Source organism: Brevibacillus sp. NL20B1, from assembly GCF_018195675.1.
Taxonomy (GTDB): Bacteria; Bacillota; Bacilli; order Brevibacillales; family Brevibacillaceae; genus Brevibacillus; species Brevibacillus aydinogluensis.
In genome coordinates, this window is sequence record NZ_JAGTPT010000029.1 from 1 (window position 1) to 53,464 (window position 53,464).

The following is a 53,464-nucleotide window of genomic DNA, read 5'->3' on the forward strand; positions in this document are numbered from 1 at the left end:
GTTCGTCCTGAGCCAGGATCAAACTCTCCAATAAAGTTGAGTTGAATCGTTAGCTTTCAAAAAAAAGAATTGCTAGGCTCGTTCAACGCGTTCGCTGTTCAGTTTTCAAGGAACATGATTGCTGTTTTCGCCTCGAACCCTCATCATCATTGAGTTGTTCTCTCGAGGACAAGAACTAATCTATCATGTGTACCCCTATCGAGTCAATAGGTTTTTTCAAAAAAATTATCAGGTAAAATATTCCTGTTGTGAACTTCTGCGTCTGACGTACTTGGAGAGCTCGTTGGGCGGGGCGATGCGGGCGTACATGCGAAAGATAATCGAATACCTTTCCTCCATGGCCCGCTTGACCAGATAATCAATCCGCTTGTCACCAAAGTCCAACAACATCTCTTCCAGTTCACGCCTCAGCAGATACTCCAGTTCTTGCACTTCTTTTGCACTAAACAAAAAACCGAGCAACCATATCGACCTCCGCCTCATCGAGTCACCCTTTATCATTTCCAACCGCTTTCAGGCATATTCACGATCAACAAGATGGAACGCACCCCGTCTCATCACGTACATGTCATGTCGGTAAACGTCAGTTTGCCATGTTGGGTACCCGGTTCATCAGATGCCGTGATTGCCCCGGTCCCACAACAAATGCCCTCTGATCCGCTGATCAGAGGGCATTTGCCATCGCTATTGCGTCCATTTTAACTGTCGAAGCTGCTCTCCAAGGGTCGCGTCGAGAATCAACGGGGTCACCACACTCTCCACCACTGCCGCCACAAACAGCAGGGCAATCACGGTCAGCACGACAACGGGAAATTGTTTCAACACGTCGTACCAGTCTTTTTTTACCCGCTCCCAACTGTTTGGCCAAAACAGTCCGCCAATGGAACGCAAACTGAGCACGCCCAACCGCATGCCCACACCGGCGGCGAACAGGACCGTCGGCAGCTCAATGATGCCATGCGGCAAAATGCCGGCCGCGAGGACTAGCCACGGGTTTATTCCCAGAGCACCGGTCTTCGCCAGGATATAGCCGAACATCACGCCGTTGGCCACCATCCCGATCACGGGAATAATGGCAAAAAACAGCCCCAACGCCATCATGATCAACGAACTGGTGACGTTGTTGACAAAGATCGTCCAGAACAAACCCATTACCCCCAGGCCGCTTTCCTTGCTGCGCTGGACCAACTCCCTCATTTCGTCCACCATGCGGTTGACCATCTCCTGCACGGCTGGGGATTGCAGATAGCCGACCATGGCTCCGCCCAAAAACAGCAGGCAGGCAGTCACAAAGTACCATTTGTTGTCCGTCCACAGGCGTCGCAATCGAGTGTTCATGTGAGTACGCTCCTTTACAGCCTGGTTAGTACACTATATGCAGTGTACCGCAACTATACCCGTGCGTACATAGAATATCCTCTTCAATCCGGCATAAACTGTAAGGGGACAAAGGAGGTGCCGTCATGAAATACATGTTCGTCTTGAGCACGAAACGCTTGAAACAGGTGCTGATCATCTTCACTGCTCTTCTGATGGCCGCTGGCATCGCCTATGCCGAACGGGATTCCATCACCGTCATCTCGGACAGCAGCAAAGTCCCCCAAGCCATTTACAAGGTAGATACCAAAGAGAAAAAAATCGCCCTGACCTTCGACATCAGCTGGGGAGAAACGAGAGCCGTCCCCATTTTGGACATCCTGAAGGAAAAAAAGGTAAACAAAGCGACCTTTTTCCTGTCTTCCGCATGGAGCCAACGTCATCCGGAGATCGTCAAGCGGATCGTTGACGACGGATTTGAAATCGGGTCGCACGGACATAAACACGACTTTTACAGCAAATACACAGACGAGGAAATTCGCTCCCAGATCGGCAGAGCCCACACAATCTTGACCGAACTGACAGGGAAAAAGCCCAGGCTGATTCGCTTGCCGAACGGGGACTTTGACAAGCGCGTGCTGCGTATTGCCCATGAGATGGGCTACACGGTCATCCAGTGGGACACCGACTCCAAGGACTGGACCAATCCCGGCGTCGACACGATTGTAAACAACGTTCTGTCCAAAGCCCACCCGGGTGACATCGTCCTGCTCCATGCCAGCGATTCCTGCAAGCAGACACACCTTGCCCTGCCACAGATTATTGACAAGCTGCGGGCTGACGGTTACGAGTTCGTCACCGTCTCAGAGTTGATTGCCGGTTCCAAGGTGCAAAGCAAGGAAGTCAAGTAAGGAAAAAAGCTGACCGCAGACAGCGGTCAGCTTTCCCGTTTTACCAGACGATGCAAATGCATGACTTGCCAGATGTTGCAGAACAAGAGCGGCACCAGCATTGACAACGTGGCATGCACGTTGAATTGCTTCAACGCAGGAATCCATTCGATGGCTGAAAAGACGAACATAAAAAACAGCGTAGGTACCCATGCAGTCTGGTTGGTCAGGCGCGCTTTTCCGTATGCGGTGACAACAGCGACCAGCAACAGCAGGAACGGCTCCACGAAAAACGGCCAGACAGAGCCGTCTTCGCCCAACAGCGTGTAACGCAGGTATACCATATCAAAAAATGCAAACAATACCAAAAATACCTGGATGCTCTTCCACAACGAGGCAGTCTTGAACAACCCCCGGGCGAGGTAATTAATCATCATGTAGGCAAAAAAGCCCATTTGCGCCACAATACTGATGGTCATGCCGTACAGCATTTGCATGAACGAACCCATGAAAAAATTGGCCATGCCGCCTTCCAGCAATTTATCCGATGCGAAAATCAAGCCAACCAGAATTCCGCCCAACCCGCCAAGCAGCAGGGTGGTTACAAACAGCCAGCCATACTTGCGCAGACTCACCGTACGTCCCTCCTATCCACATCGATAATGATTGTACCAACCCATGCAAGAAAATACTAGCGTAAGAACAAAACAATCGGTGCACGTTAAAGGTAACCGGGTAAAGGAGGTCACCGCCCATGAGGAAACGAACCGTACCGTTTTGGTTGTTGCTGGCGGTCAGCCTGGTCATGACAAGCTGCGGCGTCGGCGGACAGGCTCAGAACACGGCACAGCCTGATTATAGAAGCATGAAGGACATGGTCCTGGACATTTTGAAGACGGACGAAGCGAAACAATCCGTAATCAACATGTTGAAGGACGAATCGGTTAAGCAAAACATCATCATGGACGAATCCACGGTGCGTACCGCCCTGATTCAGAGCATTTCCAAGCCGGACAATCCGCAGATCAAAGAAGCGTTCAAGGACCCGAAATTTACCAGCACACTGGCCAAATCGATGAAGAACGAGCACAAGGCGCTGTTAAAAGACCTGATGAAGGATCCCGAGTATCAGAAACTGATGCTCAGCATCATGCGGGACCCAGAGTTTGAAAAGAACTTGATGGACCTGATGAAAAGCTCCGCCTACCGGAAACAAACCATGCAGATCATGAAGGAAGCGCTGCAAAGCCCGCTGTTCCAGGCCGAAATGATGACGTTGATGACCAAGGCCGCGGAAGACATGATGAAACCCAAAACCATGAAAAAAGGCAAGAGCAAAAGTGGCGGCGAAGACAGCGGAGAAGGCCAATCCTAAGGAAAAAGGTGAGCTCGGATCAAGAGCCCACCTTTATGTTTTCCCTTATTGTCCGCCGGCTTCGCACTTTTCGGCGACGCGCTTGGCCATATCCAGATACAGCTTGCCGATTGGCGAATCAGCCCGGTAGACGGACGGCGTATAGTCCGGCTCGGCCGGATGGTTGTCCGGTTGACCGAGCGGAATCTGGGCCAGCAGTTCGGTGCTGAGCACCTCCGCCAGTTTCGCCCCGCCCCCTTTGCCAAACACGTACTCCTTGGAGCCATCCTTGGCTTCGTACCAGGCCATGTTTTCCACGACCCCGAGAATCTCGTGTCCGGTCCGCTTGGCCATCGCCCCCGCCCGAGCGGCGACAAACGAGGCTGTCGGGTGCGGCGTCGTCACGATGATTTCCTTGCTTTGCGGAATCATCGTGTGCACATCAAGGGCCATATCCCCCGTTCCCGGCGGCAGGTCGAGCAGCATGTAGTCGAGGTCATCGCCCCAGTGCACTTCCGTGAAGAAGTTGCGCAGCATCTTGCCCAGCATCGGACCGCGCCAGATCACCGGCGAGTTGTCCTCCACGAAAAAGCCCATGGACATCACTTTCACGCCAAGTTTCTCCACCGGCAAAATCGTCTCCCCGATCACCGTCGGGCGCTGTTCGATGTTCATCATGTCCGGTACGCTAAACCCGTAGATGTCCGCATCGATAATGCCGACGCGTTTACCCAAGCGGGCCAGCGAGACGGCCAGATTGACGGTGACGGTGGACTTGCCGACGCCGCCTTTTCCGGAGGTGATGGCGATAAAAGTGGTGTGGGAGTCTTTGGCCAGAATCGGGTTTAACAGCGGCGCTTGTCCAGCAGGAGCAGACGGCGGTGTCTGTCCCCCGCGCAATTGGGCGCTCAGAGCGGCCCGCTCCTCGTCTGTCATTGCTCCGAACTGGAGGCGCACCTCCTTGGCCCCCAATTGCTTGAGCGCATCAATGACGTCCTGCTCGATCTTCGCTTTCAGCGGACAGCCGGTAATCGTCAGCACGACAGTCAGGCTGACCGTATCTCCGTCGATGCGGATGTCGCGAATCATGTTTAATTCCACCAGGCTGCGGTTAAGTTCCGGGTCTTTCACATCACGCAGCGCTTCCAGCACTTGTTCTTTGGTCAACATATCGTCCACCTCAGGCATCAATATTTGTCAAACGCGTCTTTAGCCAATTGTCTACAGTCGTACGCGCGTCCATTATAGCATATCCAACAGGGCTGGACACGTTTGCGGGCGCGCTTACGGCAGGTTTGGCACCTTCTCGCCCGAGTAATGGCGCAGTATGCCCTGGTAAATGGCGTTGGCCAGCGCTTTCTGATACGCGACGGAACGAAGCCGTTTCGCTTCTTCCGGGTTGCTGACAAAGCCCACCTCCACCAGCACTGCCGGGCAGTTCACTTCACGGATCAGGAAGACGTCATCCGTTTTGATCGGATGGCGATCGGTGTTGTTAAGCACCCGTTTAATTTCGTCCTGGATCAGGTAAGACATCTCCGCACTCTTTTTGTAAGCCGGATAGTAAAAGGTCTGCGCGCCGGACCAGCGCGGCGAGGGAATGGCATTGACGTGAATGCTGACGAGAAAATCGGGCGTGCTGTCATTGACCAGTTTGACCCGGTTGCGTATGTCTTCCGACTTGCGCTGCCGCAGCTTCTGCACCTCCGGAGAAGCGAGGTCCTTGTCTTCCTCCCGGGTCATGATTACGTAAGCACCCGCCTGCTGCAGGAAATCGCGCAAATACAAACTGATGGCCAGGGTCACGTCTTTTTCCACGACCGCCCCATCCGCAGAAACGGCCCCGCCGTCCGGTCCGCCGTGTCCCGGATCAATGGCGATCACCGTACCGGCCAGCGGCAGCGACCAAGCCGTCCAGGAAGAGCGATCCGGCGCTTCGTAGGTGAACAACACCAGCAGCAAAAAAAAGGCAAGCACCCAGCCGACTACTTTTCGAGCCACCTTGCACCGTCCCCTTTGTCCCATTCTCTTTTCCATACATATGGACAAAATCGGGCGATTATGACGGCTCGCGGGAGATACAATCTGTCTGCCCAACCACACAGGATGCGGAAAAATAGGAAAGCCCCTGACCAATACTGGCCAAGGGCAATAATCCTTGAAACAGCTGAGCTTAGCGCTTGGAGAATTGCGGAGCGCGGCGAGCTGCTTTGAGACCGTATTTTTTACGCTCTTTCATGCGCGGATCGCGAGTCAGGAAGCCGGCGCGTTTCAGGACGCCGCGCAGTTCCGGATCAGCTTTCAGCAGCGCACGAGCTACACCGTGACGGATGGCACCAGCTTGACCGGTGGTGCCGCCACCTTTTACGTTGACCAATACGTCGTAACGACCCAGTGTTTCGGTCAGTACGAGCGGTTGTTTCACGATCAGTTTCAGGGTTTCCAACCCAAAGTAGTTATCCATGTCACGCTTGTTGATCACAATGCGACCTTCGCCAGGAACCAGGCGAACGCGTGCTACGGAGTGCTTACGACGACCTGTACCGTAGTATTGTACTTGTGCCACGAGTCTTTCCTCCCTTTACCTTATCCGCGGATTTGCCAAACTTCCGGTTTTTGTGCTGCGTGCGGATGTTCCGGACCAGCGTACACTTTCAGCTTGGTGAAGATTTGACGTCCCAGGCTGTTTTTCGGCAGCATGCCTTTTACAGCCAGTTCAAACATTTTCACAGGTTTCTTTTTCAGCATGTCGCCCGCTGTCGTCTTTTTCAGACCACCCGGGTAGAGGGAGTGGGAGTAGTAGATTTTGTTCTGCAGTTTTTTCCCGGTCAGTTTTACTTTGTCCGCGTTGATCACGATTACGAAATCGCCAGTGTCAACGTGCGGAGTGAATTCCGGTTTGTATTTGCCGCGCAGAATGGAAGCGACTTCGCTAGCCAGACGCCCGAGCGTTTGACCTTCTGCGTCAACGATGTACCATTTGCGCTCGACTTCGAGCGGTTTCGCCATATATGTGGTACGCATGTTTGTCCCTCCTAAATTGTTACCGTTCCATCTGGAATCATGGAAATCGTGAAGCGGAGAATGCTGCTTGTAACGGGTGAGCAACATCTCCAGGTGTTTCATTTTAATCACGTTCTTGTTTTTCAATCCCGGGGCTAGAGTGGGGCTAGCGGGGTATGAAAATACCAAGAGATATCGTACTACATAAGAAAGGCAGAGTCAAGTGCGGAGTTCCTCCCCAACGGCTGGAAAATCGCCTGCCCCACCTTGAACCGGCCGCCCAGCGTCAATAGGTAACCTCCCACATCGTCAGCCCTTTTGCGGGCGCCGTTTTTCCGGCCTGTTCCCGGTCCCGCGCCTGCAGAATGTCCTTGATCTCATCCGGGTGGCGCTTGCCCTGGCCCACTTCCACCAGAGTCCCGACGATGATCCTCACCATATTGTACAAAAACCCGTTGCCCCGGCAGACGACCCAAATCTCGCTGCCTGTCTGCTCCACGCGCAGGTCATACACGGTCCGCACCTTGTCCTCGACAAAGGTTTTGGCCGAACAAAACGACGTGAAGTCGTGCTCGCCAACCAGGTGAGCCGCAGCGCGCCGCATCGCCTCCAGATCAAGCGAGTGGCGGATATGGTCGGCATAGCGATGGCGGAAGACGTCGGGGGTCGGTCCGTTGTCGATGCAGTAACGGTATTCCTTGACCTTGACATCAAAACGAGCGTGAAACGTCGGAGCCGCCTCTTCAACCGAGCGGATGACGATGGAATCGGGAAGCTGATTGTTCAGCACAAACGCCCACTTCTCGAGCGGAATGCCGCTGGCGGTATCGAAGTGGAACACCTGGCCGCGGGCGTGGACGCCGGCATCAGTCCGGCCTGAACCGACAATCTGGATCTCCTCTCCAGTGATCCGCCGCAGCGCAGCTTCGATCTCGCCCTGCACCGTAATCTGATCGGGCTGTACCTGAAACCCGCTGTAATCCGTGCCGTCGTAGGCCACGACGCACTTCAAACGCCTCATGTGCGCCACCATCCTATCACAAACGTAAGTGCGCACGCCGCCGCAGCCATGCAGCCGTCCCGCCAGTTCCACTTCAACCTGCGCAGACGCGTGCGCCCCGCGCCTCCGCGATAACCGCGCGCCTCCATCGCCAAAGCCAGTTCTTCCGCCCGGCGGAATGCGCTGATAAACAGCGGAATGACGATCGGCATCAGGCTGCGGGCGCGGCGAACGAGACTGCCCTCGGTCAAATTGGCTCCCCGAGCCGTCTGCGCCTTGATGATCTTGTCCGTCTCCTCCATCAGCGTGGGGATAAAGCGAAGCGCGATCGACATCATCAGGGCGATCTCGTGCACAGGAACGCCGATCCGGCCGGCGGGACCGAGCAGCCGCTCCAACCCTTCCGTCAGGTCTATCGGAGACGTCGTCAGCGTCAACAGGGAGCTGATCAGCACGAGCAGCGTCAAGCGAAGCGAGATGAACACCGCCTGCCTGACGCCCATTTCCTCGACGCTCAGCCATCCCCAGCTAAAGTAGACCTCTCCTCCCTTGGTAATCAAGAGGTGCAGGACCACGGTAAAGAGGATCAGCAGCCAGACAGGGCGCAGGCTTTTTACTATATACGTCAGCGACAGGCGGGACAACAGGATGCCAGCCAGCGCAATCCCCACCAGGACGGCATAGGTGGCCGCATTGTTGGCCCAAAAAACCAGCGCGGCGAACAGGATCACGAACAGCAGTTTGCTGCGGGGGTCGGTACGGTGGAGAAACGATTGTCCCGGCACGTACTGGCCGATCGCAATATGCTGCAGCATGGCCTATCGCTCCTTTGTCACGGACAGCCGGGCCAACAGTTGTTCGATCAGCGCTTCCTCCCGATAGAGGGACGAAGGCAGCCGTTCCGCTTCCGGCAGCCGTTGGTTCAATTGCGTGACCAGCGCCACTGTCTCCGGCACGTCCAGCGCCAGTTCCCGCAACCGATCGGCGTGCGCGAACACCTCATCCGGGCTGCCTTCCAGCACGGCCTGTCCCTCTGCCATGACAATCAGCCGGTCGGCGTAGCGGGCCGCTTCCTCCATGCTGTGCGTGACCAGCACGGTGGTGAGCCGCTGTTCGCGATGAATCCGGTATATGCCTTCCAAAATCGCCTTGCGCCCGGCGGGATCAAGCCCTGCCGTGGGTTCGTCCAATACCAGCACCTTGGGCTGCATCGCCAATACGCCGGCAATCGCCACACGCCGCATCTGCCCGCCGCTCAGCTGAAACGGGGAGCGGTCCTTGACCCAATCATAGTCGAGTCCCACGATTTCGAGCGCCTCCCGGACCCGAATCTCCACCAACTCCGGCGGCATGTCAAAGTTGAGCGGCCCAAACGCCACATCCTTGGCCACTGTTTCTTCAAACAACTGGTACTCCGGGTACTGAAAGACGAGACCGATGTCGCGCCGGCGGGCATGGGGCATTTTTTCCCGCGGGGTCACCTTGACGTCCCCCAGGGTAATCGTCCCCGACGTCGGCTGCAGCAGACCGTTGAGGTGCTGGATCAGTGTGGACTTGCCCGACCCCGTCTGGCCGATAATGCCCACAAACGAGCCCGATGGAATCGTCAGCGAGACGTCGCGCAGCGCCAGCCGTTCAAACGGCGTTCCTCTTGCGTAGATGTGGCTTACCTGGTCAAAAGTAATCTGCATAGGTGCTCCACCAGCTCCTCTTGGTGCAGTACAAACGGAAGCTGTACCCCCTCGTCCGCCAGCGCACGGCGAAGCCGGACGGCAAACGGCACGTCCAAGCCCAACTCCTGCAGACGCTCCGGCTGGGCAAACACCTCGGAAGGGGAACCGTCCAACTCGATCCGCCCGCCGCTCATGACGATGACCCGGTCGGAAAAGACGGCTTCCTCGGGAAAATGGGTGATATTTACCACCGTAATTCCCTCTTCCCGGTTGAGCCTGCGGGCCAAGGCCAGCACATCACGCCGTCCTTGGGGGTCCAGCATCGCTGTCGCCTCGTCCAGAATAATCACGGATGGGCGCATCGCCATGATGCCGGCAATCGCCACCCGCTGCTTCTGACCGCCTGACAGGTGGTGGGGTTGGTCGTGCAGGTGGCGCTCCATCCCGACGGCCGCCAGCGCCTCGTCCACACGGCGGCGCATCTCGTCCGGCTGCACGCCCATGTTTTCCAGGCCAAATGCCACATCATCCTCCACAGTGGCTCCCACAATCTGATTGTCCGGATTTTGAAACACCATGCCGACGTGGCGGCGCACTTCCCAGAGCAACTCGCCGTCCCTGGTGTCCATGCCGCTGACGATCACAGCTCCCTCGTTTGGAAGCAGGAGACCGTTTGACAGCTTGGCCAGCGTCGACTTGCCCGAGCCGTTGGGACCGAGGACGGAGACAAAAGTGCCTTTGGCAATCTCCACGTCGATCCCGTTCAGCACCGGTACGGCAGCTCCTACCTCGCTCTCGTAGGCAAAAGAGACGCCCTGGAAAGCCAGCAGTTGTTCCTCCTTCATGAGGCGCTCACATCCTCCCAGCCTTGGACAGGGAATTGAACAAGAAAAGAAAAAAGGGCATGAATCAGAGTCCAGCCTAAGACCAGAGTCTGTCCCCACCCTTTTTCACAATCAATCTGTGTTATTACACGAATTCGATGTACGCCATCGGTGCTGCGTCGCCGCGGCGAGGACCTGTCTTCAGAATACGGGTGTAACCGCCGTTGCGCTCTTTGTAACGAGGCGCGATCTCATCGAACAGCTTTTGAACCGCATCGCGGCCTTCTTCATTCGCTACTTCCTTGCGAACGAAAGCAGCGACTTGACGGCGAGCATGCAGGTCACCGCGCTTGGCCAGCGTAATCATTTGCTCAGCGATGGAGCGCAGTTCTTTCGCCTTCATCTCAGTAGTTTCAATGCGCTCGTTAATGATCAGGTCGGTTACCAAGTCGCGGAACAGCGCTTTGCGCGCCGCGCTACGACGACCCAATTTACGGTATGCCATGTTCTTACCTCCTTTTTCACACTGACATCGCTCAGCTGTGGCTTTCGCGAGCCAGATCTGAAATCCCCTCTCCAGAGGGAATACCCGTGAGGACGGAGTTCAGGCGCATTCAGCCTGCCCTAGTCGTCGCTGCGCAGGGACAAGCCCAACTCAGCCAACTTTTCCTGCACTTCTTCCAGGGATTTGCGGCCCAGGTTGCGCACTTTCATCATGTCCTCTTCGGTCTTCTGCGTCAGCTCTTGCACGGTATTGATACCGGCACGCTTCAAGCAGTTGTAGGAACGGACAGAGAGGTCGAGCTCTTCGATGGTCATCTCGAGCACTTTCTCCTTCTTGTCCTCTTCCTTTTCCACCATGATTTCCGCATCTTTCGCCTCATCGGTCAAGCCGACAAACAGGTTGAGATGCTCCGTCATGATTTTGGCGCCGAGACTAACGGCTTCTTCCGGACTGATGCTGCCGTTTGTCCATACTTCAAGCGTCAACTTGTCATAGTTGGTCATTTGCCCGACGCGGGTATTTTCCACTTGATAGTTGACACGCTTGATCGGCGTATAAATCGAATCAATCGGAATCACACCGATCGGTTGGTCTTCCGATTTGTTACCATCTGCTTGAACATATCCACGTCCACGTCCAGCTGTCATACGAATATGCAGACGACCGCCATTTGCTAACGTTGCAATGTGAAGATCAGGGTTCAAGATCTCCACATCGCTGTCGGCGCGGATATCTCCCGCTTTGACGACGCCTTCGCCCTCTGCGTCAATCTCGATGACTTTTTCTTCATCGGAATGAATCTTCAGTGCCAGGCCCTTGATGTTCAGGATAATTTCCGTCACATCTTCCACAACGCCTTCAACCGTAGAGAACTCGTGAAGGACCCCGTCAATTTGAACGGTGCGCACTGCCGCGCCTGGCAAAGACGAGAGGAGAATCCGTCTCAGCGAGTTGCCAAGAGTGGTACCGTATCCGCGCTCCAGAGGTTCAACAACGAACTTCCCGTACGAGTTGTCGTCGCTTACTTCCACAACCTCGATTTTCGGTTTTTCTATTTCTATCATTAAACAAACCCTCCTTCAAAACGTCGAAATTCTTGGGTGGGCTGATCCAGCCCACTCAGGAATTTCCCCGGCGGTTTACCGTTTGCGTGCATGACAAGCCATTGAATCAGAATTTACCATTCTAGTATGGACATGTTCTGAACGATATAAACCCGTTACACGCGGCGACGTTTTGGCGGACGGCAACCGTTGTGCGGAATCGGTGTCACGTCTTTGATCATGTTTACTTCCAGACCTGCTGCTTGCAGGGAACGGATCGCAGCTTCACGGCCTGCGCCCGGTCCTTTTACCAGCACTTCGCAAGAACGCATGCCGTGCTCCATTGCTGCGCGCGCAGCGGCTTCAGCAGCCATTTGCGCAGCGAACGGCGTGCTCTTGCGGGAGCCCTTGAAGCCGAGGGCACCAGCACTGGACCAGGAAATTGCGTTGCCGTGCGGATCAGTGATGGTTACGATCGTGTTGTTAAACGTGGAGCGGATGTGTGCTACGCCGACTTCCACGTTTTTGCGATCACGACGACGGGTACGAGTAGCAGTCGCTTGTTTTCTTTTCGCCATGTCCAATTACCCTCCTTTACTTCTTCTTGTTCGCTACAGTACGGCGCGGGCCTTTGCGCGTACGAGCGTTGGTTTTCGTGCGTTGACCGCGAACCGGCAGGCCACGGCGGTGACGGATGCCGCGGTAGCAACCGATTTCCATCAGACGCTTGATGTGCAGGGAGACCTCACGGCGAAGGTCGCCTTCCACTTTCAGGTTCTTGTCGATGTAATCGCGCAGTTTGCTGACTTCTTCTTCGGTCAGGTCACGAACGCGAGTATCCGGATTTACGCCAGTAGCGGCCAGAATTTTTTGGGACGTGGGACGGCCAATACCAAAGATATAGGTAAGAGCGATTTCCACGCGCTTTTCGCGAGGCAAGTCAACGCCTGCAATACGTGCCATGTGTTAAAAGCACCTCCTTGATTACCCTTGTTTTTGCTTATGCTTAGGATTTTCACAAATAACCATTACGTTGCCTTTCCGACGGATAACCTTGCACTTTTCGCAAATCGGTTTAACCGAAGGTCTCACTTTCATGGTTCTTGCCTCCCTCTTCTAGGGGTTTCGCTTATTTGTAGCGGTACGTAATGCGTCCGCGTGTCAAGTCGTACGGCGACAGTTCAACCGTTACCTTATCCCCAGGCAGAATGCGGATAAAGTGCATGCGAATCTTTCCGGAGACGTGAGCGAGCACCTTGTGCCCATTCTCTAATTCTACCCGAAACATCGCATTCGGCAAAGGCTCGATTACCGTACCTTCCACTTCAATCACATCGTCTTTTGCCATGGCAAGCTCTCCTTTCCTCTGTCTTCAGTCAGACCATGAGTTTTTGCGTTTGGCTCACACAACGAACTTAACGTCGACACGTTGGACGACAATTCCGAAGCGAAGCTGGGCATCGGCTACGCCCGCGTTAAAATCTCATAGCCTTCTTCCGTTATCGCGATGGTGTGTTCAAAATGAGCACAATTCTTTCGATCCACTGTCACAACCGTCCAATTGTCCTCCAAAGTGCGGACATAACGTTCGCCGGCGTTGACCATTGGTTCGACTGCCAACACCATTCCCGGTTTCAACCGTGGACCGCGTCCAGGCGGACCGTAGTTGGGAACCTGAGGGTCTTCGTGCAAGTTTTGCCCGATCCCATGCCCCACATACTCGCGAACGAGCGTGAAGCCGGCAGCCTCTGCGTGGATCTGTATCGCGTGGGAAATGTCAGACAGCCGCGCACCAGGCATGGCTTTCTCCAGCCCTTTGTACAGCGACTCTTCCGTCACTCGCAGCAAACGCTGATCTTCTTCCGAAATGTTGCCGACCGGATACGTCCAAGCGGAGTCTCCATGATACCCTTGGAACTGGGCACCGATGTCGATGCTGATGATGTCTCCTTCTTGCAACGTCCGTTTTCCTGGGATCCCGTGTACGAGTTCTTCATTGACTGAAGTACAGATACTTCCTGGAAAGCCACCGTAGCCTTTGAACGATGGAATGGCTCCCATGCTGCGGATAAAGGTTTCGGCGAGTTCGTCCAGTTGCTTTGTCGTCACGCCAGGCTTGATGGCCTTGGCCAGCTCTTGATGGGTGAGTGCGACGATCCGACCAGCTTCGCGCATAACCTCAAGCTCTGCTTTCGACTTCAGGATGATCATGCTCTCTTACCCTCGCAACACAGACGTAATTTCCGCGAATACGACCTGGATATCCTGTTCACCATTGATGTTTCGCAGGAGGCCTTGCTCAACGTAGTAGTCGATGAGCGGTTGTGTTTGGGCGATGTTGACATCGAGGCGCTGTGCCACCACTTCCGGCTTGTCGTCATCGCGTTGGAACAGCTTGCCGCCATCCTTGTCGCACACGCCTGCTTCCTTTGGCGGATTGAACAGCGTGTGGTAGCTCGCTCCGCAAATCGGGCAGATCCAGCGACCGGTCAGACGTTCGATCAGCAACTCCCGGCGAACGTTGATATTGATCACATGGTCGATCTCGCGGCCCAGCTCCTTCAAAGTAGCCGTCAATGCCTCCGCCTGCGGCACTGTGCGCGGAAACCCGTCGAGCAGGAATCCCTTTGCACAATCATCCATTGCCAGGCGCTCCCGCACGATCCCGATGACGATCTCATCGGGGACGAGCAGCCCTTTATCCATGTAGGATTTGGCTTCAAGTCCGAGCGGCGTCTCGTTTTTGACCGCTGCCCGGAACATGTCGCCAGTCGAGATGTGCGGGATGCCAAACTCTTTTACGATTCGTTCCGCCTGCGTACCTTTACCGGCCCCAGGCAAACCCATCAGAATTATATTCACGTCCATTCCCTCCGTCCCGTGCAAAAAGCTTCAACGCGGCATCACGCAGACACCAATCGGGCTGAAGAAAGCTTTTCAACACCTCGGTTACTTGATGAACCCTTGGTAGTGGCGCTTGATCATCTGGCTTTCGATCTGCTTCATCGTATCGAGTGCAACCCCGATCACGATCAGCAGCGACGTACCGCCGATGTAAATCGACTGCGGCAGGTTCGCCAGCTTGCTGAAGAAGAATGGCATGATGGAAATCACCATCAGGAACAGAGCGCCCGCCAGTGTCAAACGGTTCAACGTACGGGTAATGTACACCTCAGTGTTTTTACCGGGTCGGATACCAGGAATGTAACCGCCATTTTTCTTCATGTTCTCCGCCAGTTGTACAGGATTAATCTGTACAAAGGTGTAGAAGTAGGTGAACCCGATGATCAAGAACGCGTAGAGCGTCATCCCAAACGGTGCGCTGGGTTGGAAATGCGTGTAAATCCAGTTGGCGATTCCCGTTCCGGATGGATCCACCCAGAACTGTGCAATGGTTGAGGGGAAAATCACCAGCGAGACGGCGAAGATTACCGGAATCACACCGGCCGAGTTAATCTTCAGCGGGATGTGCGTGGATTGACCACCGTACATTTTGCGGCCGACCACGCGTTTGGCGTACTGTACCGGAATCTTGCGCACACCTTGCTGCATGAAAATGACCCCGACGATAATGGCGATGATCACCAGCAGAATGAGCAGTACCTTCACGATACTAAAGAACAAATTTTGGCTTGGATCGCTGAACTGGGACGTGTAAATCGTCGTGACGCCGGTCGGGATGTTGGCCACGATCCCGGCCACGATGATGATCGAAATCCCGTTGCCGATCCCTTTCTCCGTAATTTGTTCGCCCATCCACATCAAAAATGCAGTCCCTGCTGTAAGGGTGATGGCAATCAATGCATAACTGCCAATGGACGTGTCATTCAGCAAACCAGGCGCCATGTTGTTAAAACCGATGGTCATCCCCACCGATTGGATGAGGGCGAGGACCACCGTGAAGTAACGGGTCACCGTCGCAATCTTGCGGCGGCCCACTTCCCCTTCACGGGCCCACTGCGTAAACTTCGGCACCACATCCATGGACAGGAGCTGCATGATGATCGATGCCGTGATGTACGGCATGATCCCCATCGCAAAAATCGAGAAGTTTTGCAGCGCCCCGCCGGAGAAGGTGTTCAACAACCCCAGCAGGTGGTTCGTGTTCTGCTGAAACAACTCGACATTCACGTTGGGGACAGGAACGAAGCTCCCGATTCGGAAGACGACCAGCATCATCAGTGTAAACAGAACCTTACGACGCAGGTCGCCTATCTTAAAAATGTTAGTGAGCGAGGCTAACATTAGATCACCTCGGCTGTTCCACCGACTTGAGCGATCTTCTCAGCAGCTGCAGCGGAGAACTTGTGAGCTTTTACGGTCAGCTTCACGTTCAGTTCGCCGTTGGCAAGAACTTTTACACCGTCACGCAGAGCGGAAATAACGCCAGTTTCTTTCAGCAGTTCAGGCGTCACCACAGTGCCTTCTTCAAAACGGTTCAGCGCGTCCAGGCTCACAATCGCGTATTCCTTGCGATTGATGTTGGTGAAACCGCGCTTAGGCAGACGACGGTACAGCGGGTTTTGACCACCCTCGAAACCAGGGCGAACACCACCGCCGGAACGAGCGTTTTGACCTTTGTGACCTTTGCCGGCGGTTTTGCCGGTACCGCTACCGATACCGCGACCGACGCGTTTACGAGTGTGACGGGATCCTTCTGCAGGTTTCAGTTCATGCAATTTCATTCCTTGCACCTCCTAACCTTTTAAAAATGGTGATTACGCTTCTACTTCTTTTACTTCAACCAGGTGCTTCACTTTGAAGATCATCCCGCGGATTGCCGGATTGTCTTCCTTCACAACAGTTTGGTGAATTTTGCGGAGACCCAGTGCTTTGACGGTATCCTTTTGATCGACGGTGCGTCCGATCAGACTGCGCTTGAGGGTGATTTGCAGTTTTGCCATGTTCATTCCCTCCTTATTAACCCAGCAACTCGTCAACAGTCTTACCGCGCAGTTTTGCGACTTCTTCCGCTGTTTTCAGGCGGCTGAGGCCTTCCAGCGTAGCGTTGACCATGTTGATGGGGTTGTTGGAACCGAGAGACTTGCTCAATACATCGCCTACACCAGCAAGCTCCAGTACCGCGCGGACAGGACCGCCGGCGATAACTCCGGTACCCTCGGAAGCCGGCTTGATCAGCACTTTGCCGGAGCCGAAATGGCACAGGACTTCGTGCGGAATCGTCGTTCCTTTCAGCGGTACGCGGATCAGTTTTTTCTTAGCGTCTTCAATCGCCTTGCGAATGGCGTCCGGAACTTCTTGCGCTTTCCCCATACCGGCGCCTACATGACCGTTGCGGTCGCCGACAACAACCAGGGCGCTGAAGCTCATGCGACGGCCACCCTTAACCGTTTTCGCAACGCGGTTAACGGCGACTACTTTTTCTTCCAGCTCTAATTTGCTAGGGTCGATACGCATTCCTTACCCTCCTTGTTGTTAGAATTGCAGGCCAGCTTCGCGAGCTGCTTCTGCCAGTGCTTTGATGCGTCCATGATAGATGTAACCGCCACGGTCAAAGACCACTTCGGTCAGGCCTTTTTCCTTAGCGCGTTTTGCGATCAGCGCGCCAACTGCTGCAGCAGCTTCCACGTTTGCGCCGTTTTTCAGGCCCAGCTCTTTATCCAGCGAGGATGCAGCTGCCAGTGTGTGACCGGCCACATCGTCAATCAGTTGAGCGTAGATGTGCTTGGAAGAACGGAATACGTTCAGGCGCGGACGTGCAGCAGAACCTACGACGCGCTTGCGGATACGCAGATGGCGTTTTTTCCGAGCTTTGTTTTTATCAGGTTTCGTAAACATTACGCGGCCTCCCTTCTCATGAAACTACGAAGCTTATTTACCCTTTTTGCCTTCTTTGCGGCGAACCACTTCATCGCTGTACTTGATCCCTTTGCCTTTGTACGGTTCAGGTTTGCGGATCGAGCGGATTTCGGCAGCAACTTGGCCTACGCGCTCCTTGTCGATGCCTTTTACCACCAGCGTGGTTTGGTTCGGTACTTCGATTTCGATCCCCTCTTCAGGAGTGATCTCTACCGGATGGGAGAAACCGAGAGAAAGAGTTACGCCCTTGCCGGACTTCGCGGCACGGTAACCGACACCCACCAGCTCCAGCGTACGGGAGAAGCCTTCGGATACGCCCGTTACCATGTTGGCGATCAGTGCACGCGTCGTACCGTGCAGGGAACGGTGCAGTTTGTTGTCGCTAGGACGTTCAACGATAACTTCATTATCGTTGATGTTAATTTTCATATCTGGATGGAATTTACGAACAAGTGTACCCTTAGGGCCCTTTACCGTCAGCTCGGAACCGTTCAGAGTGAGGGTAACGCCTGCAGGGACCACGATCGGTTTTTTACCGACACGAGACATGTGGTGCACCTCCTGTGCTTTTCAATCAGTAATTACCAAACGTAAGCGAGAACCTCGCCACCCACGTGTGCTTGACGTGCTTGTTTGTCGGTCATCACGCCGGCAGAGGTGGAGATCAGGGCAATACCCAGACCGCCGAGAACTTTCGGGATCTCGTTGCTTTTCGCGTACACGCGCAGACCCGGTTTGGAGATACGCTTCAGACCAGTGATAACGCGCTCGTTGTTCGGGCCGTATTTCAGGAACACACGGATAATCCCTTGTTTGTTGTCTTCAATGAATTCCGCATCGCGAATGAATCCTTCTTCTTTCAGGATGCGAGCGATTTCCTTCTTGATGGTGGACGCCGGAATTTCCACTTTCTCGTGGCGAACCATGTTGGCATTGCGAATGCGGGTAAGCATATCAGCGATTGGATCAGTCATAACCATGAGAGAGAACCTCCTTCCCGTTTCAAATTACCAGCTTGCTTTTTTCACGCCAGGGATTTGGCCTTTGTAAGCAAGTTCACGGAAGCAAATACGGCAGAGCTTGAATTTGCGCAACACGGAGTGAGGACGGCCGCAGCGCTCGCAACGGGTGTAAGCGCGAACCTTAAATTTCGGTTTCCGTTGTTGCTTGACGATCATCGATTTCTTTGCCACATTCTTCCCTCCTTACGATGGGGTTTATTTACGGAATGGCATACCCATTTGAGTCAGCAGTTCACGTGCCTCTTCGTCCGTTTTGGCGGAAGTGACGATGACGATGTCCATCCCGCGTACCTTGTCGATCTTGTCGTACTCGATCTCCGGGAAGATCAGCTGTTCTTTCAGACCGAGGGTGTAGTTGCCGCGACCGTCAAACGCTTTGGAGGAAACGCCGCGGAAGTCGCGCACGCGCGGAAGTGCAACGTTCATCAGTTTGTCGAGGAAGTGATACATGCGTTCGCCGCGCAGAGTTACTTTCGCGCCGATTGCCATGCCTTCACGCAGTTTGAAACCGGCGATGGATTTTTTCGCACGGGTTACAACCGGTTTTTGACCAGCGATGGTTTGCAGGTCTTCTACTGCGGAATCCAGCGCCTTGGCGTTGCCTACCGCTTCACCCACGCCCATGTTGATGATTACTTTTTCCACTTTCGGAACCTGCATGACGGACGAGTAGTTAAACTTGCTCATCAGGCCAGGCACGATTTCTTTCAGGTATTTTTCTTTCAATCTTGCTGCCATCTAGGACATCCTCCTTTCCGATCTGACTACTTGTCGATAACTTCGCCAGATTTTTTCGCGTACCGAACTTTTTTGCCGTTTTCCAGTACCTTGTAACCGATGCGAGTAGGTTTGCCAGACTTCGGATCGATCAGAGATACGTTGGAAACGTGAATCGGAGCTTCTTGAGTTACAATGCCGCCTTGCGGATTGGTTTGAGACGGACGGGTGTGTTTTTTCACGAGGTTGATACCTTCAACCAGAACGCGCTCTTTCTTCGGATATGCAGCGAGAACGCGACCTTTTTTGCCTTTGTCTTTGCCCGCAATTACGATGACAGTATCGCCTTTCTTTACGTGCATCGCGTGGTGCACCTCCTATCGAACAAACTACCTGAGTATTTCCGTTCAGATTAGATAACCTCTGGAGCCAGAGAGATGATCTTCATGAAATCTTTCTCGCGGAGTTCACGAGCAACCGGTCCAAAGATACGGGTTCCGCGAGGAGATTTGTCATCACGGATGATAACCGCTGCATTTTCGTCAAAACGGATGTAGGAACCGTCCGGACGGCGAACGCCACGTACGCTGCGTACCACAACCGCTTTTACTACTTGACCTTTCTTGACAACGCCGCCGGGTGTAGCGGATTTAACGGAGCACACGATTACGTCACCGATGTTCGCCGTTTTGCGACCGGAACCACCCAGAACCTTGATGCACATGAGTTCTTTTGCACCGGAGTTGTCAGCAACAGCCAATCTCGTCTGAGTTTGGATCATTTACTGTTCCTCCTTTCGGATGTGTTTACCCGAAAATCTAGCTTATACAATTACTGCCTCTTCGACGATGCGTACCAAGCGGAAGCGCTTGTCTTTGGACAGCGGACGAGTTTCCATGATTTCCACGATGTCGCCCACTTTTGCCGTGTTGTTCTCGTCGTGAGCCTTGAACTTTTTGGAGTATTTCACGCGCTTGCCGTACAGCGGGTGCTTTTTGTAGGTCTCAACCAAAACCACAATGGTTTTATCCATTTTGTCGGAAACGACACGACCTACCATCGTTCTACGCATATTGCGTTGTGCGGTCATTGTTCAAACCTCCTTCCTTTCTTAGCCGATTCCCAATTCTCTTTGGCGCAGGATGGTTTTCGCACGAGCGATATCCTTACGTACTTGCTTGATGCGAGCTGTGTTTTCGAGTTGACCGGTAGCCAACTGGAAACGAAGGTTGAACAATTCTTCTTTCAAAGAGGCAATGCTTTGTTCGATCTCGGCAGTGGTCAAATTGCGGAACTCATTAGCCTTCATGTGCGTCACCACCCACTTCTTCACGCTTCACGAACTTGCACTTGATCGGCAGTTTGTGCATAGCCAAGCGCATTGCTTCGCGAGCGGTTTCTTCAGGTACGCCGGCAAGTTCGAACATGATCTTGCCAGGCTTCACTACCGCTACCCAGTGCTCAGGAGAACCTTTACCGGAACCCATCCGTACTTCCAGCGGCTTTTGCGTTACTGGCTTGTCAGGGAAGATTTTGATCCATACTTTACCGCCACGGCGGATGTAACGAGTCATCGCGATACGGGCAGCCTCGATTTGACGGTTGGTCACCCATGCCGGCTCCAGAGCTTGCAGACCGTATTCACCGAATGTAACCGTGGTTCCGCCTTTTGCGTTACCGTGCAATTTACCACGATGTTGTTTGCGGTGTTTCACGCGTTTCGGCATCAACATGATTACTTGCCTCCTTCCTCAGTAGCGGCGTTCTTTTTCGTCGGAAGGACTTCTCCGCGATAGATCCACACTTTTACGCCGATACGACCATAGGTGGTGTGAGCTTCAGCCGTGCCGTAGTCAATGTCAGCGCGCAGCGTGTGAAGCGGAACGGTACCTTCGCTGTAACCTTCGGAACGTGCGATGTCAGCACCGCCAAGACGACCGCTGACCAGTGTTTTGATCCCTTTCGCGCCTGCACGCATGGTGCGGGAGATGGCTTGCTTTTGCGCGCGACGGAAAGAAATGCGGTTTTCCAGTTGACGAGCGATATTTTCAGCTACCAGGGTAGCATCCAGATCCGGTTTTTTCACTTCGTTGATGTTGATGTGAACGCGCTTGCGAGGGTCGATCATTTTCGACAGCTCTTTGCGCAGCACTTCAACTTCTGCACCGCCTTTACCGATTACCATGCCAGGCTTAGCGGTGTGAATCGTTACGTTCACGCGGTTCGCTGCGCGTTCGATTTCAATGGTGGATACAGCAGCATCTTTCAGACGCCCTTTAATGTATTTGCGGATTTTCAGGTCTTCGTGCAAGAGCGTAGCGAAGTCCTTGTCAGCGTACCATTTGGACTCCCAGTCGCGAATAATGCCAATGCGAAGACCAACCGGGCTTACCTTTTGACCCACACGTAATCCCTCCTTATTTCTCGTTTAGTACGACAGTGATGTGGCTCGTGCGTTTGTTGATGCGGGTAGCACGGCCCTGAGCACGCGGACGGAACCGTTTCAAGGTTGGACCTTGGTCAACGAAGATCTTGCCAACTACCAGATTGTTCGGGTCCATCTCGTAGTTGTGCTCAGCGTTGGCGATAGCCGATTTCAGGAGTTTCTCAACAACAGGAGAAGCTGCTTTCGGCGTGTGCTTCAGGATCGCCAGTGCTTCCCCCACCTGCTTGCCTCGAATCAAGTCAACCACCAGGCGAACTTTACGAGGAGCGATGCGAATATAGCGAGCAACTGCTTTAGCTTCCATCTTTGTACCTCCTCTCTGTCAAGAGAAAATTAGCGCTTCTTGGATTTCTTGTCGTTGTCGACGTGACCCTTGAAGGTACGAGTTGGTGCAAATTCACCCAGTTTATGACCAACCATGTCTTCCGTTACGTATACCGGTACATGCTTGCGGCCATCGTACACGGCAAACGTGTGTCCGACGAAATCCGGGAAGATGGTCGAACGGCGAGACCAGGTTTTAATCACGCGCTTCTCGTTTTTCTCGTTCAGCTCAACAACTTTTTTCATCAAGTGGTCATCCACGAAAGGACCTTTCTTCAAGCTGCGTCCCATAAGTGAACCTCCCTTCGCCAAAGGCGTTCGGTTAATTGTCTAAAGCCGACCTTACTTCTTGCGGCGGCGAATAATGTACTGATCGGATTTGTTTTTCTTCTTGCGGGTTTTGAGACCCAGAGTAGGTTTACCCCAAGGAGTAACAGGTGCTTTGCGACCGATCGGAGCGCGACCTTCACCACCACCGTGCGGGTGATCGTTCGGGTTCATTACGCTACCGCGAACAGTCGGACGGATACCCAGCCAGCGGGCACGACCTGCTTTACCGATGTTGATCAGCTCATGGTCGAGGTTGCCGACTTGACCGATGGTTGCGCGGCAGTTGTTGTGAATGCGGCGAGTCTCACCGGAAGAGAGACGTACGATAACGAATTCGCCGTCACGGCCGAGCAGTTGAGCGGATGCGCCGGCTGCACGAACCAGTTGGCCGCCTTTGCCAGGTTTCAGCTCGATGTTGTGGATCGTCGTACCAACCGGAATGTTTTCCAGCGGCAGAGCGTTACCGATTTTGATGTCGGCATCCGGACCGGAGATGATCTCGTCGCCTACTTTCAGACCCAGCGGCGCGATGATGTAGCGCTTTTCACCGTCCAGGTAGTTGATCAGCGCGATATTGGCAGAACGGTTCGGGTCGTACTCGATGGAAGCTACACGGCCTACGATGCCGTCTTTGTTGCGTTTGAAGTCGATGATGCGATATTTGCGTTTATGACCGCCACCTTGATGACGAACGGTGATTTTCCCTTGGTTGTTGCGGCCTGCTTTTTTGGTCAGGGGCGCCAACAGGGATTTTTCAGGAGTCGACTTGGTGATCTCCTCGAAAGTAGAAACCGTCATTTGGCGACGACCAGGAGAAGTCGGTTTAAACTTTTTGATACCCATGTAAATTCCCTCCTTTTCTGTAGCCGTCGGGGTTATACACCTTCGTAGAACGTCAGCTCTTTGCTGTCTTCAGTCAGCTTAACGATCGCCTTTTTCCACTCGGAGGTGTAACCGGAGTATTTGCCATAGCGCTTCGGTTTCGCAGGAACACGCATGGTGTTGACTGCCGCAACTTTCACGCCAAACACTTTCTCCACCGCTTGCTTGATCTCGGTTTTGTTCGCTTTGAGAGGTACTTCAAAAACGTACTTCTTCTCAGCCATCATGTCGGTGGTGCGCTCCGTAATGACAGGGCGCTTGATGATGTCGTGAAGGCTCTTCATTAGGCGAGCACCTCCTCTACTTTCGCAACCGCATCTTTCGTTACGATTACTTTATCGTGCGCCACCAGGTCGAGAACGTTAATGCCAGCAGCATCTACGAACTTCGCACCCGGGATGTTGCGGGAAGAGAGCGCTACGTTTTGATCGAATTCGGAGGTTACGATCAGCACTTTGCGATCTACTTTCAGGTTGTTCAGGACAGCCTTCATATCCTTGGTTTTCGGAGCCGGGATATTCAGCGCGTCCAGAACCAGCAGTTCGTTGTTTTGCACTTTCGCGGACAGCGCGGATTTCAGCGCCAGACGACGAACTTTGCGATTCAGTTTGTAGCCGTATTTACGCGGAGTCGGACCAAACACAACACCGCCGCCTTTCCATTGCGGAGCGCGAATGGAACCTTGGCGTGCACGGCCTGTACCTTTTTGGCGCCACGGTTTGCGGCCACCACCTCTTACTTCAGAACGGTTCTTCACATCGTGAGTGCCCTGGCGTTGGGAAGCTTGCTGCATCACGATTGCGTCGAAGAGCACAGCGTTGTTGGGCTCGATGCCGAACACGCTATCAGCCAGCTCGATTTCGCCCACTTGAGAACCAGCTTGGTTGTAAAGAGCTACTTTTGGCATGTCAGTTCCTCCTTTCCTTACTTGTTCTTCTTGACTGCCGTGGATACTACAACGTAGCTGTTTTTCGGGCCAGGCACGGAGCCTTTAACCAGAATCAGGTTGCGATCCGCATCTACCTTAACGATCTCCAGGTTTTGGATGGTTACGTTGTCGCCACCCATTTGACCCGGCAGGGTTTGACCCTTGAATACGCGGTTCGGAGCGATCGCACCGAGGGAACCAGGTCCACGATGGTAACGGGAACCGTGAGACATCGGACCGCGGGCTTGGTTGTGGCGCTTGATGGCACCTTGGAAACCTTTCCCTTTGGTTACTCCGGCAACGTCTACGAATTCTCCTTCGGCAAAAATGTCAGCTTTCAGTTCTTGACCAACCTCGTAATCTGCGAGGTTTACTCCGCGAATTTCGCGAATGAAGCGCTTAGGTGCAGTGTTTGCTTTCGCTGCATGTCCTTTTTCCGGTTTATTCGCACGCTGTTCTTTCTTGTCTTCGAAGCCGAGTTGGATCGCTTCATAGCCATCGTTCTCTTGATCCTTCTTTTGCAGAACGACGCAAGGACCAGCTTCGATAACCGTAACAGCGATTGCTGCTCCGTTCGGACTAAAAACTTGCGTCATGCCAAGTTTTTTCCCTAAGATTCCTTTGGTCATGTGTGCCACCTCCTGTACTTATCTCCAAAAAAACAATCATGTTGTATCAAGTCCCTGCCGATGCGCAGGGGTGCCGTTTACGGGGTTTGAAGACTTGGTATTTCGCGTTCGTTAAGACAACGCCCGCGCGTGTATCACATTTACTACCTTACAGTTTGATCTCGATATCCACACCGGACGGCAGATCCAGGCGCATCAGCGCATCAACCGTTTGCGGCGTCGGATTCAGAATGTCGATCAAACGCTTGTGCGTACGCATTTCAAACTGTTCACGAGAGTCTTTGTACTTGTGAACAGCGCGGAGAATCGTGTACACTGCTTTTTCCGTCGGAAGCGGAATCGGACCGGATACGCTGGCACCGGAACGCTTCGCGGTGTCTACGATTTTCTCAGCAGACTGATCGAGGATTTTGTGATCGTACGCCTTTAAACGAATACGAATCTTTTGTTTTGCCATTTTAGTCCCTCCTTTTTCGCCCATTTTATAAACGGACATTTCTCCGTGGAAATATCCTGCACCCCGGTCATGGCAAAGGGGCCGGGTGTGTCAGCAACCTCCCACATCATCGCAAGTCCATGACCAACATTCAATATTGTACTAAAATGCACTGGGCAACGCAAGTTTTTTCTTGCTGCACAAGGGTTTTCCTGCTGTTCCCCCGCTTCCACCTGCGTGCCGATGCATTCTCGTACCATGTGAGCCCGGAGAGCGGCTCACTTTGCCTATCTTACCCAAAGTCCCCGTGCGATTGCAAGCGGGATCGGCTGGCAAATGAAATTCAGCATCGTCCATGGCGGGATCGGTTTTTATTTTTTCTTTGCCGGAATGAAAGGACTGCACGGCCAAAGCATCGCTGTATTGAGCTACATCGCCCCCCTCACGTCTTTAGTGATCTCGGCGCTGGTTATCGGTGAGCAGATGACCGTGCAGCAGCTTGTCGGTGCCGTCCTGTTATTAGGGGCAATCTGGATTGGAGAATCCGGCAGAGCGAAAGGGATTGAAACTCCTATAAAACTAAGAAGGGCAATTCGGATTTGGCTGCTCATGTGCTCCCTCTTCTTTATTTATTGAGGAAACGCGTTATACTGAAGGATGTACACGCATGTGTGCTGCTGCCATCTTGAACGGCAACACGCAAAGGAGGTAATCCGATGTTCCAACCGTTACAGACACCTTATGAGCTGATCGGCGGAGCGGAAACGCTGTCCCGCCTGGTGGATACGTTTTACGATTTGGTCAAGGAGCATCCCGATCTGGCCCCCCTGTTTCCGGAGGACTTTACCGAGATCAAGGAAAAGCAGTATATGTTTCTGACCCAGTTTCTCGGGGGGCCGACGCTGTACAGCGACCGATACGGCCATCCGATGATGCGCGCCCGCCACATGCGCTTTCCGATTACGCCGAAGCGGGCGGAGGCGTGGCTCGCCTGCATGAGCGAAGCGATGGATCGCATTGGTCTGGAAGGAGAGGTGCGCCATCACATTTTCGAACGCCTCAGACTGACAGCCTACCACATGGTCAATCAATGGGAACCAGACGACAAACAAGCGTAGCAAATGCTCATACGCTTGCGTCGTCTTGTGTTGTTAGGTAAATGAAAAAACCCGACAGCCTACGCTGTCGGGTTTGTTTGTGAGTGGAATTACTCGATGATGGAGGATACTACGCCAGCACCAACGGTACGGCCACCTTCGCGGATAGCGAAGCGAGTACCTTGCTCCATCGCAACCGGTGCGATCAGTTCAACGGTGAACTCGGTGTTGTCGCCCGGCATTACCATTTCAACGCCTTCCGGCAGTTGGATGATACCGGTAACGTCAGTGGTGCGGAAGTAGAATTGCGGACGGTAGTTGGAGAAGAACGGAGTGTGACGGCCGCCCTCTTCTTTGGACAGAACGTATACTTCCGCTTTGAATTTGGTGTGCGGAGTAACGGAACCCGGTTTAGCCAGAACTTGACCGCGCTCGATGTCTTTACGCTCAACACCGCGCAGCAGGGCACCGATGTTGTCACCCGCTTCAGCTTGATCCAGCAGTTTGCGGAACATTTCCACGCCGGTTACGGTAGTGGATTTGGTTTCTTCAGCCAGACCCACGATTTCTACAGGGTCACCCACTTTAACAGTACCGCGCTCTACACGACCGGTAGCAACAGTACCACGACCGGTAATGGTGAATACGTCCTCAACCGGCATCAGGAACGGTTTGTCGGTAGCGCGTTCCGGAGTCGGAATGTAGTTGTCTACAGCTTCCATCAGTTCGAGGATTTTCTTAGCCCATTCGCCAGACGGGTTGTCCAGAGCTTCTTTTGCGGAACCTTTGATAACCGGAATTTCGTCGCCCGGGAACTCGTATTGGGAGAGCAGGTCGCGAATTTCCATTTCAACCAGTTCCAGCAGCTCTTCGTCGTCAACCATGTCGCATTTGTTCATGAATACAACGATGTACGGAACGCCTACTTGGCGGGACAGCAGGATGTGCTCGCGAGTTTGCGGCATCGGACCGTCAGCAGCGGACACAACCAAGATAGCGCCGTCCATTTGAGCAGCACCGGTAATCATGTTTTTCACGTAGTCAGCGTGGCCCGGGCAGTCAACGTGAGCATAGTGACGGTTTTCCGTTTCATACTCAACGTGAGCGGTGTTGATGGTAATACCGCGCTCTTTTTCTTCCGGAGCAGCGTCGATGCTGTCATACGCCATAGCTTTGGCTTTACCTTGTTGAGCCAGAACGGTGGTGATGGCAGCAGTCAGAGTGGTTTTACCGTGGTCAACGTGACCGATCGTACCAATGTTAACGTGCGGTTTCGTACGTTCGAACTTTTCTTTTGCCATGAGAGTTGAATCCTCCTTAAATGATAAGGGTTTTATAGGGTGAAGAAAGGTTTACCCTATCAACGGTTGTCCCCTCAATATTGTAAACCTTTCTCGTTTCAAGATAAAGTCAGTCCAACCGATTATTCACCTTTGGACTTCTTGATGATTTCATCGGCAATGAACTTCGGTACTTCTTCGTAGTGGTCGATCACCATGGAGTAAGTACCGCGGCCTTGCGTACGGGAACGCAGTACGGTGGAGTAGCCGAACATCTCGGACAGCGGCACCATGGCGCGGATGACTTGCGCGTTTGCGCGAGCTTCCATACCTTCGATGCGGCCGCGGCGGGAGTTCAGGTCACCCATTACGTCACCCATGTACTCTTCCGGCACGGTTACTTCCACTTTCATGATCGGCTCGAGAAGAACCGCGTTACATTTCTTCGCCGCTTCTTTCAGCGCGAGAGAACCAGCCACTTTGAACGCCATCTCGGAGGAGTCGACGTCGTGGTAGCTACCGTCAAACAGCGTCGCTTTGATATCGACGAGCGGGAATCCGGCAAGAACACCGTTTTGCATCGCTTCTTCGATACCTGCTTGTACCGCCGGAATGTATTCCTTCGGCACTACGCCACCGACGATCTTGTTCTCGAATTCGAAGCCTTTGCCCGGCTCGAGCGGAGAGAATTCCACCCAAACGTGACCGTATTGACCGCGGCCACCGGACTGACGAACGAATTTCCCTTCCACTTTCGCGGTGCCGCGGAAGGTTTCGCGGTAAGCAACCTGAGGTGCACCTACGTTCGCATCCACTTTGAATTCGCGCTTCAGGCGATCGACGATGATCTCCAGGTGGAGCTCACCCATACCGGCAATAATCGTTTGACCGGTTTCTTCGTTTGTATAGGTTTTGAAGGTCGGGTCTTCCTCTGCCAGTTTGGCGAGCGCCATACCCATTTTGTCTTGGTCTGCCTTGGACTTCGGCTCGATCGCAACGGAGATAACCGGCTCTGGGAAGGTCATGGACTCCAGGATAACCGGTGCCTTCTCGTCGCAGAGCGTGTCGCCGGTCGTCGTGTCTTTCAAACCAACGGCAGCGGCAATATCACCGGAGTAAACCTGGCTGATTTCCTCGCGGTGGTTTGCGTGCATCTGCAGGATACGGCCGATGCGCTCGCGCTTGCCTTTGGTGGAGTTGAGCACGTAGGAACCGGAGCTCAGTACGCCGGAGTACACGCGGAAGAAGGTCAGTTTACCCACGTACGGGTCGGTCATGATCTTGAACGCCAGAGCGGCGAACGGACCATTGTCGTCAGCCGGACGGGTCACTTCTTCCTCGGAATCAGGCAGAACGCCCTTGATCGCCGGGATGTCAACCGGGGACGGCAGATAAGCTACGACTGCGTCCAGCATCGGCTGAACCCCTTTGTTGCGGTAGGAAGAACCGCACAGTACCGGAGTGATTTTGCACTCGATGGTACCTTTGCGCAGAGCCGCCTTGATTTCATCAACAGTCAGCTCTTCGCCTTCCAGATACTTCATCATCAATTCTTCGTCCTGCTCGGCAGCTGCCTCAACAAGTTGCATATGCAGCTCTTCGCACTTGTCTTTCAGCTCGGCAGGGATTTCCGTCTCGTCGGAGGTTTTGCCCAGGTCGTCGGTGTAGATGATCGCCTTCATCGTAATCAGGTCAACCATGCCGACGAACTGGTCTTCCGCACCGATCGGATATTGGATCGGAACCGGATTTGCACCCAGACGGGTCTTGATTTGCTCGACGCACATGTCGAAGTTGGCGCCGATGATGTCCATTTTGTTTACGTAGCAGATACGAGGTACACCGTAACGGTCAGCTTGGCGCCATACCGTTTCCGTCTGCGGTTCTACGCCACCTTTCGCATCGAACACCGTAACAGCACCATCGAGTACGCGAAGAGAACGTTCAACCTCTACAGTGAAGTCTACGTGACCAGGCGTGTCGATGATGTTGATGCGGTGACCTTTCCATTGCGCTGTGGTAGCAGCAGAAGTGATGGTGATACCGCGCTCTTGTTCTTGCTCCATCCAGTCCATGGTCGCCGCACCTTCGTGCGTTTCACCAATCTTGTGAACGCGACCCGTGTAGAAAAGAATACGCTCGGTGGTAGTCGTCTTACCGGCATCGATGTGAGCCATGATACCGATGTTTCGCGTATTCGGCAGAGAGAACTCGCGAGCCATGTGGTATGCTCCTTCCATACTCGAGTGTGGGAATATACGGGTATCCAAAGCGGACACCCGCTTTGGATACTACCAGCGATAGTGTGCAAACGCTTTGTTTGCTTCAGCCATCTTGTGCGTGTCCTCACGCTTTTTCACTGCTGCACCAGTGTTGTTAGCCGCGTCGATGATTTCCGCAGCGAGACGCTGTTCCATGGTTTTCTCACCACGGGTACGCGCGTAGTTTACCAGCCAGCGCAGACCGAGAGTGGTACGGCGCTCCGGCTTCACCTCAACCGGTACTTGGTAGTTGGCACCGCCGACACGGCGAGCTTTAACTTCCAGTACGGGCATGATGTTTTTCAGCGCTTCTTCGAATACTTCCATCGGGTTGCGACCAGTGCGCTCCTCAACAATCTTGAAAGCATTGTACAGGATGTTTTGCGCAACACCGCGCTTGCCGTCGTACATCAGCTTGTTGATCAGTCGGGTAACCAGCTTGCTGTTGTAGATCGGATCAGGCAGCACGTCACGACGGGCTACAGGACCTTTACGAGGCATCGTATTCCCTCCTTCTGTTTAATTTTTTCTCACGCCTTTTCTCTCAGGCGATAATTGTTATTTTTTCGCTGCAGCTTGGCCCGGTTTCGGACGTTTGGTACCGTATTTGGAACGACCTTGCTTGCGGTTGTTCACACCGGCAGTGTCAAGCGCACCGCGGACGATGTGATAACGAACCCCCGGCAGGTCTTTTACACGGCCGCCGCGAACCAGAACCACGCTGTGTTCTTGCAGGTTGTGGCCAATACCACCAATGTAAGCTGTAACCTCAATGCCGTTGGTCAAACGCACACGCGCGTATTTACGCAGCGCGGAGTTCGGCTTCTTCGGAGTCATGGTACCCACACGAGTGCAGACACCGCGTTTTTGAGGAGAGCTTTGGTTGGTTTGGGTTTTCTTGAAGCTGTTGTACCCTTTTTGCAGAGCAGGGGACTTCGACTTCACAACCTTGTCCTTGCGACCTTTGCGCACCAATTGGTTCATTGTAGGCATGGATGTTACCTCCCTTCTTATTACCCAATCTCAAGACCACAGATCCAGGTGAGTCATTTTTGGGTCAAATAGAAAGTCTTTGCAAGCAACCCACAGGGATCGCCAACAAAAACATCGTTAACCACTCTTCTTGATCGCGGCAGTTGCCGCTCCCACCTCGATTCCGCACGCTTTGCCCAGGCGGCGCATGGAATCGACGTAGATGACTGGCACACCCTTCTCTTTGCAAAGGAGCTCAACCTTTTGGGTCAGACGGCGATCAGCGTCTGTGGCGATAAAGACCGTATCCACCTGCTGGTGTTCCACGGCTTTCATCGTCTGCTTGATGCCGATAGTCAGCTCCTTGGCCCGCTCTACTTTTTCATAAGACATGATAATCATATCCTCCAAAGTACAGATGTCAGGCACACTTGAATATAATATCAGTTGGGTGATTGAATGTCAACGCCTATGATCCGCAGATCTTTACTTTTTTGATAAACAAGGTGCCCTCCCGAGCGGAAGGGCACCTTTCTTGCGTCACGGTCTATTCTACCGAAACAGCTTCCAGCTGTTCCTGACCTCCGTTGGCCTGCGCTTCCTGTTCGGCGCGGCTCAACACCTTGATGTTGCGGTAACGCGACATGCCGGTGCCGGCCGGTACCAGTTTCCCGATAATGACGTTTTCCTTCAGGCCGAGCAGGCGGTCCACCTTGCCCTTGATCGCGGCGTCGGTGAGGACGCGCGTCGTTTCCTGGAAGGATGCGGCCGACAGGAAGGAGTCGGTTTCGAGCGACGCCTTGGTAATCCCCAACAGGACCGGACGACCCACGGCAGGCGTTTTGCCTTCCATGAGCACCTTGGCGTTTGCCTGCTCGAACTCGTGCACTTCCACGTAGGAGCCCGGCAGCAGGTCGGTGTCTCCGCTGTCGATGACGCGCAGCTTGCGCAGCATCTGACGGATCATGACCTCGACGTGCTTGTCGTTAATTTCTACCCCCTGCATCCGGTATACTTTTTGCACCTCTTGCAGGATGTAGTTGGACACACCGCGCTGGCCGCGTACTTTCAGCATTTCTTTCGGGTCAACGGAACCTTCGGTGAGCTCGTCGCCGGCACTCAGCTTGGTGCCCACGGATACTTTGATGCGGGAACCGTACGGAACGGCGTACACCTTGTTTTCCGCCTCGCCGCGCACCTCGATTTCGCGGCGGTCTTTGCCTTCGCGGATGTCGATCACTTCCCCGTCGATCTCGGAGATGACCGCTTGCCCTTTCGGATTGCGGGCTTCGAACAGCTCCTGAATCCGCGGCAAACCTTGGGTAATGTCGTCACCCGCAACCCCACCGGTGTGGAACGTCCGCATCGTCAGCTGGGTACCCGGTTCACCGATGGACTGAGCGGCGATAATGCCGACTGCTTCGCCGATCTCCACTTCGGACCCGGTCGCCAGGTTGCGGCCGTAGCAGCGTTTGCAGACGCCATGGCTGGTGCGGCAGGACAGCACGCTGCGGATATACACCTCGGTGATGCCGGCTTTTTCGATCTTGTCGGCGATCTCCTCGGTGATCTCCTGGTTGCGGCCGACGATGATTTCGCCCGTCTCCGGATGGCGCAGGGTCTCGAAGCAGGTACGGCCGATGATGCGGTCAGCCAGCTTCTCGATTTCTTCCTTGCCGTCCTTGATCGCGGAGACGCGGATGCCCTTGTCGGTGCCGCAATCCTCTTCGCGGACGATCACGTCCTGGGCCACGTCGACGAGACGGCGGGTCAGATAACCCGAGTCAGCCGTCCGCAGCGCCGTGTCGGCGAGACCTTTCCGCGCGCCGTGCGTGGAGATAAAGTACTCCAATACGGTCAGACCTTCACGGAAGTTGGACTTGATCGGCAGCTCGATAATCCGGCCGGACGGGTTGGCCATGAGACCGCGCATCCCCGCCAGCTGTGTAATCTGCGACACGTTACCGCGGGCACCGGAGTTGGCCATCATGTAGATCGCGTTGAATTTGTCCATGGACTTCATCAGGACATCGGTCACTTCATCCTTGGCCTTGGACCAGATGGAGATAACCCGGTCGTAGCGCTCGTCCTCGGTAATCAGACCGCGGCGGTACTGCGTCATGACGGTCTGTACCTTTTTGTCCGCCTCTTCCAGAATCACTTTCTTTTGCTCCGGCACGACGATGTCGGCGACAGCAATGGTGATCCCGGCCTTGGTCGAGTACATGAAGCCCAGTTCCTTGATCTTGTCGAGGATCTTGGACGTTTCTGTCGTTCCGAAGCGGCGGAAACACTCGGAGATGATCGTTCCGAGGAAGCCTTTTTTCACGGCTCCCTGGTCCGGCAGCTTCTTGATAAACTCTTTTACGTTTGTGCCTTTTTCAAAGATGAAGTACTCGTTCGGCACGCCGTTTTGCAGGTTGCCCTTGGTCGGAACGTTGATGTACGGCAGTTCCGGCGGGAAGATTTCGTTGAAAATCAGTTTCCCGACGGTCGTGACCAGAAGCGCGTTCTTCTGCTCTTCGGTAAAGCTGGTTTTGTTCAGGCTCTTGGCCGGCAGCGCGATGCGCGTATGCAGGCTGATGTAGCCGTGCTGGTACGCAGCAATAGCGTCATGCGGATCGCGGTATACCGTACCTTCGCCTTTGGCGCCCTCGCGCTCCAAGGTCAGATAATACGAACCCAGTACCATGTCCTGGGACGGTGTTACGACTGGTTTCCCGTCTTTCGGGTTCAGGATGTTTTGCGCCGCCAGCATGAGGATGCGGGCTTCCGCCTGCGCCTCTGCGGAAAGCGGCACGTGCACAGCCATCTGGTCGCCGTCGAAGTCGGCGTTGTACGCCGTACATACGAGCGGGTGCAGACGGATCGCGCGGCCTTCCACCAGTACCGGTTCGAACGCCTGGATACCAAGACGGTGCAGGGTGGGGGCGCGGTTCAGGAGCACCGGGTGTTCGCGGATGACGTCCTCGAGAACGTCCCACACTTCGGGCTGCACGCGTTCCACCTTGCGTTTGGCGCTCTTGATGTTGTGCGCGAGACCTTTGGCCACCAGTTCCTTCATCACGAACGGCTTGAACAGTTCCAGCGCCATTTCCTTCGGCAGACCGCACTGGTACATTTTCAGGTTCGGGCCGACGACAATTACGGAACGGCCGGAATAGTCCACGCGCTTACCCAGCAGGTTTTGGCGGAAACGGCCCTGTTTCCCTTTCAGCATGTGGCTGAGCGATTTCAGCGGGCGGTTGCCCGGACCGGTCACCGGACGGCCGCGGCGGCCGTTGTCGATCAGCGCATCCACCGCTTCCTGCAGCATGCGCTTTTCATTTTGCACGATGATGTCCGGAGCGCCCAGTTCCAGTAGGCGCTTCAGCCGGTTGTTGCGGTTGATCACGCGGCGGTACAGGTCGTTCAGGTCGGAGGTGGCGAAACGGCCCCCGTCCAACTGAACCATCGGACGCAGCTCCGGCGGAATGACCGGCAGCACGTCAAGCACCATCCACTCCGGACGGTTGCCGGAGTTGCGGAATGCCTCCAGCACTTCGAGGCGCTTGATCGCGCGGTTGCGCCGCTGCCCTTGTGCCGTCTTCAGCTCTTCCTTCAGCGCTTCCACTTCTTTGTCCAAGTCGATTTCCTGGAGCAGGCGCTTGATCGCTTCCGCCCCCATCATCGCCTGGAAGGAGTAGCCGTATTTTTCACGATAGTTGCGGTATTCCTTTTCGGACAGCAGCTGTTTTTTGTCCAGCGGCGTATCGCCCGGATCGGTTACCACGTAGGATGCAAAGTAGATGACTTCTTCCAGGGAACGCGGCGACATGTCGAGCACGAGGCCCATGCGGCTCGGGATCCCTTTGAAGTACCAGATGTGAGAGACGGGGGCAGCCAGTTCGATGTGCCCCATCCGCTCACGACGAACCTTGGCGCGGGTCACTTCCACGCCGCAGCGGTCGCACACGACGCCTTTGTAGCGAACGCGCTTGTACTTGCCGCAGTGGCACTCCCAATCCTTGGTCGGACCAAAAATGCGCTCACAGAACAAACCGTCCTTTTCCGGCTTCAGTGTGCGGTAGTTGATCGTCTCCGGCTTTTTCACTTCCCCGTACGACCAGGAACGGATCTTGTCCGGGGAAGCCAAGCCGATCTTCATGTATTCGAAGTTGTTCACATCAATCACAGGGCGTTACCTCCCTTTGTACCGGAATCTTACTCTTCGTCCAGGCTTCCAGCTTCAAGTACGAGGTTCAGCTTTTCACCGGTGCCCTCGTCCTCTTCTTCCATTTCACGCATTTCAATTTCCTGCTCGTCTTCGGACAGGATCTTCACGTCCATACCCAAGCTTTGCAGTTCCTTGATGAGAACCTTGAAGGACTCAGGAACACCCGGCTCCGGTACGTTTTCGCCTTTGACGATCGCTTCGTACGTTTTCACACGGCCCACGACGTCGTCGGACTTGACGGTAAGGATTTCCTGCAAGGTGTATGCTGCGCCGTACGCTTCCAGCGCCCACACCTCCATCTCCCCGAAGCGCTGGCCGCCAAACTGGGCTTTCCCGCCCAGCGGCTGCTGCGTGACGAGAGAGTAAGGACCGGTGGAACGGGCGTGAATCTTGTCGTCGACAAGGTGCGCCAGCTTCAGCATGTACACGCAACCGACCGTGACGCGGCGGTCAAACGGTTCACCCGTGCGGCCGTCGTACAGAATGGTTTTTCCGTCGCGGTCCAATCCGGCTTCTTCCAGCGTCTGGAATACGTCTTCCTGACGCGCCCCGTCGAATACCGGCGTCGCCACGTGGATGCCCAGCATCTTGGCAGCCATCCCCAAGTGGGTCTCCAGCACCTGCCCGATGTTCATCCGGGACGGTACGCCCAGCGGGTTGAGCACGATCTCGACCGGCGTGCCATCCGGCAGGAACGGCATGTCTTCCTCCGGCATGATGCGGGCGATAACCCCTTTGTTACCGTGGCGGCCCGCCATCTTGTCACCCACGGAGATTTTCCGTTTTTGGGCGATGTACACGCGCACCAGTTGGTTGACGCCCGGCGGCAGTTCGTCACCGTTTTCACGTGTAAACACCTTGACGTCGACGACGATACCGGAACCGCCGTGCGGCACGCGCAGGGAGGTGTCGCGAACTTCACGCGCCTTTTCCCCGAAGATGGCGTGCAGCAGGCGCTCTTCTGCGGTCAGCTCGGTAACCCCTTTCGGCGTCACCTTCCCGACCAGAATGTCGCCGTCTTGAATTTCTGCCCCGACGCGCACGATGCCGCGCTCGTCCAGGTTTTTCAACGCGTCTTCACCCACGTTCGGGATGTCGCGCGTGATCTCTTCCGGACCGAGCTTGGTGTCGCGTGCTTCGGACTCGTATTCTTCGATATGGATAGACGTATAGACGTCGTCTTTTACCAGTTTTTCGCTCAGGAGAATGGCGTCCTCGTAGTTGTACCCTTCCCAGGTCATGAACGCAACGATGACGTTGCGGCCCAGCGCCAGTTCGCCTTTTTCCGTGGACGGACCGTCAGCGATGATGTCGCCCTTCTCCACCCAGTCGCCTTTTCGCACGATCGGGCGCTGGTTGATGCAGGTGCCCTGGTTGGAACGGATAAACTTGTGCAGCTTGTATTTGTCGATGTCGCCTGCTACCTTCTTGCCGTCGATCTCCTTGTAGCGGCGCACCCAGATCTCGCGGGCAGTTACGCGCTCCACCTGGCCATCGTGCTTCGCCACGACCGCCACGCCGGAGTCCTGTGCTGCCTTGTGCTCCATCCCGGTGCCGACAAACGGCGCCTGCGGCACGAGCAGCGGAACGGCTTGCCGCTGCATGTTGGAACCCATCAACGCGCGGTTGGCGTCGTCGTTTTCCAGGAACGGAATCAGCGCCGTTGCCACCGATACGACCTGCTTCGGAGAAACGTCCATAAAGTCAACCTTGTCGCGCGGCACGCTCAGGATCTCGCCCTTGCGACGACAGATGACCATCTCGTTGATGAAGCGGCCTTCCTCATCAAGCGGCTGGTTGGCCTGCGCCACGTTGTACACGTCTTCTTCGTCCGCCGTCAGGTAGACGATTTCGTCCAGCACGCGGCCCGTCTCCGGGTCCACTTTGCGCCGCGGCGTCTCGATGAAGCCGTAGTCGTTGATGCGGGCATAAGTGGAGAGCGAGTTGATCAGACCGATGTTCGGACCCTCAGGCGTCTCAATCGGGCACATCCGGCCGTAGTGGGAGTGGTGAACGTCACGCACTTCGAAACCGGCCCGTTCGCGGGTCAGACCGCCGGGACCGAGCGCGGACAGACGGCGCTTGTGCGTCAGCTCTGCCAGCGGGTTGGTCTGGTCCATGAACTGGGAGAGCTGGGAGCTGCCGAAGAACTCCTTGATCGCAGCAATCACCGGACGAATGTTGATCAAAGCCTGCGGCGTGATCTGGTTCTGATCCTGGATCGACATGCGCTCGCGGACTACGCGCTCCATCCGGGACAGACCGATGCGGAACTGGTTCTGCAGCAGTTCGCCCACGGAGCGGAGACGACGGTTGCCGAGGTGGTCGATGTCGTCAGTCGAACCAACGCCGTGCAGCAGGTTGATGAAGTAGTTGATCGCGGCCACGATGTCAGCCGGCGTAATGTGCTTGATGGATTTGTCCACATTGCCGTTGCCGATCACCTTGATGATCTTGCCGTCTTCGTTCGGAGAGAAGATGTTGATCGCCTGCAGGCGCAGCGTGTCTTCTTCCAGAACGCCGCCGTGGGTGCGGACATCCACAAATCCGACGCTCTCTTCCAGAGCCGGCAGGATGCGGTCCAGCAGACGGCGGTCAATCACCTGGCCTGCTTCGGCAATGATCTCGCCGGTACGGGTGTCTACGAGCGTTTCCGCCAGCCGTTGATTGTACAGGCGGTTTTTCAGGTGCAGCTTCTTGTTCATTTTGTAACGGCCGACAGAAGCCAGATCATAGCGTTTCGGATCGAAGAAGCGGGAGATGAGCAGGCTCTTCGCGTTTTCCACTGTCGGCGGCTCACCCGGACGCAGGCGCTCGTAGATCTCGATCAGCGCCTTTTCCACGGAATCGGTGTTGTCTTTTTCCAACGTGTTCTTGATATATTCGTCCTCGCCCAGAAGGTTGAGAATTTCGATATCAGAGCCAAAGCCGAGCGCACGCAAAAGGACCGTTACCGGGATTTTGCGGGTACGGTCGATGCGGACGTAAATGACGTCTTTCGCATCGGTTTCCAGCTCCAGCCATGCGCCGCGGTTTGGAATCACCGTCGCGGTAAACGTCTGTTTACCGTTTTTGTCCACTTTGGTGTTGTAATATACACTGGGGGAACGAACAAGCTGGCTTACGATGACACGCTCAGCCCCGTTGATGATGAAGGTTCCCGTTTCCGTCATGAGCGGGAAATCCCCCATGAAGACCTCTTGTTCCTTCACTTCGCCCGTCTCTTTGTTCAGCAAGCGAACCTTCACGCGCAGAGGCGCCGCATATGTGACGTCGCGTTCTTTCGACTCGTCCACGTCATATTTCGGTTCACCCAAGCTGTAATCGATGAACTCCAGCACAAGGTTTCCGGTGAAATCCTGGATCGGCGAAATATCTTGAAACATTTCGCGCAGCCCTTCGTCCAAAAACCATTGATAGGACTTCTGCTGAATCTCGATCAGATTGGGAAGGCCCAGCACTTCGTTAATGCGTGAGTACGTACGACGCTGGCGATGTCGGCCACTTTGAATCACTTTTCCTGCCAACTTATTCACCCCTCAGGTTGTGTTTTCACACAAAATAAAAATGGGTTAAAGCAGTAACACCATTTTTAACCCAGAGAAACTCTATTTTAAAAGAATTCCCATATTTTTACACCCACATTCCTCCTCTATGGAAAAAAAGAAGAAAAACGGTTGACAAAACGGGAATTGCTGAAAAATAGACTTTGATCCCATATTGACATTTTATAATGCTACCACAACGAAATATTCGAGTCAAGAGTGATTTCTACTTCACTGCTCGGTAAATATGGTACCCCTTGCTCCGTTCCACTTCCTCCACGTCACGGTAGGTCTCCTGCAGCTTTTTCAAGGCGGATGGCGCTCCCTGCTTCTTTTGGATTACCACCCACAGTTCGCCGCCTTCCCGAAGCAGCCCGTGTCCTTCGGTAAAGATGCGGTGAACAATTTCCTTGCCGGCGCGGATCGGCGGGTTGGTGAGAATCACGTCAAACGTCTCCCCCTGAACCGCAGTGTACACATCGCTCACCCGGACCTCCACATTGCCAATGCCGTTTAGTTGAGCGTTGCGACGAGCCAGTTCCACTGCCCGTTCGTTGATGTCAATCATCGTGACCCGACCCTGGTCTGCCAGCTTGGCGGCCACAAGTCCGATCGGTCCGTACCCGCAGCCCACGTCAAGCACGCGTGCGTCCCGATCAAGCTGCATCGTTTCAATCAACAGGACACTGCCGAAGTCCACCCGGTCGCGGGAAAAAACGCCGGCATCGGTAATGAAGCGCAGTTCGTGCCCGCGCAGGGTAAAGGTAAACTGGCGCTCGTCATGCGCAGCGCCGGGGCGGCTGGTGTAGTAATGGTCTGCCACGGTTCAACCCACCTTTCCTCGTCCAATCCAGGGTCATGTGTACAGAAAATCCCCCTGCCGCAGGCAAGGGGATGTTTCCGTTTCGGAAGCCAACTTACTTGATTTCTACAGTTGCGCCAGCTTCTTCGAGTTTTGCTTTCATGGATTCGGCTTCTTCTTTGGATACGCCTTCTTTGAGTGTCTTCGGAGCGTTGTCTACCAGGTCTTTTGCTTCTTTCAGACCCAGACCGGTCAGCTCGCGAACTACTTTGATTACGTTGATTTTGGAAGCGCCGCCGCTTACCAGGTTTACAGTGAATTCAGTTTGCTCAGCAGCAGCATCAGCAGCGCCAGCACCGCCAGCAACTACAGCTACCGGAGCAGCAGCAGTTACGCCAAACTCTTCTTCGATTGCTTTAACCAGTTCGTTCAGTTCCAGAACGGACATGCCTTTAATCGCTTCAATGATTTGCTCTTTGCTCATCTTCTAATCCTCCCATTCCAGGAAATTGTATTGGCGGCGGCAGTTTACGCCGCTCGTCGAATATGAAGTCCGTTTACGCTGTTACGCGCCTTGGCCTTCTTTTTGATCGGATACTGCCTTGACAGCCAGCGCGAAGTTGCGGATCGGCGCCTGCAGCACGCTGAGGAGCATGGACAGCAGACCTTCGCGGGACGGCAGGGAAGCCAGTGCCTTGATTTGCTCCGGACCTACCACTTTGCCCTCGATGACGCCGCCTTTGATCTCGAGCTGCTCGTTTTTCTTTGCGAATTCCACCAGGACTTTCGCCGGAGCAACCGCATCATCCTTGCCAAACGCCAGAGCGTTCGGACCCGTCAGATACTGATCCAGTTCAGTCAGGTTTTCTTTCGCAGTCGCCAGGCGGGTGAGCGTGTTTTTCAACACTTGGAACTCAACGCCTGCTTCACGCAGTTGTTTGCGCAGTTCGGTCACCTGCGCTACAGTCAGGCCGCGGTAGTCAGCCACCACGGTGGTTTGGCTTTCGCGCAGTTTGGTTGCGATCTCATTTACCGCTTGTACTTTCTCTTCACGAATAACGGTTGGACGGATTTCTGCCAATGTTTACACCTCCCGTGCTCTATCCTCGAAAAAGAAGAATGCCCTCGTAGACACACGAGGGCATAATGTTCTATCGTCAAAGGAACGCAGCGGCTCCTTTTTCCGTACCATTACACGCCTCGGAGGGATATTAAGCATCGTTTGGACCAGCCAAACTCCGCACCTTCTGTCTACGGCATGACATATTCTTTTCTTCAACAGGCACTATCATAGCAACTTCCCCACGGGAAGTCAAGTTACATTATTTCACAGCGACGCGTACACCCGGACCCATCGTGGAGCTGATGGATACGTTTTTCATGTAAACGCCTTTCGCTGCTGCCGGCTTCGCACGGTTGAGCGCTTCGGTCAGCGCAGCCAGGTTTTCCGCCAGCTTCTCGGTGTCAAAGGAAACTTTACCGATCGGCGCGTGGATGTTACCGGCTTTGTCTACGCGGTACTCGATTTTACCGGCTTTGATTTCGTTGACGGCTTTGGCAACGTCGAAGGTAACGGTGCCGGTTTTCGGGTTCGGCATGAGGCCTTTCGGACCGAGTACGCGACCCAGTTTCCCTACTTCACCCATCATGTCCGGAGTAGCTACCACAACGTCAAATTCAAACCAGCCGCCTTGGATTTTGGCGATCATGTCAGCATCGCCTACGTAATCGGCGCCAGCCGCTTCTGCTTCTTTCGCTTTTTCACCTTTCGCGAACACGAGAACGCGCTGTACTTTACCGGTACCGTGCGGCAGTACCACCGCACCGCGGATTTGCTGGTCAGCACGTTTCGGGTCTACACCCAGGCGAAACGCCGCTTCCACCGTTTCGTCAAACTTGGCGGTCGCTGCTTTTTTCACCAGCTCGATCGCTTCGGTTACTTCGTATACTTTGTTTTTGTCAATCAGCTTGGCAGCTTCTTGATACTTTTTGCCTCGTTTTGCCATCTGTAAATTCTCCCTTCAATGTGGTCGTAGCGGTTTGATCCTCCCACAAACAGGGGGGGCACATTACCTGTACCCCCTCACAACTGCACCATTAGTCTTCGATCACGATACCCATGGAACGAGCCGTACCTTCGATCATGCGCATAGCCGCTTCCACGGATGCAGCATTCAGGTCAGGGCGTTTCAGTTCCGCGATCTCGCGTACTTTGTCACGCTTCAGGGTAGCGACCTTGGTTTTGTTCGGTACGCCGGAACCGGACTCGATGCCAGCAGCTTTTTTCAGCAGAACAGCAGCCGGCGGAGTCTTCGTGATGAAGGTGAAGGAACGGTCTTCATAAACGGTAATTTCTACCGGAATGATCATTCCTGCTTCGCTCTCAGTGCGAGCGTTGAATTCTTTACAGAATCCCATGATGTTCACACCAGCTTGGCCGAGAGCCGGACCTACCGGAGGTGCAGGGTTTGCTTTACCTGCCGGGATTTGTAACTTAATTACGCGGATAACCTTCTTAGCCACGTAAGACACCTCCTTACTTCACATGTGGTAAATGCGGGGGCATGCCCCCTCCCACCGTTTTGCTGAAAGCCTATTATGTAGACTTTCCATCTATAGTGAGAGTGCAAGAAACCCCAGAGTTTCGGCGGGATTGCAAATACGGCGCAGCCGTTTTGCTGCCCTTTGGGGGCACATCATCTTTTTTAAAAATCGCTACAACGATTTTTAAAACAAAATGAAATGTACCACATCACGCGATACTTTTCAAGATCATTCCTAATCCAATTTTTGAACTTGCGTAAAGTCCAATTCCACCGGTGTTTCACGTCCGAAGATATCCACCAGCACACGGACCTTCTGTCTGTCTGGGTGAATCTCGATGATTTCTCCCGTCCGGTTGGAGAACGGACCGTCCGTCACCCGCACCATGTCGCGGAGAGCGAAGTCGACTTTGACCTTGGGAATATCGATCCCCATCTGACGAAGGATCGCATCCGCCTCTTCAGGACGCAGCGGAGTCGGTTTGGAACCGGCGCCCGTGGAACCGACAAAGCCGGTAACCCCAGGGGTGTTGCGCACGACATACCACGAGTCGTCCGTCATCACCATTTCAACAAGGACGTATCCGGGAAACACTTTTTTCGTGACGGTGCGTTTTTTGCCGTCCTTCGTCTCCACCTCTTCCTCGGTGGGGACGAGAACGCGGAAGATCTTGTCTTCCATGCCCATCGACTCGACGCGTTTCTCCAGATTGGTCTTTACCTTGTTTTCATAACCTGAGTACGTATGAACGACATACCATGCTTTTTCCATATCCACAAGGACGTTTCCGTCCGTCCCTCCTAGGCTTGCAAAATTACTTTCCTAAAATCAAATCGATCACGCGCGAGATACCCAAGTCGATGACGAAGAAGAACAGCGCAAGCAGCGTCACCGTTACAAGAACGACGATCGTGTAGCTGGTCAGTTCTTTCCGGTTGGGCCAGCGGACCTTCTTCAGTTCGGACATGACATCGCCGAAAAATTCGCCTGTCCGGCGAAATCCGGCTCCGATTCGTGCTAGGAAACCCACAGTGCCACCCCCAGACTTCGTCGCTTCCATGCGTTACTTCGTCTCGCGATGAAGGGTATGCTTCTTGTCACGGGAGCAGTATTTTTTCAGTTCCACACGCTCGGTAGTGGTGCGCTTGTTTTTCGTGGAGATATAGTTACGCTCACCACACTCGGTGCACGCCAACGTGATGTTTACTCGCATTTATTGCCACCTCCATCTCATTTCAAACCTTGCTGTTGATAGAAAGGGAACAAAATAGTACGGGAAAACCGCTACTTTTCCTGACCATTTGTGAGAATGCAGCCATTAAACACGAGAAAAAAGCGTCTATGGCTACCTAAACAAATTTATCACACCCGTCTACCCATGTCAACAAAACGGCTTGACAAGCGGAAAGTATTTTGTTCCAGAATAAAAAAAGAGATTCTCTGTATCACAGATGAATCTCTCGTCCTTCCAGATACCGTTCCAGTTTGCGCTTCACCCGCTGCAGGGCGTTGTCGATCGACTTGACGTGACGCTTCAACTCCACGGCGATCTGCTGGTACGAACGTCCGTCCAGATACAGCATCAGCACCTGCCGTTCCAGGTCGCTCAGGATTTCGCTCATTTTTCCCTCGATGTCGTCAAATTCCTCACGGTTGATGAACAGCTCTTCCGGATCGGTCACCTTGGTGCCGCAGATGACGTCCAGCAGGGTGCGGTCGGAATCTTCATCGTAGATGGGCTTGTCCAGCGAGACGTAGGAGTTGAGCGGAATATGCTTTTGGCGGGTAGCCGTTTTGATGGCGGTAATGATCTGGCGGGTAATGCACAGTTCGGCAAACGCCTTGAACGATGTGAGCTTGTCCCCTCGGAAATCACGAATCGATTTGTACAGGCCGATCATGCCTTCCTGCACAATATCTTCGCGGTCGGCCCCAATAAGAAAATAGGAACGCGCTTTGGCCCGCACGAAATTCTTGTACTTGTTGATCAAGTACTCCAAGGCCTCGGCATCATTTTCGCGAACCAGGTCGACTATCTCTTCGTCAGACATCATCTCATATTGGGAATGTTTCAACTCCTTGAGGTCAACACTCACGAATGATCCCTCCGCCAACCGGTTTCTCACAGATACGGCTATTATACATGCGGCGTAAAAAAGCGTCAACCGAATCCAAGTTATTCCCTTCTCCATTTTTCGAATATTTTCGCTATTTCCCGATCCAGGGAAATACGGGTGGAGAACCGCTCTTCATGCGTTTTTTCCACCTGCTGCTTGATCTCCTTCCCGACACTTTCCAGGTCCAGCAGAAGTTCCCTCGCCGACTTTCGCAGCGCCCCCTGGCCGAAAATGACACGCTGTGATGTGTAGTCGGACGTCGCTACATAAATTTGTCGATTTTTTTCGTAAAATTCCATGACCAACTGTTCAATTTTTTCGTCGGCCGTCTCTTTCTGCTTGGTAAAATAGATGTCCACCCGGTAGTCCTGCATCTGCCGGCCGGCACCAGGCACGTTGTAGGCGTCAAACACAATGATCACCTTGATCCCGGTAAAGCTCTGGTACTCGGCCAGCTTGGAGATAAGCAGGTCGCGCGCTTCGTCCATGCGGTCCTGGTCCTTGAGCGCGCGCAGTTCGGGCCAGGCCCCGATGATGTTGTAACCGTCCACAATCAGCAGTTGTTTGGCTTTCTTTTTCGCCATCTTACTTCACCCGTGCCGGCAGCGGACTCCTGGCGCGGTAGACTTCGTACATCAGCAGGGCGGCAGCGACAGAGGCGTTGAGCGAGGTGACGTTTCCCGCCATGGGCAGACGGTAGAGAAAATCACAGTTCTCCCTGACCAGGCGGCTCATGCCTTTGCCCTCACTGCCAATGACCACGGCCAGGGGCATGGTGTAATCGCCCTCGCGGAAGTCCTGCTTGGCACTCGCATCCGTTCCGGCAATCCAGACGCCCCGCTGTTTCAGCTCTTCCATGGTCCGAACCATGTTGGTCACCCGGGCGACGGGCACGTAGTTGATGGCCCCCGCAGACGCTTTGGCCACAGTCGCCGTCAGCCCAACGGAACGCCGCTTGGGAATGATGATGCCGTGTGCCCCGACCGCATCGGCCGTCCGCATGATCGAGCCCAGGTTGTGCGGGTCCTCCAGCTCGTCCAGCAGGAGCAAAAACGGCGGTTCGTTTCGCTCCTCCGCCCTCCGGAGAATGTCCTCCACCTCGACGTAGTCGTAAGCAGCCACCGACGCGATCACGCCCTGATGGTTGTCGGTGCCGCTGAGCTGATCCAGTTTTTTGCGATTGGCCGTGGTGACGACGACACCCTGCTCTCTGGCCAGGGAGAAAATCGGCCCCATCAGGTTTTTGTTCGTCCCTTCGGCGATCCAGATCTTGTTGATGGCGCGCCCCGACCGCAGCGCTTCAATGACCGGGTTTTTCCCGACAATCCACTCTTCACTCATGTTCAGATGCTCCTTCCACAATCGCAAAGGCCTGCTGTACGAGTTCAGCGACCCGCTCTTCTCTTCCGCACAGGTACAGGTACCCGATCAGGGCTTCAAACGCAGTAGCATGCCGGTAGTCAATGATATCGGCGTTTTTCGCGCTGGAACCGGACTTGGCGTTGCGTCCGCGCCTCACCACTGCCAGTTCTTCCTCCGACAGGGACGGCAGCAGGGCGTGCAGGATGGCGGCCTGCGCTCTGGCCGACACGTACCGGTTGGCCGCCTTGTGGAGCTGGTGCGGCTTCACCAGCCCCTTGGCGATCAAATGGTAGCGGACGCAGTGGGCGTAGGTGGCGTCGCCCAAAAAGGCCAGTACCAGCGGGTTTAACATGTTGGGGTCTCGGGACAGTTCTTCTTTCTGCATCGTGTCACCGGCCCTTTACTTGCGGCGCCAACGAACGCCCTGCGGGGTGTCTTCCAGAATGATTCCCTTTGCAGCCAGCAGGTCGCGAATCTCGTCCGCGCGGGCAAAATTGCGTGATTTGCGCGCTTCCGTCCGCTCAGCGATGAGCGCCTCCACTTCGCTGTCCAGGAGTTCCTGCTCCTGCTCCAGCTTCAGTCCCAGCACACCGGTCAGCTCCAGCAGCAGGTCGCGATATGCCGCAATCTCCTGCTGACCGACGTTTTGGTTGCGCATGTACAGGTTGGCTTCCTTCACCACGTCAAACAGCACGGTAATGGCGTTGGCCGTGTTCAGATCGTCGTCCATCTCGGTGATAAACCGCTCCCGCAGGTTGCTGATGATCCGGGCCTGCTCCTCAGCCTGGCCGTTGGGCTCCTCCGGGCGTGCTGTCTCCAGCCGGTGCAGCAGGTTGGCGTAGGCGGTCTTGATCCGGTCCAAACCGTTGGCCGCCTGTTCCAGCAAATCGTCGCTGAAATTGATCGGGTTGCGGTAGTGGCCCAGCAGCATGAAAAAGCGGATCAACTGCCCGCCGTATCGCTCGATCAGTTCCCGCGCCAGAAGGAAATTGCCGAGAGACTTGGACATCTTTTCGTTGTTGATGTTCAGCATGCCGTTGTGCAGCCAGTAACGGGCAAATACTTTGCCGGTGTAGCATTCCGACTGGGCAATTTCGTTTTCGTGATGGGGAAACACCAGGTCGGACCCGCCGGCGTGAATGTCGATCTGTTCGCCGAGGAATTTGAGCGCCATCGCGGAGCACTCGATGTGCCAGCCCGGACGCCCTTGACCCCACGGACTTTCCCAGCTGATCTCACCCGGCTTGGCCGCTTTCCACAGCGCGAAGTCCAGCGGGTTTTCCTTCTTCTCGTTTACTTCCACGCGGGCACCCGCCTGCAAATCGTCCAGCGGCTGGTGGGAGAGCTTGCCGTATTCGCTGAAGCGGCCGGTGCGGAAATAGACGTCCCCTTCGCTTTCATACGCATAGCCTTTCTCGATCAGTCCCTCGATAAAACGGATGATTTCGGGAATCGTCTGCATCACGCGCGGCTGAATGTCGGGCGGCAGCACGTTGAGAGCGCGCAGGTCTTCGTTGTAGGCCGCCATGTAACGGTCGGCCACTTCCTTGACAGTCGTGCCCTCCTCGTTGGCGACGCGGATCAGCTTGTCGTCCACATCCGTAATGTTCTGCACAAACGTGACCTGGTATCCGCGGTACTGCAAATACCGGCGCAGGGTATCAAATACGATCGCCGGGCGGGCGTTGCCGATGTGAATGTAGTTGTACACGGTCGGTCCGCATACGTACATCTTCACCTTGCCCGGCTCAAGCGGAACGAACGGTTCCTTTCGCCGGGTCAGGGTATTAGTAAACTGTATGCTCATTGCTTTTCGCTTCCTCCCTTAATGCGTTCACTTCGTTGCGAAGCTGCTCGATTTCCCGCTGCATTTGCCGAATCGTGTCAGCCAGCGGGTCGGGCAGATTGACATGATCCAGGTCGTACGAGACGCGCTTGCCGTCCTGAATGACGATGCGAGCCTTGATTCCAACCACGGTGGAGTTGGGCGGCACCTCCTGCAGCACGACGGCTCCCGCCCCGATTTTGGAGTTGTCGCCGATCTTGAACGATCCGAGCACTTTTGCGCCGGTGGCGATAATCACATTGTTGCCAACGGTGGGATGGCGCTTGCCTTTTTCCTTGCCCGTGCCGCCCAGCGTCACACCCTGGTAGATGGTGACGTTGTCGCCGATTTCACAGGTCTCGCCAATGACAACGCCCATCCCGTGGTCGATGAACAGCCGTCTGCCGATCTTCGCTCCCGGGTGAATCTCGATGCCGGTCATAAACCGGACAAACTGGGAAACGATCCGGGCCAGCGTACACCATCCGGCCTTCCACAGTTTGTGCGCAATCCGGTGACCCCAAATGGCGTGCAGTCCGGAGTAGGTCAAGACCACCTCCAACGTGCTGCGGGCCGCCGGGTCCCGCTCGAATACCGCTTGAATGTCGTCTCGCATCTGTCTGAACATAGGATGACACCTCCTGCCAGATTGCTTTCGTTGGAAGTTGGAAAAAGAAAAACCGCCCCGGCCGCCTTCGCGTACGAAGGAGGCAGAGACGGTGTTAACCGCGGTTCCACTCTGCTTAGACCGTCCCGGAAACGGCGCCTAGTGGCCGTGCTGACGATCTCGCTCATCTCCCGGTAACGGCGGGGTACCGTCTGCCCTACTTTCGCGCCCATAAGGACGAGGGTTCAGGTCACTGCTCCCAGGTGCATTTCCAAACAGCGCACGCCGGATGGCTCCCACCTGCCCATCCTCTCTGGAGACGTGGAGGCTGCTGTACTTCTCCTGTTCCTCGCATTTGTCTTTCCTTATATATTTATAATTTCATCATTCACCGTGCGTCAGGACGCGTTTGACGCGTTCCAGCACCTTGTCTTTGCCCAACAGGTAGAGCGTCACAGCCAGATCGCGCCCGTGTGCCTGACCGGTAGACGCCACGCGTACCGGCATGAACAGGGCCTTGCCTTTGTGGCCCGTTTCTTTTTGCACCTCTTTCAGCACTGCTTTGATCGTATCCGTATTATATTCGTTCAGTGCCGACAGGTGTTTGACAAACGATTCCAGCACCTCAGGCAATTGCGGTTCCTTCAATACCGCCTTCGCTTCTTCATCGTACACCACTTCGTCGAGGAAGAAAAGCGCCGCCAGCGGCACGATCTGCGCACAGTAGGACATCTGCTCCTGGTAGAGAGCGACGATCTCGCGCACCCATGCCCGCTTCTCTTCGGACAGCGTCTCCTCGATAAACCCTGCCTTTTGCAGGTGCGGAATGCACATGTCGGTGATGAGATCAAGCGGCTGCCGCTTCAGGTAGTAGTTGTTCATCCAGTTCATCTTGGCCGTGTCGAAAACCGCCGGCGACTTGCTGACGCGGTCCAGGGAGAACAGCTTGATGATGTCCTCCATGGCGAAGATCTCTTCCTCCCCGCCCGGCGACCATCCGAGCAGCACCATGAAGTTGACGATCGCTTCCGGCAAAAAGCCCAGTTCACGGTACTGTTCGATAAACTGGATAATGCTCTCGTCGCGCTTCGACATCTTTTTGCCTTCCTGGTTGAGAATCAGCGCCAGGTGCGCGAACTGCGGCGGCTCCCAGCCCAACGCTTCGTAAATCATCAACTGGCGCGGAGTGTTGGACAAGTGCTCCTCGCCGCGGATGACGTGGCTGATCTCCATCAAATGGTCGTCGATCACGACCGCAAAGTTGTAAGTGGGAATGCCGTCCGGTCGACAGATGACGAAATCGCCCATCTCTTTGGTTTCAAACGTCACCTGTCCGCGAATCAGGTCGTTGACGACGTACACCTTGTCGTCCGGAACCTTGAAGTGAACAGACGGAACGCGGCCTTCCCGCTCGTACTGCTCCCGCTGTTCCGGCGTTACGTTGCGGTGTTTTTCCGAGATCCGCGGAGTCTCGCCGCGGGCAATCTGCTCTTCCCGCTCCGCGTCCAGTTCTTCCTTGGTCGCGTAGCAGTAGTACGCCTTGCCCTCGGCCAGCAGTTGATCGATGTATTTGCGGTAGATGTCCAGGCGGTCCATCTGCCGGTACGGCCCGTACGGCCCGCCGATGTCGGCACCTTCATCCCACTGGATGCCGAGCCATTTGAGATTTTTCATCTGTTCTTCGTCAGCGTTTTCCACGTTGCGTGTTTGGTCGGTATCCTCGATGCGGACGATGAACTCGCCCCCCATATGCTTGGCAAACAAATAGTTGAACAGCGCCGTGCGCGCGCCGCCGATATGTAGATGCCCCGTCGGACTGGGAGCGTATCGCGTACGGATTTTTTTCGCCATGAGAAGCACCATCCTATTCCTTGAAGGTGTAAAAAAGGCGGAAACAGGGCTGGACTGCGTTGCCCATGTTTCCGGGTCTGCATCACTGACTTTTTCGTTTCTAAGCTCTTATCTTACACCTCTGCCCGCTGCTTGACAAGCAAGCAGACGGCCTGGGCAGCAATTCCCTCTCCGCGGCCGGTAAAGCCCAGCTTTTCGGTGGTGGTTGCCTTTACATTTACCTGGGACAGCTCGTCCGCTTCCAGCACGCGGGCAATGATTTCCCGCATCTGTGGAATATACGGCGCCATTTTCGGCGCCTGGGCGATAATGGTGGCGTCCACGTTGCCCAGGCGGTATCCCCGCTCTTTAACCAGCTTCCAGACGTGTTCCATCAGTTTGACGCTGTCCGCGTCCTTGAACGCCGGATCGTGATCGGGAAAATGGCGGCCGATGTCCCCTTCGCCGATCGCCCCGAGCAGAGCGTCGGTGATCGCGTGCAGCAGCACATCGGCGTCAGAGTGGCCCAACAGCCCTTTTTCGTAGGGAATGGTCACACCACCGATAATGCAGGGGCGTCCTTCCACCAGTTGATGCACGTCAAATCCCTGTCCAATTCTCATCGCTGCTCTCCCTTTCTTCTGCGCAAAATCTCCTCGCCCAGCCACAAATCGTCCGGCGTGGTGATCTTGATGTTTTCATAACTCCCCATCATGACAGTGACGGGATGACCCAGCCACTCCACCAGCATGGCGTCGTCCGTTCCCGTTTTGCCCGCTCCAAGTGCCGCCTGATGCGCCTCCCGCAACAAGGAAACACGAAAAGCTTGTGGGGTTTGCACCGCCCACAAGCTCTCGCGTGCCGGGGTCGATTGGACTGTGCCGTTCGCCCCGATCACTTTAATGGTATCCTTCACAGGAACAGCCATGATCGTCGCCTGCTCCCGCTGGACCCGCCGAATCAACTCGCTGATCTGTTCCCTGGTCACGAAAGGACGGGCGGCATCGTGCACGAGTACATACGAGCAGTCTGGGGAAAGGGCGGCCAACCCGCTGCGCACGCTGTCCTGCCGTTCGGCACCGCCCAGCGCGACGGTCAGCTTCAACTTCTCCCGTCGGAGCCAGGCGAGCACATCGGCGTGGTCGCGCTCGCTGACCACCAGAACCACTTCGCCGATCTCCGGGTGATTGGCAAACAGGCGAACGGTGTGGGCCAAAATCGGCTCGCCGCCCAATGGCAGCCACACTTTGTTGCGCTCTGCTCCCATTCGCTTGCCGGAACCAGCTGCGACTATCACGACTCCCGTGTTCACGTCCCCATTCCTCTCCAGTCTCTACAATGCTTTTTCCAACAGCTTGGGCTTGGCGAAGATCATTCGCCCCGCCGAGGTTTGCAGCACGCTGGTGACCAGCACGTCAACGTCATTGCCGATGTAGTCGCGTCCTCCTTCGACGACGATCATCGTGCCGTCGTCCAGGTACGCCACCCCTTGGCCATGCTCCTTGCCGTCCTTGATCACCTGGACGGTCAGCTCTTCTCCGGGGAGAACCACCGGTTTGACCGCATTGGCCAGATCGTTGATGTTCAGCACCGACACGCCCTGCAGTTCGCACACCTTGTTCAGGTTGAAATCGTTGGTGACGACTTTGCCGTTCATCACCTTCGCCAGCTTGATCAGCTTGCTGTCCACTTCGGAGACCTCTTCAAAGTCTCCTTCGTAGATCTGCACCTTGACCTTCATTTCTTTCTGAATCTTGTTCAGGATATCCAGTCCGCGGCGGCCGCGGTTGCGCTTTAACACGTCAGACGAGTCAGCAATGTGCTGCAGTTCTTCCAGCACGAAACCGGGAATCACCAGCACACCTTCCAAAAAACCCGTCCGGCAGATGTCGGCAATCCGCCCGTCGATAATCACGCTGGTGTCCAAAATCTTGTACTCCACGTTGGATGGTGCACCATTGTTTTCCTTTTTGCCTTTATCCCTGCGCCCGATGGAAAAGACGGACATGATCTCGTCACGCTTCCGGAAGCCCACCTGGAAGCCCAGGTATCCGAGCAGACACGACACCATCAGCGGCAGCAGATCACCTATTACCGGAATCGGGATGTTGCTGATGGGAAGGAATAATAAAAAGGCAACAATTAGACCAATAATCAACCCCATCGCACCAAACATGACATCCACAATCGGCAGCTTGATCAGCGTCTCTTCCCCCCAGCGGACGATGCGCAGCGTGTAATCGACCAGCCAGTTGGCGAGGAAGAAGAATATCACGGCGCCTAAAACGGCTCCGATATAACTCTTGTAATGCACGTCACCAAAATTGAGCAGCGTATCCAGCAAATCAAACAGGTCGGGACCAAATTTGTAACCCAGGCCGCCCCCGACCAGCACAAAAAAAGTTTTTCCCAATCGGCGAACCATGCCTTCACCTCCTCTTATTAATATAGACAGAAGTCCGCAGGAAAAACCCTGCTTCCTCAACATGGCTCACACATTTCATGTCTTCACTTATCCCCCACTATATCAAAGATAAAATCGCAGTGTCAAATAGCCAAAAATTTTAACATACATGTTAAATTTCCGTCAATGGAGAACGCCCGTTTTCCTCCGTTCCCAATTTGACAGGGGACAGATTCCCTTCTTATAATGACAGTAGCAAATTGAATGAAAAATTCTGACGATATCAACAGCCTGAAGCAGAGGTGACCCATATGGACCATCGAAACGTGGACGACTTTCAAACGCAGGTTTCGGAGCTGCTGCTCAGACACCGCAGCGTGCTGGACGTCATGTCCAAAATTCAGGAAACAGCGGCCCGCATCAACCGTTCACTGACCAAAGCCATCACCGAATGCGGCTGTGTCGAAGTGGTTGCCAGGAAGCAGTCTTATGATCCCGGTAAAAGTTTGCAGGAAAACAAATCGCTCTTGGACACTCATTTTACCGGCCCCTTGTGCGAGCATTGCCGCGACGTGCTGACGGCAGAGCTTGGCAAAAACCTCTTCTACCTCACCGCGCTTTGCAACATTACCGACATCAGGCTGGAAGACGTCATCCGGCAGGAGTCGGAGCGTCTCAATACCCTCGGGGTATTCAATCTGTCATAGACTCCCAATTTGTATTACGATTGTACGCAAAGAAAAGTTGCAACTTCAACAAAAAAACCCGCTTTTGCGAGCGGGTTTTTTTCGGCAGTCTTACCGAAAATTCGACAAGACAAGCTGGACGGTCTGCATCCAAACAAACCGGGATGCGTCCGCGAGGCGTTATTCAAATGGCAGCGACTCTTCTTCGTTTTCCTTTTTCTTACGCAGTTTTTTCACCAACAGGTCAACGTTTTTTTTTATTCCGTACAGGGCGTAAATGGCAAGCGGCAGGAAGACGATTTTGGGAAACTGCTGCGGATACTTGATCGCCACGACCACGACAATCGCCACAATGATCGGCGTGATCCAATACGCGGATTTCGGAATGCCCACCTTTTTGAAGTTTGGATACTTGATGGTGGACACCATCAAAAAGGCCAGCAGCAGCATGCCAGCTGCCAGCATCGCCACGTTGAACACCTGGTGGTACAGGGCCAGCGTCGCCAGCACCCCGCCCGCAGCCGTGATTGGCAGACCGACGAAGTAGCCGGGCACGCCTGCCTGGACGTTGAAGCGCGCCAGCCTGAGTGCCCCGCAAATCGGGAAGATGGCCGTCACGATAATGCCGAACAGGTGCAAATCCTGCAATGCTACCACATACATGATAAACGCCGGGGCTACCCCGAACGTAATGACGTCGGAAAGGGAATCCAGCTCCTTGCCAAACTCGCTCTGCACGTTCAGCATGCGGGCCACCCGTCCATCCAATCCGT

71 protein-coding genes, 1 pseudogene and 2 other annotated features (1 of these 74 cut by a window edge) are annotated in these 53,464 nt (G+C 54.6%); of the genes and pseudogenes, 5 read left to right on the forward strand and 67 right to left on the reverse strand.

Annotated elements, in window-relative coordinates; genetic code table 11:
* Window positions 1-228 precede the first annotated feature (228 nt).
* Together KDN35_RS16990 and KDN35_RS16995 are read right to left on the reverse strand one after the other, a co-directional pair.
* Window positions 229-462: a hypothetical protein gene (locus KDN35_RS16990; RefSeq protein ID WP_171567193.1), complete on the reverse strand. Its 234-nt coding sequence runs from the start codon at window positions 460-462 to the stop codon at window positions 229-231.
* Window positions 463-684: 222 nt separating this feature from the next.
* Entirely contained in the window at window positions 685-1,338 is a 654-nt protein-coding gene (locus KDN35_RS16995; RefSeq protein ID WP_171567192.1) for a stage II sporulation protein M, read from the reverse strand.
* A gap of 125 nt (window positions 1,339-1,463) precedes the next feature.
* Here KDN35_RS16995 and pdaB point away from each other — a divergent pair, with 125 nt between their 5' ends.
* A complete protein-coding gene (gene pdaB, locus KDN35_RS17000; protein ID WP_171567191.1) occupies window positions 1,464-2,228 on the forward strand; it encodes a polysaccharide deacetylase family sporulation protein PdaB in 765 nt (254 codons plus the stop codon).
* A 26-nt stretch (window positions 2,229-2,254) separates the two neighbouring features.
* Here pdaB and KDN35_RS17005 read toward each other — a convergent pair whose 3' ends face one another.
* The gene (locus KDN35_RS17005) at window positions 2,255-2,842 is read right to left on the reverse strand and encodes a KinB-signaling pathway activation protein (RefSeq protein ID WP_171567190.1); all 588 of its coding nucleotides are present in this window, start codon (window positions 2,840-2,842) and stop codon (window positions 2,255-2,257) included.
* Between the two features lie 119 nt (window positions 2,843-2,961).
* Between KDN35_RS17005 and gerD the strand changes: the two genes are divergently transcribed.
* Window positions 2,962-3,582, forward strand: a complete 621-nt coding sequence (gene gerD, locus KDN35_RS17010; RefSeq protein WP_171567189.1) for a spore germination lipoprotein GerD — start codon at window positions 2,962-2,964, stop codon at window positions 3,580-3,582.
* 45 nt (window positions 3,583-3,627) lie between these two features.
* On the opposite strand, the gene KDN35_RS17015 is transcribed toward gerD, so the two are convergent.
* From KDN35_RS17015 to rpsJ, 38 genes are all read right to left on the reverse strand, one after another.
* Entirely contained in the window at window positions 3,628-4,731 is a 1,104-nt protein-coding gene (locus tag KDN35_RS17015) for an Mrp/NBP35 family ATP-binding protein (protein ID WP_171567188.1), read from the reverse strand.
* Between the two features lie 114 nt (window positions 4,732-4,845).
* Window positions 4,846-5,562, reverse strand: coding sequence for an N-acetylmuramoyl-L-alanine amidase CwlD (cwlD, locus tag KDN35_RS17020; RefSeq protein WP_268255214.1), 717 nt, complete (start codon window positions 5,560-5,562; stop codon window positions 4,846-4,848).
* Window positions 5,563-5,734: 172 nt separating this feature from the next.
* A complete protein-coding gene (gene rpsI, locus KDN35_RS17025; RefSeq protein ID WP_171567186.1) occupies window positions 5,735-6,127 on the reverse strand; it encodes a 30S ribosomal protein S9 in 393 nt (130 codons plus the stop codon).
* 20 nt (window positions 6,128-6,147) lie between these two features.
* On the reverse strand, window positions 6,148-6,585 hold the full coding sequence (rplM, locus tag KDN35_RS17030; RefSeq protein ID WP_171567185.1) for a 50S ribosomal protein L13: 438 nt from the start codon (window positions 6,583-6,585) through the stop codon (window positions 6,148-6,150).
* Window positions 6,586-6,850: 265 nt separating this feature from the next.
* Window positions 6,851-7,585, reverse strand: coding sequence for a tRNA pseudouridine(38-40) synthase TruA (truA, locus tag KDN35_RS17035; RefSeq protein WP_212133356.1), 735 nt, complete (start codon window positions 7,583-7,585; stop codon window positions 6,851-6,853).
* The gene (locus tag KDN35_RS17040) at window positions 7,582-8,379 is read right to left on the reverse strand and encodes an energy-coupling factor transporter transmembrane component T family protein (protein WP_171567183.1); all 798 of its coding nucleotides are present in this window, start codon (window positions 8,377-8,379) and stop codon (window positions 7,582-7,584) included. The genes truA and KDN35_RS17040 overlap by 4 nt, the downstream gene beginning before the upstream one ends.
* A gap of 3 nt (window positions 8,380-8,382) precedes the next feature.
* Entirely contained in the window at window positions 8,383-9,255 is an 873-nt protein-coding gene (locus tag KDN35_RS17045; RefSeq protein ID WP_171567182.1) for an energy-coupling factor transporter ATPase, read from the reverse strand.
* Window positions 9,231-10,082 (reverse strand): energy-coupling factor transporter ATPase, encoded by an 852-nt coding sequence (locus tag KDN35_RS17050; protein WP_171567181.1) that lies wholly within the window; start codon window positions 10,080-10,082, stop codon window positions 9,231-9,233. Before KDN35_RS17050 ends, KDN35_RS17045 begins: the two co-directional genes overlap by 25 nt.
* 124 nt (window positions 10,083-10,206) lie before the next feature.
* Window positions 10,207-10,566 (reverse strand): 50S ribosomal protein L17, encoded by a 360-nt coding sequence (gene rplQ, locus KDN35_RS17055; RefSeq protein ID WP_171567180.1) that lies wholly within the window; start codon window positions 10,564-10,566, stop codon window positions 10,207-10,209.
* Window positions 10,567-10,685: 119 nt separating this feature from the next.
* Entirely contained in the window at window positions 10,686-11,630 is a 945-nt protein-coding gene (locus KDN35_RS17060) for a DNA-directed RNA polymerase subunit alpha (protein WP_029101045.1), read from the reverse strand.
* A gap of 155 nt (window positions 11,631-11,785) precedes the next feature.
* The gene (gene rpsK / locus KDN35_RS17065; protein ID WP_171567179.1) at window positions 11,786-12,187 is read right to left on the reverse strand and encodes a 30S ribosomal protein S11; all 402 of its coding nucleotides are present in this window, start codon (window positions 12,185-12,187) and stop codon (window positions 11,786-11,788) included.
* 16 nt (window positions 12,188-12,203) lie between these two features.
* Complete coding sequence (gene rpsM / locus KDN35_RS17070) at window positions 12,204-12,572, reverse strand: 30S ribosomal protein S13 (protein ID WP_171567178.1); 369 nt, start codon at window positions 12,570-12,572, stop codon at window positions 12,204-12,206.
* 21 nt (window positions 12,573-12,593) lie between these two features.
* Window positions 12,594-12,707 (reverse strand): 50S ribosomal protein L36, encoded by a 114-nt coding sequence (rpmJ, locus tag KDN35_RS17075; protein WP_003333770.1) that lies wholly within the window; start codon window positions 12,705-12,707, stop codon window positions 12,594-12,596.
* Between the two features lie 31 nt (window positions 12,708-12,738).
* Window positions 12,739-12,957 (reverse strand): translation initiation factor IF-1, encoded by a 219-nt coding sequence (infA, locus tag KDN35_RS17080; RefSeq protein WP_003333772.1) that lies wholly within the window; start codon window positions 12,955-12,957, stop codon window positions 12,739-12,741.
* 116 nt (window positions 12,958-13,073) lie between these two features.
* Complete coding sequence (map, locus tag KDN35_RS17085; protein ID WP_171567177.1) at window positions 13,074-13,820, reverse strand: type I methionyl aminopeptidase; 747 nt, start codon at window positions 13,818-13,820, stop codon at window positions 13,074-13,076.
* Window positions 13,821-13,826: 6 nt separating this feature from the next.
* The gene (locus tag KDN35_RS17090; RefSeq protein WP_171567176.1) at window positions 13,827-14,471 is read right to left on the reverse strand and encodes an adenylate kinase; all 645 of its coding nucleotides are present in this window, start codon (window positions 14,469-14,471) and stop codon (window positions 13,827-13,829) included.
* 87 nt (window positions 14,472-14,558) lie between these two features.
* Window positions 14,559-15,854: a preprotein translocase subunit SecY gene (secY, locus tag KDN35_RS17095; protein ID WP_171567175.1), complete on the reverse strand. Its 1,296-nt coding sequence runs from the start codon at window positions 15,852-15,854 to the stop codon at window positions 14,559-14,561.
* A complete protein-coding gene (gene rplO, locus KDN35_RS17100; protein ID WP_171567174.1) occupies window positions 15,854-16,294 on the reverse strand; it encodes a 50S ribosomal protein L15 in 441 nt (146 codons plus the stop codon). Before rplO ends, secY begins: the two co-directional genes overlap by 1 nt.
* A gap of 33 nt (window positions 16,295-16,327) precedes the next feature.
* On the reverse strand, window positions 16,328-16,513 hold the full coding sequence (gene rpmD, locus KDN35_RS17105; protein WP_029101052.1) for a 50S ribosomal protein L30: 186 nt from the start codon (window positions 16,511-16,513) through the stop codon (window positions 16,328-16,330).
* Window positions 16,514-16,529: 16 nt separating this feature from the next.
* Window positions 16,530-17,027: a 30S ribosomal protein S5 gene (rpsE, locus tag KDN35_RS17110; RefSeq protein WP_065067638.1), complete on the reverse strand. Its 498-nt coding sequence runs from the start codon at window positions 17,025-17,027 to the stop codon at window positions 16,530-16,532.
* Between the two features lie 18 nt (window positions 17,028-17,045).
* Window positions 17,046-17,408: a 50S ribosomal protein L18 gene (gene rplR, locus KDN35_RS17115; protein ID WP_065067637.1), complete on the reverse strand. Its 363-nt coding sequence runs from the start codon at window positions 17,406-17,408 to the stop codon at window positions 17,046-17,048.
* Between the two features lie 33 nt (window positions 17,409-17,441).
* On the reverse strand, window positions 17,442-17,978 hold the full coding sequence (rplF, locus tag KDN35_RS17120) for a 50S ribosomal protein L6 (RefSeq protein WP_171567173.1): 537 nt from the start codon (window positions 17,976-17,978) through the stop codon (window positions 17,442-17,444).
* Window positions 17,979-18,010: 32 nt separating this feature from the next.
* Window positions 18,011-18,409, reverse strand: a complete 399-nt coding sequence (rpsH, locus tag KDN35_RS17125; RefSeq protein ID WP_171567172.1) for a 30S ribosomal protein S8 — start codon at window positions 18,407-18,409, stop codon at window positions 18,011-18,013.
* Window positions 18,410-18,436: 27 nt separating this feature from the next.
* Window positions 18,437-18,622: a type Z 30S ribosomal protein S14 gene (locus KDN35_RS17130; protein ID WP_171567171.1), complete on the reverse strand. Its 186-nt coding sequence runs from the start codon at window positions 18,620-18,622 to the stop codon at window positions 18,437-18,439.
* 24 nt (window positions 18,623-18,646) lie between these two features.
* Entirely contained in the window at window positions 18,647-19,189 is a 543-nt protein-coding gene (gene rplE / locus KDN35_RS17135) for a 50S ribosomal protein L5 (RefSeq protein WP_171567170.1), read from the reverse strand.
* Window positions 19,190-19,215: 26 nt separating this feature from the next.
* On the reverse strand, window positions 19,216-19,530 hold the full coding sequence (gene rplX, locus KDN35_RS17140; protein WP_171567169.1) for a 50S ribosomal protein L24: 315 nt from the start codon (window positions 19,528-19,530) through the stop codon (window positions 19,216-19,218).
* Between the two features lie 50 nt (window positions 19,531-19,580).
* The gene (gene rplN, locus KDN35_RS17145; RefSeq protein ID WP_171567168.1) at window positions 19,581-19,949 is read right to left on the reverse strand and encodes a 50S ribosomal protein L14; all 369 of its coding nucleotides are present in this window, start codon (window positions 19,947-19,949) and stop codon (window positions 19,581-19,583) included.
* 42 nt (window positions 19,950-19,991) lie between these two features.
* Window positions 19,992-20,258 (reverse strand): 30S ribosomal protein S17, encoded by a 267-nt coding sequence (rpsQ, locus tag KDN35_RS17150; protein WP_029101060.1) that lies wholly within the window; start codon window positions 20,256-20,258, stop codon window positions 19,992-19,994.
* Window positions 20,259-20,279: 21 nt separating this feature from the next.
* Window positions 20,280-20,477, reverse strand: a complete 198-nt coding sequence (gene rpmC / locus KDN35_RS17155) for a 50S ribosomal protein L29 (RefSeq protein ID WP_171567167.1) — start codon at window positions 20,475-20,477, stop codon at window positions 20,280-20,282.
* Window positions 20,467-20,901 (reverse strand): 50S ribosomal protein L16, encoded by a 435-nt coding sequence (gene rplP, locus KDN35_RS17160; RefSeq protein WP_212133361.1) that lies wholly within the window; start codon window positions 20,899-20,901, stop codon window positions 20,467-20,469. The genes rpmC and rplP overlap by 11 nt, the downstream gene beginning before the upstream one ends.
* 2 nt (window positions 20,902-20,903) lie before the next feature.
* Window positions 20,904-21,572, reverse strand: coding sequence for a 30S ribosomal protein S3 (rpsC, locus tag KDN35_RS17165; RefSeq protein WP_171567165.1), 669 nt, complete (start codon window positions 21,570-21,572; stop codon window positions 20,904-20,906).
* Between the two features lie 13 nt (window positions 21,573-21,585).
* Window positions 21,586-21,918 carry a 50S ribosomal protein L22 gene (gene rplV, locus KDN35_RS17170; protein ID WP_171567164.1) on the reverse strand — a complete coding sequence of 111 codons (333 nt, stop codon included), beginning with the start codon at window positions 21,916-21,918 and terminating at the stop codon, window positions 21,586-21,588.
* Window positions 21,919-21,947: 29 nt separating this feature from the next.
* Entirely contained in the window at window positions 21,948-22,229 is a 282-nt protein-coding gene (gene rpsS, locus KDN35_RS17175) for a 30S ribosomal protein S19 (RefSeq protein WP_171567163.1), read from the reverse strand.
* A gap of 51 nt (window positions 22,230-22,280) precedes the next feature.
* Window positions 22,281-23,111 (reverse strand): 50S ribosomal protein L2, encoded by an 831-nt coding sequence (rplB, locus tag KDN35_RS17180; RefSeq protein ID WP_212133363.1) that lies wholly within the window; start codon window positions 23,109-23,111, stop codon window positions 22,281-22,283.
* Between the two features lie 32 nt (window positions 23,112-23,143).
* The gene (gene rplW / locus KDN35_RS17185; RefSeq protein ID WP_029101067.1) at window positions 23,144-23,434 is read right to left on the reverse strand and encodes a 50S ribosomal protein L23; all 291 of its coding nucleotides are present in this window, start codon (window positions 23,432-23,434) and stop codon (window positions 23,144-23,146) included.
* Window positions 23,434-24,057, reverse strand: a complete 624-nt coding sequence (rplD, locus tag KDN35_RS17190) for a 50S ribosomal protein L4 (RefSeq protein WP_171567161.1) — start codon at window positions 24,055-24,057, stop codon at window positions 23,434-23,436. Before rplD ends, rplW begins: the two co-directional genes overlap by 1 nt.
* 17 nt (window positions 24,058-24,074) lie before the next feature.
* Window positions 24,075-24,707 (reverse strand): 50S ribosomal protein L3, encoded by a 633-nt coding sequence (rplC, locus tag KDN35_RS17195; RefSeq protein ID WP_171567160.1) that lies wholly within the window; start codon window positions 24,705-24,707, stop codon window positions 24,075-24,077.
* A 148-nt stretch (window positions 24,708-24,855) separates the two neighbouring features.
* The gene (rpsJ, locus tag KDN35_RS17200; RefSeq protein WP_029101070.1) at window positions 24,856-25,164 is read right to left on the reverse strand and encodes a 30S ribosomal protein S10; all 309 of its coding nucleotides are present in this window, start codon (window positions 25,162-25,164) and stop codon (window positions 24,856-24,858) included.
* Between the two features lie 279 nt (window positions 25,165-25,443).
* On the opposite strand from rpsJ, the pseudogene KDN35_RS17205 reads away from it, so the two are divergent.
* A pseudogene (locus KDN35_RS17205) lies at window positions 25,444-25,779 on the forward strand (EamA family transporter); the annotation flags it as partial.
* 80 nt (window positions 25,780-25,859) lie between these two features.
* A complete protein-coding gene (locus KDN35_RS17210; protein WP_171567159.1) occupies window positions 25,860-26,261 on the forward strand; it encodes a globin domain-containing protein in 402 nt (133 codons plus the stop codon).
* 89 nt (window positions 26,262-26,350) lie between these two features.
* On the opposite strand, the gene tuf is transcribed toward KDN35_RS17210, so the two are convergent.
* The 25 genes from tuf to KDN35_RS17335 form a co-directional block, all read right to left on the reverse strand.
* Complete coding sequence (gene tuf / locus KDN35_RS17215; RefSeq protein ID WP_171567158.1) at window positions 26,351-27,541, reverse strand: elongation factor Tu; 1,191 nt, start codon at window positions 27,539-27,541, stop codon at window positions 26,351-26,353.
* A gap of 122 nt (window positions 27,542-27,663) precedes the next feature.
* Window positions 27,664-29,742 (reverse strand): elongation factor G, encoded by a 2,079-nt coding sequence (gene fusA, locus KDN35_RS17220; RefSeq protein ID WP_171567157.1) that lies wholly within the window; start codon window positions 29,740-29,742, stop codon window positions 27,664-27,666.
* A 69-nt stretch (window positions 29,743-29,811) separates the two neighbouring features.
* Window positions 29,812-30,282: a 30S ribosomal protein S7 gene (gene rpsG, locus KDN35_RS17225; RefSeq protein WP_029101075.1), complete on the reverse strand. Its 471-nt coding sequence runs from the start codon at window positions 30,280-30,282 to the stop codon at window positions 29,812-29,814.
* A 57-nt stretch (window positions 30,283-30,339) separates the two neighbouring features.
* A complete protein-coding gene (gene rpsL, locus KDN35_RS17230) occupies window positions 30,340-30,774 on the reverse strand; it encodes a 30S ribosomal protein S12 (protein ID WP_029101076.1) in 435 nt (144 codons plus the stop codon).
* Between the two features lie 117 nt (window positions 30,775-30,891).
* Entirely contained in the window at window positions 30,892-31,146 is a 255-nt protein-coding gene (locus KDN35_RS17235; RefSeq protein WP_171567156.1) for a 50S ribosomal protein L7ae-like protein, read from the reverse strand.
* Between the two features lie 154 nt (window positions 31,147-31,300).
* The gene (gene rpoC / locus KDN35_RS17240; RefSeq protein ID WP_171567155.1) at window positions 31,301-34,927 is read right to left on the reverse strand and encodes a DNA-directed RNA polymerase subunit beta'; all 3,627 of its coding nucleotides are present in this window, start codon (window positions 34,925-34,927) and stop codon (window positions 31,301-31,303) included.
* A gap of 29 nt (window positions 34,928-34,956) precedes the next feature.
* The gene (gene rpoB / locus KDN35_RS17245; RefSeq protein WP_171567154.1) at window positions 34,957-38,496 is read right to left on the reverse strand and encodes a DNA-directed RNA polymerase subunit beta; all 3,540 of its coding nucleotides are present in this window, start codon (window positions 38,494-38,496) and stop codon (window positions 34,957-34,959) included.
* A 244-nt stretch (window positions 38,497-38,740) separates the two neighbouring features.
* Entirely contained in the window at window positions 38,741-39,337 is a 597-nt protein-coding gene (locus tag KDN35_RS17250; protein WP_212133364.1) for a class I SAM-dependent methyltransferase, read from the reverse strand.
* A gap of 94 nt (window positions 39,338-39,431) precedes the next feature.
* A complete protein-coding gene (rplL, locus tag KDN35_RS17255) occupies window positions 39,432-39,800 on the reverse strand; it encodes a 50S ribosomal protein L7/L12 (RefSeq protein WP_171567152.1) in 369 nt (122 codons plus the stop codon).
* A gap of 81 nt (window positions 39,801-39,881) precedes the next feature.
* A complete protein-coding gene (gene rplJ / locus KDN35_RS17260; protein WP_029101082.1) occupies window positions 39,882-40,397 on the reverse strand; it encodes a 50S ribosomal protein L10 in 516 nt (171 codons plus the stop codon).
* 23 nt (window positions 40,398-40,420) lie between these two features.
* Window positions 40,421-40,591: a sequence feature (ribosomal protein L10 leader region), on the reverse strand.
* A gap of 47 nt (window positions 40,592-40,638) precedes the next feature.
* The gene (gene rplA / locus KDN35_RS17265; RefSeq protein ID WP_171567151.1) at window positions 40,639-41,322 is read right to left on the reverse strand and encodes a 50S ribosomal protein L1; all 684 of its coding nucleotides are present in this window, start codon (window positions 41,320-41,322) and stop codon (window positions 40,639-40,641) included.
* Window positions 41,323-41,413: 91 nt separating this feature from the next.
* On the reverse strand, window positions 41,414-41,839 hold the full coding sequence (gene rplK, locus KDN35_RS17270; RefSeq protein WP_029101084.1) for a 50S ribosomal protein L11: 426 nt from the start codon (window positions 41,837-41,839) through the stop codon (window positions 41,414-41,416).
* A gap of 255 nt (window positions 41,840-42,094) precedes the next feature.
* Window positions 42,095-42,631 (reverse strand): transcription termination/antitermination protein NusG, encoded by a 537-nt coding sequence (gene nusG / locus KDN35_RS17275; RefSeq protein WP_171567194.1) that lies wholly within the window; start codon window positions 42,629-42,631, stop codon window positions 42,095-42,097.
* Window positions 42,632-42,674: 43 nt separating this feature from the next.
* Window positions 42,675-42,890, reverse strand: a complete 216-nt coding sequence (secE, locus tag KDN35_RS17280; RefSeq protein ID WP_029101086.1) for a preprotein translocase subunit SecE — start codon at window positions 42,888-42,890, stop codon at window positions 42,675-42,677.
* Between the two features lie 33 nt (window positions 42,891-42,923).
* Window positions 42,924-43,073 carry a 50S ribosomal protein L33 gene (rpmG, locus tag KDN35_RS17285; protein ID WP_029101087.1) on the reverse strand — a complete coding sequence of 50 codons (150 nt, stop codon included), beginning with the start codon at window positions 43,071-43,073 and terminating at the stop codon, window positions 42,924-42,926.
* Window positions 43,074-43,305: 232 nt separating this feature from the next.
* Complete coding sequence (gene sigH / locus KDN35_RS17290) at window positions 43,306-43,956, reverse strand: RNA polymerase sporulation sigma factor SigH (RefSeq protein ID WP_171567149.1); 651 nt, start codon at window positions 43,954-43,956, stop codon at window positions 43,306-43,308.
* An 80-nt stretch (window positions 43,957-44,036) separates the two neighbouring features.
* Complete coding sequence (locus KDN35_RS17295; protein WP_212133365.1) at window positions 44,037-44,561, reverse strand: NYN domain-containing protein; 525 nt, start codon at window positions 44,559-44,561, stop codon at window positions 44,037-44,039.
* A 1-nt stretch (window position 44,562) separates the two neighbouring features.
* Complete coding sequence (rlmB, locus tag KDN35_RS17300; RefSeq protein WP_171567147.1) at window positions 44,563-45,318, reverse strand: 23S rRNA (guanosine(2251)-2'-O)-methyltransferase RlmB; 756 nt, start codon at window positions 45,316-45,318, stop codon at window positions 44,563-44,565.
* Window positions 45,311-45,724, reverse strand: coding sequence for a Mini-ribonuclease 3 (locus KDN35_RS17305; RefSeq protein ID WP_212133368.1), 414 nt, complete (start codon window positions 45,722-45,724; stop codon window positions 45,311-45,313). Before KDN35_RS17305 ends, rlmB begins: the two co-directional genes overlap by 8 nt.
* A 15-nt stretch (window positions 45,725-45,739) precedes the next feature.
* On the reverse strand, window positions 45,740-47,146 hold the full coding sequence (gene cysS, locus KDN35_RS17310) for a cysteine--tRNA ligase (RefSeq protein WP_212133370.1): 1,407 nt from the start codon (window positions 47,144-47,146) through the stop codon (window positions 45,740-45,742).
* Window positions 47,127-47,792, reverse strand: a complete 666-nt coding sequence (gene cysE / locus KDN35_RS17315; protein WP_171567144.1) for a serine O-acetyltransferase — start codon at window positions 47,790-47,792, stop codon at window positions 47,127-47,129. Before cysE ends, cysS begins: the two co-directional genes overlap by 20 nt.
* An 81-nt stretch (window positions 47,793-47,873) precedes the next feature.
* Window positions 47,874-48,130 (reverse strand) — a binding site (T-box leader).
* 25 nt (window positions 48,131-48,155) lie between these two features.
* Window positions 48,156-49,622, reverse strand: coding sequence for a glutamate--tRNA ligase (gene gltX, locus KDN35_RS17320; protein WP_171567143.1), 1,467 nt, complete (start codon window positions 49,620-49,622; stop codon window positions 48,156-48,158).
* Window positions 49,623-49,735: 113 nt separating this feature from the next.
* Window positions 49,736-50,224 carry a 2-C-methyl-D-erythritol 2,4-cyclodiphosphate synthase gene (gene ispF, locus KDN35_RS17325; protein ID WP_212133372.1) on the reverse strand — a complete coding sequence of 163 codons (489 nt, stop codon included), beginning with the start codon at window positions 50,222-50,224 and terminating at the stop codon, window positions 49,736-49,738.
* Entirely contained in the window at window positions 50,221-50,913 is a 693-nt protein-coding gene (gene ispD, locus KDN35_RS17330; RefSeq protein ID WP_171567141.1) for a 2-C-methyl-D-erythritol 4-phosphate cytidylyltransferase, read from the reverse strand. Before ispD ends, ispF begins: the two co-directional genes overlap by 4 nt.
* Before the next feature lie 21 nt (window positions 50,914-50,934).
* Complete coding sequence (locus KDN35_RS17335) at window positions 50,935-52,026, reverse strand: PIN/TRAM domain-containing protein (protein WP_171567140.1); 1,092 nt, start codon at window positions 52,024-52,026, stop codon at window positions 50,935-50,937.
* A gap of 290 nt (window positions 52,027-52,316) precedes the next feature.
* Here KDN35_RS17335 and KDN35_RS17340 point away from each other — a divergent pair, with 290 nt between their 5' ends.
* On the forward strand, window positions 52,317-52,712 hold the full coding sequence (locus tag KDN35_RS17340) for a nucleoside triphosphate pyrophosphohydrolase family protein (protein WP_171567139.1): 396 nt from the start codon (window positions 52,317-52,319) through the stop codon (window positions 52,710-52,712).
* A 159-nt stretch (window positions 52,713-52,871) separates the two neighbouring features.
* Here KDN35_RS17340 and pssA read toward each other — a convergent pair whose 3' ends face one another.
* Window positions 52,872-53,464, reverse strand: the 3' portion of a protein-coding gene (gene pssA, locus KDN35_RS17345; protein WP_171567138.1) for a CDP-diacylglycerol--serine O-phosphatidyltransferase. The gene runs 136 nt beyond the window's last position; only the last 593 of its 729 coding nucleotides appear in the window; its start codon lies beyond the right edge, outside the window; the stop codon is at window positions 52,872-52,874.

Bases quoted from the DNA above. Each gene is read 5' to 3' on its own strand.
- KDN35_RS16995 (WP_171567192.1), bottom strand. From the start codon at position 1,338: ATGAACACTCGATTGCGACGCCTGTGGACGGACAACAAATGGTACTTT.
- pdaB (WP_171567191.1), top strand. From the start codon at position 1,464: ATGAAATACATGTTCGTCTTGAGCACGAAACGCTTGAAACAGGTGCTG.
- gerD (WP_171567189.1), top strand. From the start codon at position 2,962: ATGAGGAAACGAACCGTACCGTTTTGGTTGTTGCTGGCGGTCAGCCTG.
- KDN35_RS17015 (WP_171567188.1), bottom strand. From the start codon at position 4,731: ATGTTGACCAAAGAACAAGTGCTGGAAGCGCTGCGTGATGTGAAAGAC.
- rplM (WP_171567185.1), bottom strand. From the start codon at position 6,585: ATGCGTACCACATATATGGCGAAACCGCTCGAAGTCGAGCGCAAATGG.
- truA (WP_212133356.1), bottom strand. From the start codon at position 7,585: ATGAGGCGTTTGAAGTGCGTCGTGGCCTACGACGGCACGGATTACAGC.
- KDN35_RS17040 (WP_171567183.1), bottom strand. From the start codon at position 8,379: ATGCTGCAGCATATTGCGATCGGCCAGTACGTGCCGGGACAATCGTTT.
- KDN35_RS17045 (WP_171567182.1), bottom strand. From the start codon at position 9,255: ATGCAGATTACTTTTGACCAGGTAAGCCACATCTACGCAAGAGGAACG.
- KDN35_RS17050 (WP_171567181.1), bottom strand. From the start codon at position 10,082: ATGAAGGAGGAACAACTGCTGGCTTTCCAGGGCGTCTCTTTTGCCTAC.
- rplQ (WP_171567180.1), bottom strand. From the start codon at position 10,566: ATGGCATACCGTAAATTGGGTCGTCGTAGCGCGGCGCGCAAAGCGCTG.
- KDN35_RS17060 (WP_029101045.1), bottom strand. From the start codon at position 11,630: ATGATAGAAATAGAAAAACCGAAAATCGAGGTTGTGGAAGTAAGCGAC.
- rpsK (WP_171567179.1), bottom strand. From the start codon at position 12,187: ATGGCGAAAAGAAAACAAGCGACTGCTACTCGTACCCGTCGTCGTGAT.
- rpsM (WP_171567178.1), bottom strand. From the start codon at position 12,572: ATGGCACGTATTGCAGGCGTTGACTTGCCTCGCGAAAAGCGCGTGGAA.
- rpmJ (WP_003333770.1), bottom strand. From the start codon at position 12,707: ATGAAAGTGAGACCTTCGGTTAAACCGATTTGCGAAAAGTGCAAGGTT.
- infA (WP_003333772.1), bottom strand. From the start codon at position 12,957: ATGGCAAAAGACGATGTGATTGAAGTGGAAGGTACGGTAATCGAGCCT.
- map (WP_171567177.1), bottom strand. From the start codon at position 13,820: ATGATCATCCTGAAGTCGAAAGCAGAGCTTGAGGTTATGCGCGAAGCT.
- secY (WP_171567175.1), bottom strand. From the start codon at position 15,854: ATGTTAGCCTCGCTCACTAACATTTTTAAGATAGGCGACCTGCGTCGT.
- rplO (WP_171567174.1), bottom strand. From the start codon at position 16,294: ATGAAATTGCATGAACTGAAACCTGCAGAAGGATCCCGTCACACTCGT.
- rpmD (WP_029101052.1), bottom strand. From the start codon at position 16,513: ATGGCAAAACTGCAAATCACCCTCAAGCGCAGTCTGATCGGACGCACC.
- rpsE (WP_065067638.1), bottom strand. From the start codon at position 17,027: ATGCGTATCGACCCTAGCAAATTAGAGCTGGAAGAAAAAGTAGTCGCC.
- rplR (WP_065067637.1), bottom strand. From the start codon at position 17,408: ATGTTTACGAAACCTGATAAAAACAAAGCTCGGAAAAAACGCCATCTG.
- rplF (WP_171567173.1), bottom strand. From the start codon at position 17,978: ATGTCTCGTGTCGGTAAAAAACCGATCGTGGTCCCTGCAGGCGTTACC.
- rpsH (WP_171567172.1), bottom strand. From the start codon at position 18,409: ATGGTTATGACTGATCCAATCGCTGATATGCTTACCCGCATTCGCAAT.
- rplE (WP_171567170.1), bottom strand. From the start codon at position 19,189: ATGGCAGCAAGATTGAAAGAAAAATACCTGAAAGAAATCGTGCCTGGC.
- rplX (WP_171567169.1), bottom strand. From the start codon at position 19,530: ATGCACGTAAAGAAAGGCGATACTGTCATCGTAATTGCGGGCAAAGAC.
- rplN (WP_171567168.1), bottom strand. From the start codon at position 19,949: ATGATCCAAACTCAGACGAGATTGGCTGTTGCTGACAACTCCGGTGCA.
- rpsQ (WP_029101060.1), bottom strand. From the start codon at position 20,258: ATGACCGCACAACGCAATATGCGTAGAACGATGGTAGGTCGTGTCGTT.
- rpmC (WP_171567167.1), bottom strand. From the start codon at position 20,477: ATGAAGGCTAATGAGTTCCGCAATTTGACCACTGCCGAGATCGAACAA.
- rplP (WP_212133361.1), bottom strand. From the start codon at position 20,901: ATGTTGATGCCGAAACGCGTGAAACACCGCAAACAACATCGTGGTAAA.
- rplV (WP_171567164.1), bottom strand. From the start codon at position 21,918: ATGGAAGCTAAAGCAGTTGCTCGCTATATTCGCATCGCTCCTCGTAAA.
- rpsS (WP_171567163.1), bottom strand. From the start codon at position 22,229: ATGGGACGCAGCTTGAAGAAAGGTCCTTTCGTGGATGACCACTTGATG.
- rplB (WP_212133363.1), bottom strand. From the start codon at position 23,111: ATGGGTATCAAAAAGTTTAAACCGACTTCTCCTGGTCGTCGCCAAATG.
- rplW (WP_029101067.1), bottom strand. From the start codon at position 23,434: ATGAAGAGCCTTCACGACATCATCAAGCGCCCTGTCATTACGGAGCGC.
- rplD (WP_171567161.1), bottom strand. From the start codon at position 24,057: ATGCCAAAAGTAGCTCTTTACAACCAAGCTGGTTCTCAAGTGGGCGAA.
- rplC (WP_171567160.1), bottom strand. From the start codon at position 24,707: ATGACCAAAGGAATCTTAGGGAAAAAACTTGGCATGACGCAAGTTTTT.
- rpsJ (WP_029101070.1), bottom strand. From the start codon at position 25,164: ATGGCAAAACAAAAGATTCGTATTCGTTTAAAGGCGTACGATCACAAA.
- KDN35_RS17210 (WP_171567159.1), top strand. From the start codon at position 25,860: ATGTTCCAACCGTTACAGACACCTTATGAGCTGATCGGCGGAGCGGAA.
- tuf (WP_171567158.1), bottom strand. From the start codon at position 27,541: ATGGCAAAAGAAAAGTTCGAACGTACGAAACCGCACGTTAACATTGGT.
- fusA (WP_171567157.1), bottom strand. From the start codon at position 29,742: ATGGCTCGCGAGTTCTCTCTGCCGAATACGCGAAACATCGGTATCATG.
- rpsG (WP_029101075.1), bottom strand. From the start codon at position 30,282: ATGCCTCGTAAAGGTCCTGTAGCCCGTCGTGACGTGCTGCCTGATCCG.
- rpsL (WP_029101076.1), bottom strand. From the start codon at position 30,774: ATGCCTACAATGAACCAATTGGTGCGCAAAGGTCGCAAGGACAAGGTT.
- KDN35_RS17235 (WP_171567156.1), bottom strand. From the start codon at position 31,146: ATGTCTTATGAAAAAGTAGAGCGGGCCAAGGAGCTGACTATCGGCATC.
- rplL (WP_171567152.1), bottom strand. From the start codon at position 39,800: ATGAGCAAAGAGCAAATCATTGAAGCGATTAAAGGCATGTCCGTTCTG.
- rplA (WP_171567151.1), bottom strand. From the start codon at position 41,322: ATGGCAAAACGAGGCAAAAAGTATCAAGAAGCTGCCAAGCTGATTGAC.
- nusG (WP_171567194.1), bottom strand. From the start codon at position 42,631: ATGGAAAAAGCATGGTATGTCGTTCATACGTACTCAGGTTATGAAAAC.
- rpmG (WP_029101087.1), bottom strand. From the start codon at position 43,073: ATGCGAGTAAACATCACGTTGGCGTGCACCGAGTGTGGTGAGCGTAAC.
- KDN35_RS17295 (WP_212133365.1), bottom strand. From the start codon at position 44,561: ATGGCGAAAAAGAAAGCCAAACAACTGCTGATTGTGGACGGTTACAAC.
- rlmB (WP_171567147.1), bottom strand. From the start codon at position 45,318: ATGAGTGAAGAGTGGATTGTCGGGAAAAACCCGGTCATTGAAGCGCTG.
- KDN35_RS17305 (WP_212133368.1), bottom strand. From the start codon at position 45,724: ATGCAGAAAGAAGAACTGTCCCGAGACCCCAACATGTTAAACCCGCTG.
- cysS (WP_212133370.1), bottom strand. From the start codon at position 47,146: ATGAGCATACAGTTTACTAATACCCTGACCCGGCGAAAGGAACCGTTC.
- cysE (WP_171567144.1), bottom strand. From the start codon at position 47,792: ATGTTCAGACAGATGCGAGACGACATTCAAGCGGTATTCGAGCGGGAC.
- gltX (WP_171567143.1), bottom strand. From the start codon at position 49,622: ATGGCGAAAAAAATCCGTACGCGATACGCTCCCAGTCCGACGGGGCAT.
- ispF (WP_212133372.1), bottom strand. From the start codon at position 50,224: ATGAGAATTGGACAGGGATTTGACGTGCATCAACTGGTGGAAGGACGC.
- KDN35_RS17335 (WP_171567140.1), bottom strand. From the start codon at position 52,026: ATGGTTCGCCGATTGGGAAAAACTTTTTTTGTGCTGGTCGGGGGCGGC.
- KDN35_RS17340 (WP_171567139.1), top strand. From the start codon at position 52,317: ATGGACCATCGAAACGTGGACGACTTTCAAACGCAGGTTTCGGAGCTG.